Annotated in this window: 31 protein-coding genes; 12 read left to right on the forward strand and 19 right to left on the reverse strand. The window is 72.5% G+C overall.

Features of this window, described 5'->3' with window-relative positions:
- Positions 1–205: 205 nt before the first annotated feature.
- Positions 206–757 carry a TIR domain-containing protein gene (locus FHL80_RS12485; RefSeq protein WP_138733740.1) on the reverse strand — a complete coding sequence of 184 codons (552 nt, stop codon included), beginning with the start codon at positions 755–757 and terminating at the stop codon, positions 206–208.
- A gap of 1,521 nt (positions 758–2,278) precedes the next feature.
- Here FHL80_RS12485 and FHL80_RS12495 point away from each other — a divergent pair.
- The 4 genes from FHL80_RS12495 to FHL80_RS12505 all read left to right on the forward strand — a co-directional run bounded on the left by FHL80_RS12495 (position 2,279) and on the right by FHL80_RS12505 (position 5,271).
- Positions 2,279–2,743 (forward strand): DUF4231 domain-containing protein, encoded by a 465-nt coding sequence (locus FHL80_RS12495; protein ID WP_138733741.1) that lies wholly within the window; start codon positions 2,279–2,281, stop codon positions 2,741–2,743.
- Positions 2,744–3,046: 303 nt separating this feature from the next.
- Entirely contained in the window at positions 3,047–4,285 is a 1,239-nt protein-coding gene (locus tag FHL80_RS12500) for a patatin-like phospholipase family protein (RefSeq protein ID WP_138733742.1), read from the forward strand.
- 140 nt (positions 4,286–4,425) lie between these two features.
- Positions 4,426–4,566 carry a hypothetical protein gene (locus tag FHL80_RS25510; RefSeq protein WP_216870677.1) on the forward strand — a complete coding sequence of 47 codons (141 nt, stop codon included), beginning with the start codon at positions 4,426–4,428 and terminating at the stop codon, positions 4,564–4,566.
- 375 nt (positions 4,567–4,941) lie between these two features.
- On the forward strand, positions 4,942–5,271 hold the full coding sequence (locus FHL80_RS12505; RefSeq protein ID WP_138733743.1) for a hypothetical protein: 330 nt from the start codon (positions 4,942–4,944) through the stop codon (positions 5,269–5,271).
- Positions 5,272–5,685: 414 nt separating this feature from the next.
- On the opposite strand, the gene FHL80_RS12510 is transcribed toward FHL80_RS12505, so the two are convergent.
- From FHL80_RS12510 to FHL80_RS12550, 9 genes are all read right to left on the reverse strand, one after another.
- The gene (locus FHL80_RS12510) at positions 5,686–7,722 is read right to left on the reverse strand and encodes a galactose oxidase-like domain-containing protein (RefSeq protein WP_138733744.1); all 2,037 of its coding nucleotides are present in this window, start codon (positions 7,720–7,722) and stop codon (positions 5,686–5,688) included.
- 711 nt (positions 7,723–8,433) lie between these two features.
- Positions 8,434–10,428: a C40 family peptidase gene (locus FHL80_RS12515; protein ID WP_138733745.1), complete on the reverse strand. Its 1,995-nt coding sequence runs from the start codon at positions 10,426–10,428 to the stop codon at positions 8,434–8,436.
- A gap of 129 nt (positions 10,429–10,557) precedes the next feature.
- Positions 10,558–11,637 carry a PLP-dependent aminotransferase family protein gene (locus FHL80_RS12520; protein WP_138733746.1) on the reverse strand — a complete coding sequence of 360 codons (1,080 nt, stop codon included), beginning with the start codon at positions 11,635–11,637 and terminating at the stop codon, positions 10,558–10,560.
- 10 nt (positions 11,638–11,647) lie between these two features.
- Complete coding sequence (locus FHL80_RS12525) at positions 11,648–13,552, reverse strand: hypothetical protein (protein ID WP_138733747.1); 1,905 nt, start codon at positions 13,550–13,552, stop codon at positions 11,648–11,650.
- A gap of 36 nt (positions 13,553–13,588) precedes the next feature.
- On the reverse strand, positions 13,589–14,905 hold the full coding sequence (locus FHL80_RS12530) for a hypothetical protein (RefSeq protein ID WP_138733748.1): 1,317 nt from the start codon (positions 14,903–14,905) through the stop codon (positions 13,589–13,591).
- 2 nt (positions 14,906–14,907) lie between these two features.
- Complete coding sequence (locus tag FHL80_RS12535) at positions 14,908–15,750, reverse strand: hypothetical protein (RefSeq protein WP_138733749.1); 843 nt, start codon at positions 15,748–15,750, stop codon at positions 14,908–14,910.
- 52 nt (positions 15,751–15,802) lie between these two features.
- Positions 15,803–16,537 (reverse strand): hypothetical protein, encoded by a 735-nt coding sequence (locus FHL80_RS12540; protein ID WP_138733750.1) that lies wholly within the window; start codon positions 16,535–16,537, stop codon positions 15,803–15,805.
- 164 nt (positions 16,538–16,701) lie between these two features.
- Entirely contained in the window at positions 16,702–17,991 is a 1,290-nt protein-coding gene (locus FHL80_RS12545) for an RNA polymerase factor sigma-54 (RefSeq protein WP_138733751.1), read from the reverse strand.
- Positions 17,988–19,457, reverse strand: coding sequence for a sigma 54-interacting transcriptional regulator (locus FHL80_RS12550; protein ID WP_138733752.1), 1,470 nt, complete (start codon positions 19,455–19,457; stop codon positions 17,988–17,990). Before FHL80_RS12550 ends, FHL80_RS12545 begins: the two co-directional genes overlap by 4 nt.
- 303 nt (positions 19,458–19,760) lie before the next feature.
- Between FHL80_RS12550 and FHL80_RS12555 the strand changes: the two genes are divergently transcribed.
- The 7 genes from FHL80_RS12555 to FHL80_RS12585 all read left to right on the forward strand — a co-directional run bounded on the left by FHL80_RS12555 (position 19,761) and on the right by FHL80_RS12585 (position 28,451).
- Positions 19,761–21,305, forward strand: a complete 1,545-nt coding sequence (locus tag FHL80_RS12555; RefSeq protein WP_138733753.1) for a hypothetical protein — start codon at positions 19,761–19,763, stop codon at positions 21,303–21,305.
- A gap of 258 nt (positions 21,306–21,563) precedes the next feature.
- A complete protein-coding gene (locus FHL80_RS12560; RefSeq protein WP_138733754.1) occupies positions 21,564–22,028 on the forward strand; it encodes a hypothetical protein in 465 nt (154 codons plus the stop codon).
- A gap of 40 nt (positions 22,029–22,068) precedes the next feature.
- Complete coding sequence (locus FHL80_RS12565; RefSeq protein ID WP_216870678.1) at positions 22,069–23,337, forward strand: catalase family protein; 1,269 nt, start codon at positions 22,069–22,071, stop codon at positions 23,335–23,337.
- Positions 23,338–23,349: 12 nt separating this feature from the next.
- Entirely contained in the window at positions 23,350–24,615 is a 1,266-nt protein-coding gene (locus tag FHL80_RS12570) for a hypothetical protein (RefSeq protein ID WP_138733755.1), read from the forward strand.
- The gene (locus FHL80_RS12575) at positions 24,597–26,111 is read left to right on the forward strand and encodes a Dyp-type peroxidase (protein WP_216870679.1); all 1,515 of its coding nucleotides are present in this window, start codon (positions 24,597–24,599) and stop codon (positions 26,109–26,111) included. Before FHL80_RS12570 ends, FHL80_RS12575 begins: the two co-directional genes overlap by 19 nt.
- Positions 26,108–26,542, forward strand: a complete 435-nt coding sequence (locus tag FHL80_RS12580) for a hypothetical protein (protein ID WP_216870680.1) — start codon at positions 26,108–26,110, stop codon at positions 26,540–26,542. The genes FHL80_RS12575 and FHL80_RS12580 overlap by 4 nt, the downstream gene beginning before the upstream one ends.
- A gap of 64 nt (positions 26,543–26,606) precedes the next feature.
- Entirely contained in the window at positions 26,607–28,451 is a 1,845-nt protein-coding gene (locus FHL80_RS12585; protein WP_138733756.1) for a peroxidase family protein, read from the forward strand.
- A 761-nt stretch (positions 28,452–29,212) separates the two neighbouring features.
- Here FHL80_RS12585 and FHL80_RS12590 read toward each other — a convergent pair.
- A complete protein-coding gene (locus FHL80_RS12590; protein ID WP_138733757.1) occupies positions 29,213–31,636 on the reverse strand; it encodes a WD40/YVTN/BNR-like repeat-containing protein in 2,424 nt (807 codons plus the stop codon).
- 27 nt (positions 31,637–31,663) lie between these two features.
- Positions 31,664–32,344 carry an outer membrane protein assembly factor BamB family protein gene (locus FHL80_RS12595; protein WP_216870681.1) on the reverse strand — a complete coding sequence of 227 codons (681 nt, stop codon included), beginning with the start codon at positions 32,342–32,344 and terminating at the stop codon, positions 31,664–31,666.
- A gap of 333 nt (positions 32,345–32,677) precedes the next feature.
- Here FHL80_RS12595 and FHL80_RS12600 point away from each other — a divergent pair, with 333 nt between their 5' ends.
- Positions 32,678–32,938: a hypothetical protein gene (locus FHL80_RS12600; protein ID WP_138733759.1), complete on the forward strand. Its 261-nt coding sequence runs from the start codon at positions 32,678–32,680 to the stop codon at positions 32,936–32,938.
- 1,103 nt (positions 32,939–34,041) lie between these two features.
- Here the strand turns inward: FHL80_RS12600 and FHL80_RS25515 are convergent.
- The 7 genes from FHL80_RS25515 to FHL80_RS25520 form a co-directional block, all read right to left on the reverse strand.
- Positions 34,042–37,572, reverse strand: coding sequence for a hypothetical protein (locus FHL80_RS25515; RefSeq protein ID WP_216870682.1), 3,531 nt, complete (start codon positions 37,570–37,572; stop codon positions 34,042–34,044).
- Positions 37,573–37,754: 182 nt separating this feature from the next.
- On the reverse strand, positions 37,755–39,923 hold the full coding sequence (locus tag FHL80_RS12610; protein ID WP_216870683.1) for an AAA family ATPase: 2,169 nt from the start codon (positions 39,921–39,923) through the stop codon (positions 37,755–37,757).
- A gap of 2 nt (positions 39,924–39,925) precedes the next feature.
- On the reverse strand, positions 39,926–41,965 hold the full coding sequence (locus FHL80_RS12615) for a hypothetical protein (protein WP_138733761.1): 2,040 nt from the start codon (positions 41,963–41,965) through the stop codon (positions 39,926–39,928).
- A complete protein-coding gene (locus FHL80_RS12620) occupies positions 41,965–42,489 on the reverse strand; it encodes a hypothetical protein (protein ID WP_138733762.1) in 525 nt (174 codons plus the stop codon). The genes FHL80_RS12615 and FHL80_RS12620 overlap by 1 nt, the downstream gene beginning before the upstream one ends.
- A complete protein-coding gene (locus tag FHL80_RS12625) occupies positions 42,486–43,640 on the reverse strand; it encodes a hypothetical protein (protein WP_138733763.1) in 1,155 nt (384 codons plus the stop codon). The genes FHL80_RS12620 and FHL80_RS12625 overlap by 4 nt, the downstream gene beginning before the upstream one ends.
- Before the next feature lie 4 nt (positions 43,641–43,644).
- Positions 43,645–45,936 (reverse strand): hypothetical protein, encoded by a 2,292-nt coding sequence (locus FHL80_RS12630; protein WP_138733764.1) that lies wholly within the window; start codon positions 45,934–45,936, stop codon positions 43,645–43,647.
- Positions 45,933–46,918, reverse strand: a 986-nt coding sequence (locus FHL80_RS25520) for a hypothetical protein (RefSeq protein ID WP_216870684.1), incomplete at its 5' end; no start/stop codon positions are given. The genes FHL80_RS12630 and FHL80_RS25520, both read right to left, overlap by 4 nt.

Consider the following 46,918-nt stretch of genomic DNA (forward strand, 5'->3'; position numbering starts at 1 on the left):
TTGCCCCCGGGCGGCTGGCTCGACGGGGGCCCGAACTGCGGCGCCATGCCGCCAGGTGCCGTACGGGTGCCCTGTGCGGACTGTGAACGCGCGGCAGGACCGAAGAACTCCGCGCCCGGTCGTTGATCAGTCATCTTGTACTCCGAAACTGACAGACGTCCTTGGGAGGAATCTCGCCACGCCAAGCCACGCGATTCGGCCTGCGTCACCACTTGGTGAGCAGGTCCAGGTCCAAGTCCCGATCGGGCTCGTCGCCCCTTTCCTCACGCGTGGCACTCGTGCCCGCGACCGGGGTCACCGCGACGTTGAGCAGCGGCGCGATGGTGCTCGGCAGTTGCTCCAGCTGCGGCCGGAGCGGGCGCGCCGTCGCCTCCACCCACTGGATCGAGGAGAGGAAGAACGCGAGCGGTCCGGTGAGGGCCGCCGTCCGGTCGATGCGCACGGTCAGCATCGGCTTGCGCTCCCGCGACGCGAGCTCGACCTCCCGGTAGACCTCCGGCGAGGCGCAGGACCGGGCTGAGAACACCACGACGAGCAGCCGGCTGCTCCGGATCCCGTCTACGATCGACCCGGCCCACGGGCTCCCGGCCGGGATGTCCCGAGGCGCGATCCAGCAGCGAAGGCCCGCGGCTTCGAGCACACGGACGATCTCCGTCGCCTGACTCGCATCGGCGCTCGCATGCGAGATGAACGCGGCCGGCGCCGACGAGTCGGGCCTCTCCCACCACCTGGTCCGCGGAGCATCCATGTCCGTCATCCCCCTTGCCCTGCGACACGTGACGGCGTTCAGAGCGCCCTGAGCGGAGAATCGATACGTGGCGTTCCCGGGCCATTGTGGCGACTGTCACATCTCGGTCACCAGAGGCGTCGGTGCGGCGGACAGAGACCGGTGCGTCCTCACCCGGATGGCGCTGCCTGATACAGAGGGTCGACATCGGAGGAGCTTGCTCTGCCGGCTGGCTCACGTCGGAGAGGCGCTCGCCATGATCGCCACGTCGTTCAGCGGGTTCCGGCCAGCTTCTCAACAGCAGGTCAACGTCCCGATTCGCCCTCCCCATCGGGGATCTCATCTGGGTGCCACGACCACGGTCGCAGCGTCGACGCCGGCCGGCATGTCGGCACACCTCCCACAGCCACGGGACAGCGCCGTCCTGCAGCGCGCCCCGCTCCCCCGCCACGTCCTGGGAGGTGGAGCTCACCAAGCCCGAACCCTGCAGTCCCCGGAAGAGCCTCGCCGTCATGGCCACGCGATCCCCCTGCCGTCAGCCGAGATGTCAGCACGCGGCCGTGATCGTCGCGTCACCGGAATGTCACCGCTGGCCACGTGAGGACGACGGGCACGACACCGCCGACCGTGGCCGTGTTGCCCGCGGTGCGCGGACTTCCCTTGGTCTTCCGCGGCGAGTTCACCCGGCGGTCGGTCAACATCCAACAGACGGAGTGGGCGGCCCGTTCGGGCGTATCACGCGGATGACCGACAGCCGGATGCTCGACGACGCGGACGGGCGACGGCCCCGGCGGGCTCTCCTGCGCAAGCCTGGATGGGCGACGCGACTCGAGGACTGGATCCGGGCCCGCCCGCGGTCGTCCGGGATCGCCGACTGTCCCGCTTCGCGGCGCCGCCCGACTCGAGGACGAGGACAACCGGAGGCGGTGGGTTGTGGAGACCACGCCGGATCAACGCGGTCCCTGCATGGTCGAGCTGGAGGTGCAGCACGGCTGGAACGGCGACGGGTGCTCGCGCCGTGGTCGTGTGCGTATGTAGCGTGTCACCCCTCGCACGAACTCACCCCGGTGTTCCTGCAGCTCGGGAGCCCAGAGTGCTGTCGTTCGAGGGACCGAAACACTTGTTGTACCGCCGTGGTGGTTGGCGGCTCCCAGCCGGGATGAGCGTCAGCCGTCGAGCAGCGCGGCGAACCGGCCAGCCGCCTGCCTGCCCATGCCGGGGTGGACGTGCTGGCAGACGGTGAGCGTGATGGTCGCGTTGGCGTGGCCCAGCCGCTGGGACACGACCTTGACCGGCTCGCCGGCAGCCGGGCAGCGTCGCGTGGGTGTGCCGCAGGTCGTGCAGTCGGATCATCGGCAGCAGCTCCTCCCCCAGAACGGGCGCCTGGCGACCTCCTTTCGACGCCGGGGCCTGGGTACTCGTCGGGCACCCGCTTCCCACGACCGCCGGTGAGAACGATCCCGGTCTGTCAGGTCTGAAGCGGGCGTCCGATCTGATGGACCACCGACGGGCCGCGGAGCAGCATGGGCATGCACTCGGGAGGGAGCCTCCATGGTGAGTCCTGACGGTACGGGGGCACGCGTCGACCCGGGATCGAACCACCCGGCCTGGGCGCGCTTGCTCGACCAACTCGACTGGTATGACCGCAAGAGCAGCAGTGCGCAGCGGGCCTTCACCCGGCTGAAGGTCGTCGAGTTGTTCATCGCCGCAGCGGTCCCGGTGGTAGCCGGAGCGGGCGGATCGACGTTGCTCATCGCCACGCTGGGGGCTGCTGTCCTCGTTCTCGAGGCGGTGCAACAGCTCTTCCAATGGCAGACGAACTGGGTGCTGTATCGCTCCACGGCCGAGGCGCTGAAGCACGAGAAGTACTTGTTCCTGTCGTCAGCCGGGCCCTACGCCTCCGCAGACCGGCTGCGGGTGCTCGCGGAACGGATCGAGGGGCTCATCTCCCAGGAGCACGCCAAGTGGACTCAAGGGCGAGAGCGGGCCGAGCCGGGGCCTCCCCGGGCGAGCTGACCACAGGCGGCCGTGAGACCGAGGCTCTCTGGGAGCGCTTTGACAAGGACCGACGCCGTCGCGCCGCGGGGCTCTCAGGTCGCGGGCGATCGCTGCTGCGACTTCGGTAAGGCGGGCCGTCCACAGCAGCAGTCGGTCCGCGGAGTACCGGACCGTGGGCGCGGACACGGAGACCTCCTGCAGGCCGTGATGTAGCAGTGACGCGCTCGTGACAGTGGCGCTGTCAGGCTGCGGACCGTGCCAGTACTGCAGGCAGTAGGACGCCGCCGAGGGACCGAGCCGGTCCGTCCAAGGGGAGGCGCCATGGGTGTCGGACATCAGACCTCAGGCGACGACGTCCTGTACGTCGACTCACCGGCCGTCGGCACCGGGCTGCAGCCCTTGCCGTGCGGGGACGACCTCCGACCCGAGCCGCCCCCGGACAGCCGGGATCCGCTCGCCGTCACGCTCTCCGGCGGGGGCTTCCGGGCCACACTCGCCGGTCTCGGCGCACTCCGCCTCATGGCAGACATCGAATCCCTTGGCGACCTGCGCTACCTCTCCTCGGTGTCCGGCGGGTCGATCACCAACGCGGTCACCGCGCTCGCCTGGCCGCGCCTGCGCGACCGCGGCTTCACGACCGCGGCGTTCGACGAGCTCGTCGTCGACCCGGTCGTCGCGCAGCTGTCGAGCCGCTCGCTGAAGTTCGCCCTCCTGCGCGGGCTGTGGCGCACCGTCGGACCGGCGACGCGGACCGACGTGCTCGCGCGTCGGCTGGACGAGTGGTTCCTGCACGAGGCGGAACTCGAGCACCTCGACCCCGGCGTCCGCTGGATCATCAGCGCCGCGAACATGATGTCGGGGGTGCGCTTCGGGTTCGAACGCGACGTCGTCGGCGACTACACCATCGGGCTTCTGCCGACGAAGGGGACCGGGCTCCGGCTCAGCCGGGCCGTCGCCGCCTCGGCGGCCGTGCCCGGGACGTTCGCGCCCGTGCGGCTCGGCGACCTGCAGTTCCCGTGCGGCACGGTCCCACCGGCCCTGCTCGACGGCGGGGTGTACGACAACACCGGTCTCGAGGCACTGGACGGCGAGCGGTACCGCGACGTCTTCCTGTTCACGTTGAACGCCGGAGGTCTGCTGCGGGCCGGCCCCTACGGCAAGGTGCCGCTGGTCCGCGACCTCGCCCGCGCCAACTCCCTCCTGTACCGCCAGAGCACCACGCTGAGGACGCGGGACATGGTCAACCGGTTCCGTCGCGGACGGGAGCTCCCTCCGGGGTCGCGGCTGCCGGACGGTGCGCACCGCGGTGTGCTGGTCTCGCTCGCCACCGACATGCCCACCGAGCGTCCCGAGCCGCTCCGGGCGTGGTACGCCGCGCATCCCGAGCATCGGACGTACGACGGCCGCGACCTGGCCCGCGTCCCGACTGTCTTCGACAAGCTCGACGAGCGGCTCTGCCGCGCCCTCGTGTACCGCGGCTGGTGGCTCATGGGAGCCGCACTGGCGGCCTACCACCCCGAACGACTGCCCTCCAGCGGCATCAGTCCGCCGCCGCTCTGACGACGGGCCGTCCCGTCGGGATTCGGAAGGAGAGTCGGCATGCCGACCGCGGGCGACGCCGGCCTCGCCATCGAGGCCCTCCCGGTGCGGCAGGACGACTGCACCCTGGTCACCTGGGGCCGCCCACGGACCGCCACAGAATGCTCATCGACGCCGGCCCGGTGCCGGGCTACCCCGCAGTGCAACGCAAGATGTCCCGCCTGGAGCCCGGGGAGCGGCACCTCGATGTCGTCGTCACGCACGTCGACGCCGACCACATCGGGGCATCCTTCGGCTGCTGAACAATGCCTCGCTCGGGCTGACCGTCGGCGACGTGTGGTTCAACGGGTTCGAGCACCTGCCCGTCGTCGACGACGACGGCTACCTCGGGCCGCCGCCCGGCGAGATTCTCGCGCCCTGCTGGAGGCGCTGCACCTGCCCTGGAACGCGCGCTTCGACGGGGCGGCGGTCAGCCGGGCGCGGGGAGCCGCACCGGCCCGGCTGGAGCTCGACGGCGGCCTGCGCGTCACGGTGGTGGTGCTGTCGGACAGGGAACTCGCCGCCCTGCGTCCCGTTTGCCAGCGGGAGTGCCGCGCGGCGGGCCTGGTGGCGCCGTCGACCTGCAGGGCCGACCCGCCCCGCCGCCTGGCGTCAAGGTGCGCGACGGGGCGGTGTGGGTGGCAAACACCGACCGCGCGACGCTGTTGCGCATCCCCATCACGTCGCAGGGCGACGCCGGGCCGATCAGCACCGTGGCCTCCGGCCTGACCGGTGTCGACGACTTCGCCTTCACGGGTGAGGGCAACACGGTGCTGGCCACGCTGAACGTGCCGAATGAGGTCGCCCTCGTCCGCGCCGACGGAACGCACGCCATCGTGCTCACCGGCGAGGACGGATTGCAGAACCCGACGTCGGTGGCGGTGCGGCACAGCCGGGTGCTCGTCACCAGTGCCGCGTACTTCACCCGCGCGGATCCGAATCTGTTGCGCGCCCACCTGGACGACTGAGCCCTGCCCGGAGCCTGACCACGGCACCGGACGTCCGCCGCGATGCCGCCGGCCGTGGAGGCCCGGTCGATAGGACGGACTTGCGCCTGCGGGTGCTACCGCGCGGTCGGATGGGCGCGCAGGGTCGCGAGGCCCGAACGCGCTCAACGCCCGCCGCGGTGCAGGCCCCGGCTTCGTTGGCGTGCCTCTGCGAAGCGCGACGACGCCAGCACGGCGATCTCGTGGCTGAGCACCAATCGTCGACGGTGATGCCCGCCGACACGAGGGCGACCACTCCCCCGTCGCCGCCGAACACCGGACCGGTCGCCCGCACCGACGACCCGAGGGTGTCGGCGGAGCTCGGGCACGGTCACGGTCACGGCGATGCGCTGCTCGTTTCGGGCCTCTTCCGTAGGGCGGTACCGCGTTGCAGAACTAGGACAGGCGCACGAACGTCGCTGTCGAGGGGACCTCGCCGCGCAGCAGGAACAACATGTAGTACCCGGGGGGCGCGACGAAACCGTCGGGCGGTGCCTGGACGGTCAGGTCGGTGCTCGATCGAGCCGTGATCGTCAATTCGACGAAACGCTGATCGGCATTGAACGAATGCGTGCAGGAGCCGCAGCGCAACAGACTGACCGAGCTGATCGAGGAGGGGTTCTCCGTACCGATGACAGCCGTGCTCGCGTAGGACATCTGTGTGGGTGCAGAGGTGATCGTCGGCCGAGGACCCTTGAACAGGTAGGGCGGGCTGTAGAACTCCAGGCAGAGTTGCTCCTCGTGGAAGGGGCCGGGGTTCCACAGCGAGTCGGTTCCCGCGGTGAGGACCCTGCCATCGGGTAGCAGCAGGGCAGTGGCGTGGTACAGCCGCGGCACGGACATCGGCGCCATCGTGGTCCAGGAGTTCGCCACCGGGTCGTAGCGCTCGGCTTCCCATACCGGATTGGCGCCGTTGTCGGCGGAACCCGCATCGCTCCCGTTCATCACCAGCACGCTGCCGTCGGGCAACAGGACCGCGTCCGGCATCACCCGCCGGTGCGCCAGGGGGGCGACCAGACGCCAGGCCAGCGGCGTCGCCGTGAGATCGAGGACCTCACAACTGGCCGTCGCGGGGGTTCTGATGGTGACCGCTGGTCCTCCTCCGCCCCCGCCGATCAGCATCACCCGGGCGCGGTAGGGCGGGTTGGTGGTCGGGCGCAGCGGCAGCAGCACGCTGGTGCCCTCCACGCCGTAGGTGCGGGCGTTGCGGTCAGGACGGTCCGCGGTCTCCAACTCGGTGGAGGCGAACGTGAAGTTGGTCAGGTCCAGGAAGGCCGTTCTGGTGCCGCCATGCAGCAGCAGCTTGCGCGTGGGCAACACGAAGAGGAACGGGAACGTGACGAAGCCACCGAAGCGGGTCATCGGCGGTGCGCTGACCGGGAGGTGGACAGTCCCGGTCGTGGGATCGAAGATCTCGTAGGTGGTGTTCTGGTTCGCGACCGGCAGACGCTTCTCCCCGCCGGCCATCAGCATGCGCCCATCAGGGAGGGTGACGACCGAGGGGTACCAGCGGGCGGCGGCGAGCGTCCCGGCGTAGGACCAGGACCCTCCGCCGGGACCACCGGGCGAGAAGACGTGGACCGAGCGCAACCTGTCTTGGTTCTCCCTGTCCCCGCCGGCAACGAGCAACCGACCGTCCGGGAGGAACGCGTGCCCGCTGCAGAAGATGTTGGGCAGCGCCGTCTCACCATGCGCTCCGTGGTACGCGGGCGTGGCGGCGGTTCTTGAGGCGAGGTCCAGGACCGCGGATTCTCCGAACGGGGTGGGGACCTCTCCGGGATTGTCAGGATCCGCAGGCTCCCGGTAGCTGAGGAAGAGGACGCCATTGGTGTGCAGCAGGGCGGTGTGCAGTCCCGAGATGCCCGCATGGAAGGTGGGCTCCTCCCACATCCCGACCTTGACCCTGTCCGCCGGACCGACCGGCGGATAGTCCGGACGAGGGAACACCTCGTAGGCGCCTCGGCCCCCGTCCCAGTAGATGCATCCCTTGTCGAACTCGCTCACCCGCCCCGCCTGATGCGGGAGCTCGTACTCATTGCTCGTCGGGTACCCCAGCGGGCCGCGTTCCCATCCGAGGAACGACCACAGGGCATGGATGTCGCCGTGCACCTCGTGGGCTCCGGTCCGTGGCGTCCAGTAGATCGACCCCGAGGTCGGCCCTGCCTGGAAGTGGTTGAACCGCCCGACACCGTCGGGTGTGGGGGTCTCGTCGGTGGTCGGGTAGCCCAGGACGCTGCGTTCCCAACCGAGCGAAGACCACAGGGCACGGATGTCGCCGTGCACTTCGTGGGCTCCGGTCTGCGGCGTCCAGTAGATCGACCCACGCTCGTAGTGCTGAAAGCGCCCGATCCCGTCGGGCGTGGGCTCCTCAGCACCTGTCGCCGGCCCGAGGAGGGCAGCCAGGGACTGGTGCTTGTCGCTGATCTCGCTCATGGAGTCCTCCGCGCTGATGGGAGCCCGATGCCTTCATCGCCACCGATGAGCACTTCGCAGACCCTGGCGACCCGGAGACCCATCCTCGTCAAGATCCGTCACCGGTTCGTCACAACCTCTGCCACCACCCGCTGGTGCCTCGTGTCCCGACCCGCCGTTCCGCATCGCGGCCTGCGATCTCGTCACCCAAGGCAGCGCTGCCGGTGCTGGACGCCGGTGACCCGGTAGGAGCGGTCGCGGTTCGCCGCCACAGGCCTGTGCGTGGTGGCGAATCACCCCTCGACACTCATCGCTGGCGCTCAATGACGATGACCGACTTGCCGGAGTCGCTGCAGGGCACGCCCGTCGAGCCGGGCGGATGGGCCGAGCCTCGGCTCCCATACCGCTGATCCCCTTCCCGCGACGGGAAGCCGCCGGGCCGCCGACGACGGCGAGCGCGGACGCCCCCGCCCAGCCGAGCAGTGCCCGTCGGCTCAGCTCCCGCACGACTCATCACCGGTGGCGCCCACGCGTGCCCCGTCCCCCAGGCCCCCGTGCTCGCGACCCGCGTCGGGGTGGTCCGACGCACGGTAGCGGCCGGGGACGGGACACCGGAACCTCTGCGGTCGCAGGATGTTGCCGACGTCTTCGGTGCCGCGGGCGGGCGCAGCGGCAGGGCGTGCGCGATGAGTGGCAGCTGTTCCTCGTCGAGGCGGTGTTCACCACGGTGGGTCACGCTGGTCGCCGCCATCCGGCGGGGGACTCCGAGAACTCGGCGAGGCGCCGGATCTTCACCACGTCGCCCGTGCGCGGGGCCTCGACGACGTTGCCGTCACCGATGTACATGGAGACGTGGTGGATCCCCGAGGGTCCGTAGAAGACCAGGTCCCCCGGTTGCGGGTCCCCGGTGGCCGGGAGGTTCCCCTCCCACTGGGCTCCCGTCCACATGCCGATGCTCCTCCCGCCCAGTGCCCTCCCCCACGCGTACTCGATCAGGCCGCTGCAGTCGAAGCCCACGGTGTTCGCACCCTGTTTCACCCCCAGCGTCGGTCCGGCCATGTCGCCACCACCGAAGCTGTAGGGCGTCCCGAGGTAGGCGAGGGCCGCGCTCACCGCCCTGCCTCCCGGGGTGTCCGGTATGCGGACCACCCACTGCCTTCCCTTGCTGGTCACGGTGACCGTCCGGCCGGGGCCGTAACTGCCCCCTGCCGGGGACGGCGCAGGAGCCGACGGTGCGCCGCCGGCCGCACGCTGGAGGGCCGCCGTCGTCACCGGGCCGACGACGCCGTCGGCGACCAACCCCTCCCGTCGCTGGAACGACATGACCGCCGCACGTGTCCGGGAGCCGAACACCCCGTCGACGGCCAGTCCCGCACCGATGACCCGGTTCAGGGTGCTCTGCACCCACCTGACGTCGGTGGTGGGCGACTCGAACTCCTGTGTCCACAGCGTCTCCCGCACCCTGCTCTCGCGTCTCCCGCCGAGCGACCCCGCCCACACCTCGGAACGGAGGCCGTCCAGCTCCCGGAGCGGCTGCTGCGGGATCGGGATCTCCAGGTGGTATGCCGGATCTGAGTTCGACGGCCCGAGGAAGTAGCTGACCCGCCCGTCCGATCGGCAGGCTCGTTCGAACGCCGCCTTGTCCGCGACGGAGCTGGGAGCGACGTCGATGACCGCGAGCACCCGCGGGTCGCCGGTGTGGTGCGAGACCTTGGTGGGTCCCAGCTCGATGATCTTCCGCTCCATGTCGGCCCTGACCTGGGCGTCGCTCCGGCCGGCCGCGCTCGACGCGATGTACACCTCGATGACCCGGTCGCCGTACGGGCCGTACAGGTCCAGTTGGCTCTGCGGGCCGAGCCGGCGACAGTTGTCGAACATGATCCGGGCCTGGTCGGCCGGCGTCCGCTGGGTGCTGGACACCAGCACCTCGCTCAGTCCGGCGGCGCGCACGATGTCGGTCAACACGCCGAGCGCGTACGGGGCCACCACTTCCCGCTTGGCGTTCGCCGCCCACCGGATGACCGGCGCGCCCGACGACGGCTGACCCGTCGCCGGCGCGCCCGGAGCGGCACCTCCCCGAGGAGGCTGAGCACCCAGCAGAGGCCGCACCTGCGTGTCGCGGATGCGCAGCCACTCCTGGCTGAGGGTGCGGAACCCCGGTTCGGAGAGGGAGAGTGAACGGCCACCCCGTGCGGGGTACCGACGGTTGAACACCGAATCGGTGAGCGCGTTCTCGTTGGTGACGCCTCGGGCGACCTCTGCCCTGATGACCGCGTTCTCGACCGACGAGGACGTGCCCGCGGAGCTCGGCCCGTAGGAGAGCTCCGCTGCGACGGGCGCGGGAGCCGAGCCGGAGGAGCGGGCCGAGGCGCTGCGCCGCCGGTCGCTGCCCCGACCCGCCCGCAGCTCGCCGAGCAGCCCTCGCCCGGAGGCCCGACGCCGAATGCGGTACGGACGCCGACCCCCGTAGAAGAAGTTGCCGCTGACCCGCCGGTGCGCCTGGCCGTCCGGTCGGCGGACCAGCTGGACGCGGAAGTGCGGACGGGGCCGGGCGTCGTGGTCGAGGGTCCAGCCGGGACCGAGGCCGCGCGCGTGCTCCCTGGCCATCGCCCGGGCCTGCCGCGCCGTCGGACACCAGTAGTTGTGCCGCCCGGGCATGTCGGTGATCTCCACCCAGACGGTGTCCCGCGTCGCGGGGGCCGCTCCGGTGGCGGACGGACGGGTCATGGCTCCTCCTCGGGAGTTGCGGGCATGGGTGGTCAGGAGTTCCGCGGGGTCCCCGGCGGACGCTTCCGTCGGGACACCGCGCCCCGGTCGGCTCGTCGCCCGTGCCGGCGCGGCACTGACGGTCGACGGTCACAGCGGGGCTCCCGTGCCGACGGTGCGGTGCGCCGCCTCCGCCAGCAGGTCGGCCGCCCAGTCCACCTGCGGAGCCGACAGCGTGGCGGTGAGGACGACGGTGACCGCGGCCCCCTGCCAGCACGGCGGGACGGTCACCAGGCTGCGCAGCCCCGCGGCGCCCAGCCAACTGCACATCGCGGCCGCACGCCGCCGGTCGGTCGGCTCCAGCCGCTGGACCGGGAACTCACCGGCGCCCAGCCGGACGCCCCGGTCGGTCAGCCGTCGCCGGAACCGGCGGACCAGCCAGAGCAGGCGGGCACGGAGCCGGTCCCCCGACTGCTCGTTGACGGTGAGCGCCCGGTCGGCGGCGCGGAGATCGGCGGCCGTCGGGGCGCTGCTGTGCACGCGCGTCGGCCCGCGGGTCCGGATCTCCTCGACCAGCCCGGTCGGCCCGGCCACGACCGCCAGCGGCGCACCGAAGCCCTTGGTTAGGGAGTCCACCAGCAGCACGGGGCCGGCGGCACCGGTCCAGCGCACCGTTCCCCCGCCGCCGTGGCCGTAGGGCGCCCCGGGGTCGGGGTGCCGACCGAGGATGCCCAGCGCCTGGGTGTCGTCGAGCACGAGCACCCCGCCGTGCGGTCGCAGCGTCTCGAGGTAGCCGGCGACCGGCGCGGCCCGCCCGCAGCCGGTGCAGTACCCGTCGGCGAGGACGAGGGGACGCCGGCCCCCGCCGCCCAGGGCCCGGAGGCACCGGTCCAGCCCGGCGGGGTCGTGGTGCGGGAAGGTCCGCACCAGTACCCCCGCGCAGCGCCGGCCCGCCAGCGGCCACCGGCCGACCGGGTAGCTGGCCGCGTCCACCAGGACGGCGTCGCCCGGGCAGCTGTTGAACAGGTCGAGGAAGGCGTGCAGGGTCGAGCGGAACAGCAGGCCGGCCTCCGCACCCACCAGTCCGGCCAGCCGCGCCGCCACGGACCGGGCGGGTTCGGCGCGGTCGAGCGCGGCCGGGACGCCCGCGGTCAGCGCGTCCCAGCCGCCGAGCTCTGCGGACGTGTGCCGCAGGCCCAGGTACAGCGAGCCGGTCAGGTCGAGCACCACCGGTGCGTCCTCAGCCGCGACGCTGGGCGAGCAGCCGGCGCTGCAGCAGCACGGTCGGGACGGTGGCGTCGACCCGCGACGTGAGGTCGACCCCGGTCGCCGCCCGGTAGGCGTGCGTGTAGCGCTGCATCTCCGGGCGCCAGTAGCGCGCCCAGTTGGCCGCCTGCTGGGGGTCGTTGACGTCGCTCCAGTCGCCGAACCGGATCGACAGCAGGATCTGCTCCCCGTAGACCCCCAGGTCCCGGAAGTGGGTGACGCTGACGTCGGTCCAGCGCTGCATCGCCTTGAGCGAGTCCACCCGGTCCATCCAGGGCTCCGGGTAGGGCACCATGACCCGCCCACCGAGGAACTCCCGCATCTCCGGGCGGGACAGCAGCCACTCCATCACGAGCATCTCGGCCCGCGCGGTGGAGGGCAGGTCCCCGTACTGGTTGTGCGCGCCCTCGGCGAGGAGCAGGTGGGTCTCCCGCAACGCGTTGAGCACCGGGAAGCCGTCGGCGATGACGGTCGTGTCGTCGTCCTCCTTGAAGAAGACGTGCGCCAGGAACAGCAGGTTGTGGAAGGACGCGAGGAACTTGTGCCGTCGGTCGACCGTCTGCACCGGCGGGTGCAGGGCCTGGCCGGTGAGCCGCAAGCCGTACTCGTGCTCGTACTCCGCCGAGCGGCGGACCACGGTGAGCCGGGAGTACTCCTCTTGAGCCCACCCCCAGATGAGGTTGCCGAGCGGCCGGAGGGGGTCGATGTCCAGCCGGGCGAGCGGGTCGGGCCCGTGCCGCGGCGTGCGGTTCTGGAACCGGGCCAGGATCGCGTACATGGCCTGGACGAGCATCGCCTCCTCGTGCCAGTACGACCAGATCAGCTCGATGGACAGCGGGTCGCTGATCCGCGACCGGAGGATGCCGTAGCAGGTGGCCGGCACCTCCATGGGCCCCTTGAGCGGGATGTCCCCGAGCCGTGCCTGGATGGTGTTGAGGTAGGGCATGACCGGCCCGGACTCCTGGCGCAGCTGCTCGAAGTAGTCCGCACGCATGTCGGCGATCTGCTGCTTGGTCGGCCGGAAGCCCAGCCGGGTGGTCTCCCGCAGCGCCAGCTGCTCCGGCGTCAGCCCCTCGATCTCGCGCCACCCGGGGCTCTCGTCGGTGGCCCCCATGCGGGCCCGGCCGGTCACCACCTCGTCGGTGATGACCCCCATCTCCTGCATGAGGAAGGCGTCCGTCGCCCGGCACAGCAGCTCGAAGGCCCCGGTCCCGCGGAACTGCAGGGCCTGCCGGGCGCCGCGGACCGGGGCGGTCTCCCCGCACATCACCGAGTCGATGAACTCCTTGTACCGAGCGAAGGAGATCGCCTCGGTCCGGTTGCGGATGATCATCCAGAGGACCTGGTCCGAGGTCGGGACGGTGGAGGTGCGCTGCAGGCTCACCGGGACGATGCCGTCCTGGTTCCTGCTGCCGGTCGGCGGGACGACCCGGAGCCGGAACACCGCCAGGTCGGGGGGGCCGTCCGGATCGTCGCCCCTGCCCCTGGCCGACTCGGCGCGGACGGCCCGGGTGAGGGTCGATCGGTCCGCGGCGGCCAGGAGGTCCGCCGGGGCGTCGACGTCGTCGGTGCCGCCCGGGTCCGCCGGCTGCGGGTGCTCCCCCGGCGACTGCGTCGGCTTCAGGGTGCGGCGGCAGCTGACGTCGTAGGCGCCCGGGCGGAAGCCGTCGGTGTCCATCGTGAACAGGGCCGGGTCGGTGGGGTCCTGCCGACCGGCCTGGGTCACCGAATCGGTCGGGAAGGGGCCGGTGACCTCCCAGCGGAGGTCGTAGCGCTCCGCCAGGGCGCCGCCGAGGTCGGCGTCCTGGACGCGGAACCACACGGCGGTCCCGGCCGGCACGGTCTCGGTGAAGCTCGCGGAGATCTTGAAGGTGCTCATCGGGGGTCACTCCTGGAGACGAAGGGGAAGTGCAGGTCACGCGGCGTAGAGCTGCTGGGGTCTCCCCTGCGCGGCCGCGGCGCAGAGCGCTGAGACGTCCAGCGAGCTGCGGACGGCCCACTGGGTCAGCAGGTCGCCGAGCAGCCGGCTCTCCGGTTCGGGGGCCAGCCGGCCCGCGGCCCGGGCCTGCCCGACGACCGCGAAGGCCAGCGTGGGCGGGACGGATGGGAGCAGGCCCGGACGTCGTCGCCACTCGTCGAACCGCGCCAGCAGGGGGCCGGCCCGGCGGTCGGGAAGGAACAACTCCTCGCGCAGCGACCGTCCGTGCAGGCTCGACGGCCGGTGGTCGAGCAGCAACCGGACGAATTCCGGCGCGGCCGCGACGAGCCCGGCGATCGACTGCCGGTGGGCAGGGGGCAGCTCCGCCAGGGGGTAGAGCGCACGCCACAGCCGCCACGTGGCGGCCCACTGCGGGTGGGGGTACAGCTCTTCGCCGATCGCGCAGCTGAGGCGGACCCGGACGTAGGGAACGGGGTGCGGGTCGGCTCCGCTGGGCCGGAAGACGAACCAGCGGGGCAGGCTGACCACGCCCATGAGTCCCAAGGTCGAGGAGATGCCGAGACGGGCCACCGACCAGAGATCGGCGACGATCTCGGAGGCCCACTGGTCGAAGCAGGCCCACGTCCCGCGCGCCTGCGGTGGCAGGTACCGCTGCGCCCGACGGACGTCGTCCCGGATCCCTGGGACGAGGTCCAGCAGCGCGGCGGCCTGGTGCCCCACCTCGTGCACGAGGGAGCTGGCGATGCCGTGCCCGATCATCCGCTCGCGCGGGACCCGGATGATCGCGACCGGGTTCGCGGAGTTCCCCGGGAGTCGGGTCCGCGCGCGGCGGATGGCGGCTCCCGGGCCGCGCGCCAGGTAGCAGACCACCGGTGGCACGTCCAGGACCGACCGCGGCAGGCTGAGTGCGTCGGCCGCCAGCACGTCGAGGCCGGACAGCCAGACACCGGTGGCGTGCTCGCTGCGCTGGGTGATCACCTCGGTGAACAGGTCGAACTGCGACAGCACGTCGTTGAAGCGCAGCCGGATGAGCGTGAACCGCCGCTGCTGTTCGGCCGGGGACGCCTCGAGGCCCGGCCCGCGCAGCCAGCCGAGGTAGTCGAGGACCAATCCGTGGAGGGTTCGCCGCCCCTCGATGAGCAAGCCGTCGATGGCCGCCTGCGCGGTCGGGAACAGGGCCGCGGCCGGCACCATCGTCTCGTGCACGGCGAAGGGCCTGACCTGGTCCAACCGGGTCAGCAGCGCCCGCGCCTCCTCCTCGAGGAAGCGGATCGGGAGCGGATCGCGCGGCACGATCAGACCCCGTGCAGCACCATCGTGCCGCCGCGGCGCTCCCAACGACCGGCTCGTGGGCGACCGGAGTTCGACGTCTCCAGCTCCAAGCCGTCCGTCTCGTCGGGCCCGGCGCCGCCGGGCTCGTAGCCGCCGTCGTCGGGCTCGTAGCTGCCGTCGTCGGGCTCGTAGCTGCCGTCGGAGGGGGTCGGGTAGGGCACGGGATAGGCGAATCCGGGCCGGGGCCGCGGGCGGCCGGGGCGGGACGGACGTCCTGGCCGGCGACGGCGGGACGACCGGCGCAGCCCCGGGGTCGCGGCCACGATCGCCGCCTGCGCCACCGCCCGCGGCGGCGCGTTGCGCGGGGCGGACGCCGCGGTGCGGGCGGCCCGGGCGCCCATCCGGACGACCTCCTGGGCGACGGCGAACTCGGCCTCCTCCTCGTTCATCGACTCGAGCTCCAGCTCGAACAGGTTGCTCGCCATCGAGCCGAGGGTCGAGCCGAGGGCCGTCCCCACCCCCGGCACGACCGACCCGAGGGCGCCGCCCACGATGGGCAGCGCGGACTTGGCCACGTTCTTCAGCCCACCGACGAGGGCCTTGCCCGCACCGGACCGGGCGAAGTCCCTCACGCCCTTGGCCGCCCGGCTGACCAGCTTGCCGAGGAACTCCTCGAGCTCGGCCTCGGAGGTGACCTCCAGCAGCTCGCTCGCGAGTTCCATCTCCTGCGTCGCGCCGAGACCCCCGCCGGTCTCCCCGCTCACCAGTTCGGCGAACAGCTCCTGCTCGCCCTGCTCGGTCTCCCACTCACCAGTCGGGTTCTCGTACTCGTTGCCGTACCCGTACTCGGTCTCGTAGCTCGTCACGGTCCGTGTCCTCTCCTGTCTGCGGGATGTGCTGGTGGACGTCGCGCGCCGGTCAGAAGCCGTGCAGCACGACGGTGTTGCCGTGCCGGACCCAACGGCCCGACTGCGGCTGCGAGCCCGGCCGCGCCGGGGGTGCCGAGTCATCGGCACCGCGAACCGGCAGCCGGCTCAGCACCGGAGCCAGCCCGGGGGCGAGGTGCTGCGCAGCGGCCACCGCCGCGGCCTTGGCGGCACGGGCCGGCGGTCCCTGCGCGGGGGTGGCGGCCGCTCGACGCGCGGCGTCGGCGGTCCAACGGACGAGCGCCTGGGCGGTCTCGAACTCCCGGTCCTCCTGGCTGAGCCCCTCCAGCTCGAGGCCGAGCAGGTCGCCGGACGCGCCGCCGCCTCCCCGCTCGCCGTTGCCGGACCGCGCCCACCCACCCACGGCCTGGCGGACGACGGGCAGCGCTTGGCCGATGGCCGACTTCGCGATGCCCGTGAGCGTCTGGCCGGTCGGCGTCCTCGCGAAGCTGCGCACAGCCCCCGCCGCGCGGTCGACCAGGCTGCCGAGGAACCGGTCGAGCTCCTGCTCGGTGCTGACGCCGAGCAGCTCGAGGGCGAACTCGGTCTCCGGGACCTCCCCCTGCAACGGGGCCCTCGACGACCACTCCATCTCGTAGCCACCTGCGGGGATGATCTCGCCGAGCACCTCGAGGAACTCCTCATGCTCGGCGCCGAGCGCCCCCCGCCCGTCCTCGTGCTCCTCCTCCGTGGCCGCCTCCAGCATCGTGCGGTCCAAGTCGTGCATGACGTCCTCCTCCGCTCCGCGGGTCCGACGTCATCCCTTCCTGCAAGAAGCGTGCGCACCCGCGGGCACGGGCGGGACGCGGGTCCGGGAGGGTGCCGGCGACCGGCTGTTCGCCGCGCCTGCTGGATGGGCACCCGGTCGCGAACCCCGGTTCGCCGTCGGGCTCAGCGCAGGTGCTGCGCAGGGATGCCGAGCTGCTGCCGGTACTTGCGGACGGCGCTGCGGCTGACGGAGTGGCCGCGCTCGGCCAGTGCCCGCGCGAGGTCCGCGTCCGACATCGGCGCGCGCTCCCCGGCCACCAGGCCGCGCAGGCACTCGTGCGCGGTGCGGGCCCGCCCGAAGAGGTCGCCCAGCGGGACGACCCGCCCGCCCGGCAGCTCGACCGACTTGCCCTGCACGGCCCGGCTCACGGTCGACTCGTGCAGCCCGAGGGCGGCGGCGACGTCCGTACGGGTCATCGGCGCCGGAGCCGGCGTGCGGGCCAGCAGGAAGGCGCGCTGCCGCTCCGCCACCTCGACGCCGACCCGCTGCAACGTGTGCGCCCGCTGGGCCAAGCGGTCGAGGAAGGCGGCGGCCTCGGCCAGAGACCGGGTGAGCACCTGGCGCTCGCCGTCAGAGAGCCGGGTGAGACGCCCCCGATCGGCAGCGAGGCCGACGAAGTCCGGGTGCAACCGGAGCCGCGGCTGCCGCACCAGGGAGACCCGCACCTCCCCGTCCGCGACGGTCACCACCAGGTCGGGGCGGAGGCGGGGTGGCCGGGCGGTTCCGCGGTCCACGGGCACGCACGGCCGCATCCGGGTGCGGAGGTACTCCCAGGCGGCCGTCACCTCCTCCACCGGCACGCCGAGCGCCCGGGCGACGGAGGGCAGGCGCCCCCGCGCGAGCGCAGGCAGGTGGTCCCGGACGACGGAGCGCAGGACCGCCGGGGCGTCGGGGAGCGCGTCGAGCTGCAGCAGGAGGCAGTCGACGAGGTCGACCGCGCAGAAGCCGGCAGGGGCCACCTGGCGGATCGCCGCCACCACCCGCCGGATGCGGGCCACGGGGAGGCGCAGGTCGGCGGCGAGGCACTCGGGTGACCGGTCGAGGTAGCCGCGGTCGTCGAGGTCGGCGACGACGTGGTCGAGCAGCAGCCGGTCGGCGCTCGGGAGCAGCGCGGCGGCCGCGGTGACGACGTCGGCGAGCTCGCCTGGCGGCTCGGCTGCCGGGTCCCCGTCGAGGACGGGCCCGCCGGGCCGGGGAACGGCCGGGACCGCGAGGCACCCGCAGGCGCCCGAGGCCGCCACGGTGCCGCAGACCGGGCACTCGCCCGGGTCGTCCAAGGCCGGGTTGCCGGCCAGCACGTCCCGGACGTGCAGTTCCAGCTCGACGTCCGGTAGAGCGAGCAGGTGGGCCGCCTGCACGAGCGCGGGGGTCACCGTGAGGGCGTGGGTCAGCTCCTGCCGCAGGCCGGTCACGGCGTGCCGTCCTTCCCGGGCAGCGAGGCGGCGCGCTGCTGCTGCTTCTGCAGGGCCCGGGGGGTGAGGCCGAGCATCTCCGCCGCGCGCTTCTGGTTGCCTCCGGCCCGTCGGAGCGCGACCCGTCGGGCACTGGAGGTCACGGCCGTGTGGATGTCGTCGTAGCGGACGCCGCGGTCCAGGGCTGACCCGATCACGGCGTCGAGGTCCGGCTCGCCCCAACCCGGGGCCGGCCGAAGTGCCGGCCGCTCGGCGTCGCCCTCGCCGTCGTCCCCGCCGTCGTCCTTGCCGTCGTCCTCGCCGTCGAGCGGCGGCGCCGGGACGGGGCGGAAGCGCGGCCGCTCGTCCTCCGGCACGTCCCCGACGGTGATCGGACCGCTGCCGACGTGGCGGGTCAGCACCCGGAGCGCGAGTTGGCGCAGGTCCCGGACGTTCCCGGGGTAGCTCCGACAGCGCAGCAGGTCGGCCACGTCCGCGTCGACGCCGAGGTCGTGGCCGCGCACGACCCGTAAGAAGTGGCGGAACAGCGGGAGGATGTCGTCCGGCCGGTCCCGCAGCGGCGGCAACGCCACGGTGGACACCGCGATGCGGTAGAAGAGGTCCGCGCGGAAGCGTCCCTCCTCGACCTCCCTCGGCAGGTTCCGGTTGGTGGCGCAGACCAGCCGGAACGAGGTGTGCAGCCAGTCGTTCCCACCCACCCGCTTGAAGGTGCCCTCCTGGACGACACGGAGCAGCTCGGCCTGCAGCGGCAGCGGCAGCTCACCCACCTCGTCGAGGAAGAGCGTGCCGCCGTGGGCGGCGGAGAACGCGCCCTCCCGTGCGGCGTGGGCGCCGGTGAACGCGCCCTTCTCGTGACCGAAGAACTCGCTGCCCGACAACCCCGGGACCACGGTGGTGCAGTCGACCACGACGAGCCGGCCCCGGACCACCCGCGGGTCGAGGTGGTGGACCAGGCGTGAGGCCAACTCCTTCCCGGTGCCCGACTCGCCGGTGATGAGCAGTGGTGAACTGGAGAAGCGGGCCGTCTCGACCAGCGTGGTCAGCGCTCGCAGCCACCTGGTCGAGGTACCGACCAGCTCGTTCCGGACGGTGTCACTGGTCAGCAGCTCGGCCAGCGCCGCCCACCGGTGCAGGCGACTACCGAGCTCGTTCCCCAGGTCCGGCCCGGACACGAGGACGTCGTCGGCGCCCTGCTCGAGGAGTCGCCATCCGTCACCCCGGCCCAGGCCCGACCGGTCGGTCAGCACGGCCAGCACCCGCCGGCCTCGAACGCCGGCGACCGAGGCGACGTGCGCGAGCGCACCCGGCGTGACCTCGTCCAGAGCGAGCACCAGCGACGCACCGTCCGCTGGGACCCCGTCCGGCAGCACGACGATGTCGCAGGACTCGACGTGCTGCCGCAGCCGCAGCACGAATCCCGCTGACCGCGTCAGCGAGATGTCGAGCGTGACGGTCGTGCGGCCCATGCCGTTCCCCCACGGTCACGTCCATCGGTGTCGGCGAGGATCCTCAGCGCGGCAGACGGCGGTCAAGGGGCCTCCGACAGGAAGGCGTCGCGGACCTCGCGCCCACTGTTGCGCGTCAGCCGCCGCAGGCGTACACCTACGGCGAGGCACAGGCGACCGCAGGTGCAACGGTGCTTGCCTCCGTCCACACCGCCGGCCGCGCCGCGCGTCCCAGACGACCGCGGCGGCCGTTGTCGAGTCCCTGCCCCGAATCATCCGAGGACGGCGCACGTCCGACCGCCCTCGTCCTCTCGAGGGAGCACCATGTCCGATCCCCAGGTCACCCCTGACGAACTGCGCAGCCAGCAGTCGCAGGAGACCGTCCACGAGCGCATCACCCCGGTCCCCTTCGCAGTGGACCCGCTGGCGGAGGAGGCGGCCGGTGACCTCGGCCGCCGGTACCGGGAAGCGGCGACGACGGTGCGGCTGCGTCCCAGGGTGCTGGCAGACGCCGTCAACGGGATCGAGGCGGCCCATCCGCCTGCCATCATCCGGCTGCTGTGCCGACAGCCCGGCCTGGTCCTGCACGCTCTCGGGCAGGCGAAGTCCGCGGGCACGCTCGACACCGACGGCCCGGCACGCAGCGTCCTCGACTTCGTCGGCGGGACCGCTCTCCGGGACTTCGTCGATGCCGTGGCCGACGTCGCCACCCGGCCCGAGGTGCTGACCCCGCTGGCGGAGGAGCTCGGCCTGGAGCCCGGCGACGTCCCGCGGGACGCCCTCGTCGAGAGACTCCGTTCCGACGGCGTGGACATCCGCGAGGGACGGTTCACCGAGTCGCTCAAGGACGCCCTGCGGGCAGTGCGAGATGAACGCGCAGGTGACCCGGGTCCTCGAGAAGGACCGCCGAAGGCACCCGCCGGTGCGCCCGGGCCGGCCGGCCGGGAGGAGGAGAGGGTTCCGGACCGCGGCGAGCAGGCCGCCCGGGGGCGCGGGCGCGGCCTCGGACCGCCCGACCTCTGGGGTGTCGATTGCGACCTCGACCTGCCTGTGGAGAGGGTGGCGCCCCCTGCCCAAGGCGACCTGCTCGAGGTGGCGCGCACGATCGCCACCCTGTACCAGTTCACCGAGCGGCAGCCGCTGTTCCCAGCGATGGACAGGCTGCGCAGTCAGGCTCTGGACGGCGATCTGATCCCGCTCGACGTCGCGGTCGCGCGGAAGGGCGTCGAGGGCGAGTCCGGCCGCGACGAGCAGCTGTGCCGACTGCGTCTGTCCAGCTACAGCTGGAACCACGAGTTCGACCCGCTGACCCTCCGGCGGCGGGCCGACGTCGCCGCGACGATCGGCATCCGCGACTCCGCCGCGACCGCGAGGGTGAACTCCGGGTTCGCCCTGGCCGCGGACCAGCTGGTCGACGTGCTCACCGGGTTGGTGACCGACCGGGAGAAGTACCCCGCCGACTGGGTGCGCACGGTGGCAGCCGACGTCTCGTTGCAGCTCGCCGGCTCCTTCCGAACCGCGGTCACCGGAGGGGTCCTCGTCGACGTGGCGCTCTGGCGCCGGCAGTTCAGGCTGGCCTCCGAGGTGTTCACCCGTCCGCTGCTGCGGGAGCTGCTGGGTGTCACCAACGATCCCGACCGGGGCCCGGCGCCGGCGATCCGGAAGGTCCTGCCGTCGACCAGGTTCGACGCTGCCGCGCTGTACCGCGAGTGGGTGGCGCTCGACCGTGTGCTCGACCTCGCACGACGCCTGGCGATCGACAAGGACGTCCCGCAGGACGAACTCGAGAGCTCGGCAGCAGCCGCGCTGACGCTCCGTGCGCTGCGTGGCAGGCTCCGCCTGCCGGCCCTCCCGGGAGCGCCTGGATGACCGGAGCAGCCCGACGACGGTAGACGCCGCACCACGGAGGTGGTGACGCCGCGGTGACGCCGGAGCGGGAACCTCGGTCCCGACGTCGGGTGGACGCGACAGGAGGTGTCATGGACGGCTGTTCCTCCTCCTGGGGTCGCACAGCCCCGAGGCCCGATGCCCCCACCGTGACCGCGAGGGTGGTTCCGCGGAAGGGCCCCGGTCGATGGGAGGTCTGCATCCCGCCCGTCGTCACCGATGCCGCAGGAGGCCTCAGCGATGTTCCGAGCCGCGACCGTCCTCCGGGAGGACGCCCTGGACGAGCGCTCCCTCCGGAGGCTGGACAACCGGGAACTGGACACCGTGTTCCGGTCCAGCCGCGCGGGAGACCTCCCGCGCGGACGCCTGCCCGGCACCACGCTGCTGTTCCCCGGGACCCGTGCCTGCGGACCCCTGGCTCGGCTCGTCCACCTCGCGGTCTGGCAGGGCAAGGAGACCGAGCCCTCCGGCCGGTCGCTGGAGAACCTCGTGGGACCGCTGCGCACGCGGACGATCCGGGCCCTCCTGTCCCACGACCGCAGCTGGGTCGACGGTGGGAAGTGCGTCCTCATCGACTACTCGAGGACGTCGGTCGTGGCCCGGATGGTCCGCGACGAGATCCGTCTCGTGACCCCCGGCCTGTACCTCGGCGTCATCTGGTTGTGGAATCGGCGGGTCGGGTGGTTCACCTTGCGCCAGCGGTAGCCGCGCGTCCGCCCCGACCTCCCGCTGCGAGGGCCGCGCCGTGAACCCGGAGGGCCCGTTCACCTACGCCGTGCTGCGCCCGTTGAGCGACCTGTTCCTCTGGACGTGGCGCCTGGAGCGCCGGCTCGAGTTCCTGTACCGCCAGCACTTCGACCGGTGGTTGCGCCCGCCGCTGTTCGCCCTGCTGCAGGGCCTGCAGAACCTGCTGCGGCGCGAGGACGAGCGTCTGGGCCTCGCCGAGGAGCGGGAGCTGCCCGACGAGGAGCGTTGCAACCAGGAGATCATCGACACGATCAGCGCGTTCACCCGTGAGAACTGGCTGCCCGGCGGTGCGCAGCGGTTCGGGAACACCAAGACGTTCGGGGTCCTGCGCGGGGAGTTCACCGTCCTCCCCGACCTGCCCGAGGACCTGCGGCACGGGCTCCTCCGCGAGCCCCGGACCCATCCCGCGTGGGTCCGGTTCTCCGGTCCCGGCCCCTTCTCGCCCCCTGACCTCGAGGACCTGGGCCAGTGCTCGGTGGCGATCAAGGTCATGGACGTGGACGGCCGGAAGCTCATGCCCGACGAGCAGCGCACCCAGGACCTGATCCTGGTCTCGCCCGCGAGCTTCGTCACGCCGGACGTCCGGGAGAACTCCAGGATGCAGCGGTGGGTGCGGGCCAAGGCCCCGCTGGGCTACCTGCTCGACCCGCCGGGGCGCCACCTGCTCCACCTGACGATGCAGCTGCTCTACAGCCCCGTGCACGGCAACCCGCTGGAGGTGCAGTACTACAGCAACGTGCCGTTCCTCCTCGGCGAGGGACGGGCCGTCCAGTACTCCCTCAAGCCGAGGCAGGAGCCCCGGACGAGGATCCCCGCCCACCCCGGCGAGAACTACCTGCGCGACGCCATGGTCCGCACGCTGGCCGCCGGCCACTGGGAGATGGACTTCATGGTGCAGGTGCAGACCGACCCGCACCGGATGCCGGTCGAGGACGCCACCGTGAAGTGGCCCGAACGCCTCTCGCCGTACCTCCCGGTGGCCCGGCTGCGGCTCCCGGCCCAGCGCTTCGACAGTGACGCGCAGCTGGCCTTCGCCGACGTGCTCCGGTACAACCCGTGGCACAGCCTCCCGGAGCACCGGCCCCTCGGTAACTCCAACCGCGCTCGGCGCCGGATGTACGAGGAGCTGGCCGAGCTCCGTCAGTCGATGAACGCCTCGCCGCACGTCGAGCCCGACGGCACCGAGGTCTTCCCCGACGGCGACCGGGCTCCGGAGCCACGACGCCGGCCCGGCACCGCACACCCGCGCGTCGCGTCCGAGGGCTGAGGGAGGACCGGCATGCCCCAGCAGTCCGCGGTCACGGTCCTCGCACCGCTGCCGCCGGAGAACAGGGACCGGGTGCTCGACGCGCTGGCGCATCTCGCCGGGCCCGGACGTTCGGCCCTGGCGTTCGACCGGCACCCCGGCCTGCACTTCGCCCGGCTGCTCCTCGTGGAGGGAGGTCCGAGCCCGACCGGCGCGGAGATCGGCCCGAGCCTGCTCTACGCAGCCGACCTGGACGGCTCGGCCGAGGCCCACCTCCGTGCGCTGGCCGACGTCTCGGCCGAGGGTCTGGACCGGGCGTTCGGCTCCTGCACCGGGTACCCGGAGCGACCGGACCCGGACGGCCGGACGGCGTGGCTGAAGGCCCACCGGATCCCCGAAGCGGCCTTCTACGTCAACACGGTCGGACGGGGCGTTTCGCAGGTCCTCGCCGAGGAGGGGCTGCGCCGGGGACTGGAGACCTACCTCGACGCGCACCGGGCGGACGTGGCAGGCCTGTCCCCCGGCCAGATCCACGCAGTCCTCCGCCGGCACGCGCTCGCCGACCCGCAGCTGCGGTTCGGGGCCGTGCCTGCGCGCCGGCCGCCGGTGTGGTGGCGGACGCGCGAGCGCGCCCACCTGGTCGCCGTCCCGCTGGTGCTGCTGCCGGTGGCCCCCCTCATCCTCCTGGCGCTGCCGTTCGTGGCCGTCGCGCTCCGGCTGCACGAGGTCCGGGACGTGCCCGACCGTCAGCGGCCCGATCCCGCCGCCGTGGAGCGCCTGCGGGCCGCCGAGGACCGCGTGGGTCAGAACCCGTTCGCTGCCGTCGGCTTCCTCAAGCCGGGGCCCTTCCGGGCCGTCCTCACCCGGGTCGTCCTCCTCGCGATCAGCTACGCCGTCCGCCACGTGCTCAACCGCGGCGACCTCGCCGGGGTCAAGACGATCCACTTCGCGCGCTGGGTCTACCTCACACCGGAACGGATGGTCTTCCTCAGCGCCTACGACGGCAGCCTCGAGAGCTACATGAACGACTTCATCGACAAGGTCGCCTGGGGCCTCAACGCCATCTTCAGCAACGGGATCGGCTATCCCCCGACGGTCCTCCTCCTCTGGCGAGGCGCCCGCCAGGAGGACCTGTTCAAGGACCATCTGCGCAACCACCAGGCACTCAACCAGGTCTGGTGGTCGGCCTACGACCAGCTCACCGCTCTCAACACCGGCTCGAACGCGGCCATCCGCACCGGGCTGGCCCGGCGCTCGCTGTCCGACGCGGAGGCCCGCGCATGGCTCGCCCTGCTCTGACGGCCGGCAACCGCCGCGCCGGCCTGGCCGGCGCGGGGACCGGCGCCCCACCTCCTGTCACCGACAGTGGGCGGCGCCTCGACCGCGCCGACGTCCAGGGGCTCGTGGGCAGCGGCTACGGCCGCCTGCCGGAGGCGGTGTTCCTCGGCCTGCAGGTCGACGACGGCGCCGCGGGCCGCAGGCTGCTCGCCGACCTGCTCCCCCTCGTGACGAGCATGGCCGGCGACCGTGCCGACAGCGCGCTCAACGTCGCGGTCAGCCACCCGGGCCTCGGCCGGCTGGGGATGCCGCAGGCGGCGCTGGCGGGGTTCTCCCTGGAGTTCGCCGGCGGGATGGCCGCCCCCACCCGCAGCGCCTTCCTCGGGGACGTCGGGGAGCAGGCGCCGGCCACCTGGGCGTGGGGCGGACCGCACCACCCGCGGGTCGACCTCCTCCTCCTCCTGTACGCCCGATCAGCGGAGGAGCTCACCGCGCACCGCGACTCGATCCGGCAGCGGTTCCCGGCCGACGGCGTCCGGGAGGTCGTCGCGCTGCCCACGACGCCGGTGTCCCCCCGCGACCACCTCGGGTTCGCCGACGGGATCTCCCAGCCCGCGGTGACCGGCCTGCACGGCCGCAGCGAGCGGGGCGTCGCGCTGGGAGAGTTCCTGCTGGGGTACCCCAACGCCTACGGCCGGCGCACCGGGCGCCCGCTGCTCCCCGCCGCGGACGACCCGGGCCGGGTGCTGCCACCCGCGCCCCGCGCGGACGCGCCCGACAGCGTCGACCTCGGCCGCGACGGCAGCTACCTCGTCGTCCGGACGCTGGCCGTCGACGTCGACGCCTTCTGGAGCCACGTCCACCGGTGGGCGGCCCGGACCGGGCTGCCGCCTGAGCAGGTGGCGGCCAAGATGGTCGGACGCTGGCCCGACGGCACGTCCCTGACCGTGAGCCGCGACCACCCGCTCGGCGACGAGCCGGTCGACAACGACTTCCGGTACCACCGCGACGGCGACGCGGCCGGCCTGGGCTGCCCGATCGCCGCGCACGTCCGCCGGGCCAACCCGCGGGACTCGCTCGATCCTCGTCCTGGCTCGGACGCCTCTGTGCGGGTCAACGACCGGCACCGGCTGATCCGCCGGGGTCGGCAGTACGGCCCCCCGCCGGGGACCTCCGACGGGACCGGGCCCGACGGTGAGCGCGGGCTGCACTTCCTCTGTCTGAACGCCAACCTCAGCCGCCAGTTCGAGTTCGTCCAGCACACCTGGATGGACAACCCGGCGTTTGCGGGCCTGCACGGCAGCCCGGACCCGATCGCCGGCCACCACCCGCCGGACGGCGGCGGGGTGTTCCCCCTCCCGGCCGATCCCGTCCGCCACCGATTGCTGGACCTGCCGCGCTTCCTGCGGCTCCGCGGTGGGGGCTACTTCTTCCTGCCCGGCGTCCGCGCCCTGCACCACCTCGCCTCCCACCCGGCTCACCAGTCGTCCGTGCGCGACGGGAAGGACCGCCCATGACCCCCAGCACCGATCTGGCCCGCGTGCTGCTTGCCGCCGTCCGCCTGACGATGGGGACGGCGGGTCTGCTCGCACCAGGTCTGGTCATCCGCCGGCTGGACATCGACCCGACGACGCAGCCGGGGATGCGGTACCCGCTGCGGATGTTCGGTATCAGGACCGTCCTCATCGGGGCGGAGCTGCTGACCCCGGACACGCGCCGGCGGTGGCACGCAGAACGGCTGGCCCCGCTCGTCCACGGCAGCGACACGGTGTCGGCGTTCATCGCCTGGCAGCTCGGCGACCTGCCCCGGCGTGCCGGTGCCATGGCCACCGCCATCTCGGCGGTCAACCTGGTCCTGTCGATCGTGAACCTGCGGTCGCACCGCCCCGAGCCGCCGCGCCGCCGGTTCGCCGCGGGACTCCCCCGTCGTGCCCCCCGGTGCCGCTGATCTCGTCGTCGGCCAGCTCCGGCTGGACGAGGTCAGCACGCCGCTCTTCCGAGGAGACCACACCATGACCACGTCCCAGCCCCTCGACCCGGGCGCGACCTCGAACGGTCACCGGTCGGGTCGGTGGTCGCGGGTCCACCGCGCCGCGGCCAGGGCCCTGGACCGCAGTCGCGGCTGGGACCGCCTGTCCCCGCCCCTGGCGCTGGCAGTCCTCGCGGGGCTCCGGGACTCGCTGCGCCGGCACAACCTCTACGACACCTCCGCGCTGCCGACGGTGCAGCCGCCCGCCGTCCCTCCCCTCGAACCGCGGATGTTGACCGAGCGGACCGTCGAGGGCACCCACAACGACCTCCGCGCGCCCGCCACGGGCATGGCCGGCTCGCGCTTCGGGCGCAACGTCCCGCTCTCGGCGGCTGCCCGGCCGACGCCGGCCCAGGTCCTGGAACCCAGTCCCCGTGAGGTCAGCCGGCAGCTGATGACCCGCACGGAGTTCATCCCCGCGACGTCGGTGAACGCGCTGGTGGCCTCCTGGCTGCAGTGGATGATCCGGGACTGGTTCAGCCACGGGAAGAGCCCCACCGACGCCCCCTGGCAGGTCGACCTGGCCGACGACGACCCGTGGCCTGATCGGCCGATGACGATCATGCGCACGCCCGAGGACCCGACCCGGCCGGACACCTCCTCACCACGGACCTCCATCAACACTTGCACCCACTGGTGGGACGCCTCGCAGATCTACGGCAGCACGGCCCAGCAGCAGCGGGAGGCCCGGGCCTTCGAGGGCGGGAAGCTGCGCGTCGAGGCCAGCGGGATGCTGCCCACGCCCAGGAGCGACCACCCCACGCTCGAGGAACCGGGGTTCTGGCTCGGGTTGGTCCCGCTGCAGACCCTCTTCACCCGCGAGCACAACGCCGTCTGCGACATGCTCGCCGCAGAGTTCCCCAGGTGGGGGGACGAGGAGCTCTTCCAGCGCGCCCGGCTCGTCGTCGCCGCGCTCACCGCCAAGATCCACACGGTGGAATGGACCCCCGCGGTCATCAGCCACCCGGTGACGGTCACCGCCCTGCGGGCGAACTGGTGGGGGCTGGCGGGTCAGCGGTTGGGCACCGCGTTCGGCCGGCTGAGCGACAGTGAGCTGATCAGCGGCATCCCGGGGTCACCGACCCAGGACTACGGGGTCCCGTACTCCCTGACCGAGGAGTTCGCGGCCGTCTACCGGATGCACCCGCTGGTGCCGGACCTGTTCGACCTGCGCTCACACGTCGATGACGGGCGGTACCGGGCGGAGCCCTACACCCTGCGCGAGCTGTCCGGGCCCAAGTCCCTGGCCCTCCTCGAGACCGTGCCGATCGCTGACCTCCTCTACTCCCTCGGCACCGAGCACCCCGGTCTGGTCACCCTGCACAACTTCCCGGTGTCCCTGCAGGAGTTCGTGCGCCCGGACGGGAAGGTGATGGACCTCGCCGCCGTCGACGTCCTGCGGCACCGGGAGCTCGGCGTGCCGCGGTACTGCGAGTTCCGGCGCCGTCTGCGCCTCCGCGCCCCGGCGACCTTCGAGGAGCTGACCGACGACCCCGACGTCGCCGGGCAGATGTCGCGGCTCTACGGCGGCGACGTGGAGGAGGTCGACCTCATGGTGGGCCTGTACGCCGAGCGTCGGCCCGCGGGCTTCGCGTTCAGCGACACCGCGTTCCGCATCTTCATCGTGATGGCGTCGCGCCGGCTCAACAGCGACCGGTTCCTGTCGCAGGACTTCACGCCGGCGGTGTACACGGCGCCCGGGATGCAGTGGCTGGCCGACAACACGATGGCGTCGGTGATCCTGCGTCACCACCCAGAGCTGCGGCCGGCGCTGCGCACCGCCCCCAACGCGTTCTTGCCGTGGCTGCGTGCCGGCGCCGGGGCCTGAGCAGCGACGCGCCGCCGGCGCTCAACGTCGCGGCGATCCGTCAGCGCCTCGAGCGCACGGACCCGCGTGCCTCAGGAGCGCCGCCCGGGAACGAGGGACGAGGCCCGAACGGAGCCGACGCCGCCGGGCAGTGACCCCGATGTCGGTTCCACGCCTCACGACGACCGGACATGGGAGTCCACCGGAGCGTCACGAAGTAGATCTCCGGCCTCAGGTTGTTCAGCCGAAGACCTGCACGCCCCGTTCCTTCCCTGCTCACTCATCCCCGTTGACCGGGCCCGCCGAACGGCGCCGCGTCGGTTCGGGCAGATCATCACGGTTCGCCTGAACCGCCGGGGCCGACGCCTCAGGCACGGCCGGCTGCGTCCGCCTTGCCGGTGGCGCGCTCGCCGACGAACTCCGTCGGCACACGCGTGTCGACACCGGTCCCTGGGGTGGCGCCGACCCGAGGCCCAGGTGCGCTTCCCGTCCTCTCACCGCCATGTCGGTGGTGATGTACAGATCTCAGGCGCCAGGCGTCACGGCGGCGTCAAGGAACTGTGATCGCGCGTCCACGGACCTTCCGGTGGCCACGACGAGTGGGCTGGTCACACGACCGGGCCCAGCGTGGTCGCGACGGCCGGAACCGGTGCCGTGGACTGGCTCAGTCCGTCCCATGCCCTCGGGCTTCATCGCCGGGCGCTACGGACGGCTCCCTGCCGGGCGCCGGACGCCTGGTCAGTCATCGGATCAGCCGCCCGGTCACTCGACCGAGCCGCCGTTCACACACCCGACAGGTCGATCCGGAACATGCCGCGGCCGTGGGTCACGGCGACCAGCGTCTCGTCCATCCAGATCAGGTCGTCCACCGAGACGTTGGCTGGGCCCTCGTTGGTGGGTGACCAGTGCCCGCCGGCGTCGTCGCTGGCGAACAGCCCGACCTCGGTGCCGAGGTAGACCAACTGGGGCTGCCCGGGATGGACGGCGACGGCACGCACCGGCGCGGGAGGCAGCACCGACGCCGGCGGGAACCAGTCGGCTCCACCGTTCCGGGTGATCCACACGTTGTCGCTCAGGTATCCCCCGAACGCGACGTAGACGGTGTCCGGGTCGCCGGGGTCGACGGTGATGCTGGTGCAGTACCGCTGCGGCGTGAGCGCGTTCGGGCCGGTCGCGCCGACCCGCTGCCAGGTGGGAGTGGGGCTCGTCCCGTTCGCCGTCCGGAACACCATCCCGTTGCGGTGCCCCACCCAGACGGAGTCGGAGTCGGACGGCGCCACGGCGATCGCGCTGATCGGCGAGCCCGTGCTCGGTTTGACCGAAGCCCAACGGGGGCCCGAGGTGGGCGTGTTGGCCCGCTTCGCCTCGTCGGTCCGCCACAGCTGCAACCCGCCGGCCAGGAGACGTTCCGGCTCGTTGGGGTCCAGCACGAAGGGGGCGATGAACAGGGCCTTCCCCAAGCGCGCATCGGGGATCTGGAACGGCACGGGCTTCCAGTCCCACGCCTGCGTGGCCTGGTTGAAGAACTGGCCGCTGATGTAGCGGTCGCCGGACGTGTCGTCGGTCGTCCCCCCGTCGGTGTTGCGGTGGATGTTGAGGAACACGTACTCGCCGTAGAAGACCATCGGGTCGGTGGGATCCGCGGCGCACCAGCCGCCGTCGCCCCCGAAGATCGTCGTCCAGCTCTCCGTGCCCCCCGAAGGGTCGTAGCAGAGCGTCCCGTTGTCCTGAGCACCACCGATGATCTTGCCGCTGGATGTGTTGCCGGCCCCGCCGTAGAACTGCGTCGCCCCGTAGTCGTTCACCAGCTCCGTCCACCCCGACGTGTACGGCGGGGCTGCCTCGGTGCCGACCGCGGCCAGGTCGCCGAGGTACACGCCGCCGTCGTTGCCGACGACGACCGTGGTGTTGGTGACGCCGTCGTAGGCCGGGTGCGCCACGAAGGCGTGCTGGTCGGCGTGCGCCGACGCCGGGGCTGCCCACCACGTGCTGATCTCCGCCAGGTGGTCGCCGCCGTCCAGGCTGCGCCAGAGGTTGATGCCACCGACGACGACCAGGTCGCTGCTGGTCGGATCGCCTGCCCAGATGACGTTGTCGTACCAGCCCTGGTCGCCCAGGTACGGCGCAGGGTGACCGTCGACGTCGACGGTCTTGCGGGGTGCATAGCTCTGCCCCCTGTCCTCGGACCGCCAGATCTCCCCGTTCGTGGCCTGGACGGAGGCGTACACGATCGTCGGGTCGGCGGCGGCATAGGCGAGTTCGACCCGCCCGGACCAGGGCCCGTGCCCGGCGGCCGTCCAGGTGAGTCCGCCGTCCTGGGTGAACCAGGCCTCGGCTGCGTCGACGGCACCGGCCACCGCGCGGTCGTCGTCCTGAGGGTCGAACCGCACGTCACCGGTGGCCACGTCGTGGACCTTCGTCCAGGTCGCCCTCGCCGCGTCGGCGCTCCGGAAGATGCCGGTCCCGGTGGCGGCCAGCACCACCGTGCCCGACGGCGAGACGGCGATCCGGTTGACCTCGTGGAAGTCCGGGGTGGCCGTGGACGGCAGCCGGGACCACGTCGTCGCATCGGTCGTCCGGAAGATCCCGGCCCCACGCAGCGCGTCGGCGTTGTTGAACCCCTCACCGGTGCCGACGTAGATGTGCGTCGGCCGGGACGGGTCCATCGCGATGGACGCGCAGGCCAGATTGGCCAGGAAGTCGTCGACCGGGGCCCACGAGCCGCCGCCGTCCGTCGTCTGCCACACGCCGCCACCCGCGCTGGCCGTCCACATCCGGTCGGGATCGGCAGGATCCACGACGATCCCTCGGGTGCGGCCCCCGATGTTCCCGGGACCGATCCACTCCCACACCGCGGACTCCAGTCCGGCCGTCGGTCCGCCACCGGGGGCGACTGCCGGCCCGGTCGGCACGCCGGCGGCGGTCCGGCTCGTCGACGTCGCGACCATGAGCGCACGCGTGGCAACCGCGGCGGCCAGGGCGTTGGCAGGCACCCGTCCGTCGTCGTCCCCCTCCTGCTCGAGTCGGAACAGCGCTCGCTCCCGCGGCATGTCCGGGTACTCACTGCGCCGGATCGCGCGCTGCACCGCGGCGTCGGAGAGCCCTGCCAGGGTGTCGGTGGTGGTACCGCGCGTCTGGCGCAGCACCTGGACCTGCTCCACGCTGAGGTTCTTGGTCCTCGCCAGGTCCTCGTCAGGGATGTTCATGGTCACCTCGGGCTTCGGTCGGATCGGCTACTGAGGGAGCGGGGGTGGGCGGCGGGTCTGCTGGTCGAGGAGGACCTCCCAGAGCACCGCGTCGTCCTCCTGATCGACGCCGCGGAGGACCACGGCGTCGGTGGCCGCGGGGGTCGCCAACTCGACACGGAGCCCCCCGGCCCGCCCGGCGTCGACGACGTCGGCAGCGAGACCGCGGTCCCCGGCGAGCTCCGCCGTCTCCCGTTCGGGTCGGGCGTGGGCGGCGAGGTCCCCCGGTGACGCGGGCTGGACCGACCGGGATCCCAGATCGACACGCACAGCCCCGTCCGCCTGCCGAGCGTGCTCGTCCAGGACGCGTGCACCGGGTGCCGCACCGCCCTCGTACCAGGTGCTGGCCTCCCAACGGAGCAGGACCTGCTCGCCGTCGAGGGTGCAGTCCAGCGAGGACGGCGGATCGTCGGCAAGGGCGCGCCGCGCCCAGATCGGGACGTCGGGGAGGACGGCCGTCCAGAGTTCCCGACCGTCCGCGCTGTCCAGGACGACGACCACGGGCCCGTCCGGATCGTCCACCCGAACAGCGACGACGGCGTGCGCGGTGACGGCGCACGGCCGCAGTCCCCGCCCCTGGCGCCAGCGCACGTCCCCGGTTCGTGGATCCAGGGCGAGCAGCACACCGGCACGGGTGCCGACGACGGCCAGTCGGTCGTCGTCGGTCACGCCACGCGGGATGCGCTGCATCTGGTCAGGGCTCCGAGCCCGGTCTCCGGGCGGCGGAGGGACGAGCCTGCGGCGCGTCGTGCATCTCCGCCTCCTCGTGGTCCGGCCGGCTGAGCATCCCGGGCGAGCGTCACCGCGACGTCACTGCCGCGTCGGTCATCTCCCTGCGGCCGTACCAGACCCGCGGGGCGCGTCGCCCGACTGGCCCGGCGGCCGGACACCCTGTCACCCGACCGTCACCGGTGACGTCCCCGTGACGGCGCGACTGGACAGTCGGCACACGATCGCCGCCGCTTCGCCGAAGGGCGCCGGCACCTGCCTGAAGGAGGATTCGTGGAGGAGATCTTCCCCATCACCGCAGGCCTGATCTGCGGACTGCTGCTCGGGCAGCTCACGGCCAGGCGGCGACTGGCGGTCGGCCTCGCCTTCTCGATCGTGGCCGGCTTCCTGGCCACGGTGCTCTCAGGTGAGTGGCGGCTCAACTGGGCGTTCCTGCTCATCGACATCCCGCTCGTCGCCGGGTGTGCAGCGATCGGCTTCCTCGCGTCGCGGGCGGTGGCGCTGCGGAGATCGACGGGAGAATGGATCCTGTAGCGCGGCCGGTCGACGAGCTCGCTCGCCGGCCGAGGGTGTCAGGACCCGCATGCCCCTGCAGGTGAGACGTCCCTGTCGCGGGGCGTGGTGGCAGGTCATGCTGCAGCTTTCGGCTCGGACCGGACCATAGTCCCCTCCCGCCCGTCAATCTCTCCAAGCCCGACGCCATCGTCAACACCGGTTCACCCCTGGAAGGCCTTGTCGACGGAACGCCGGTCAGGCCCGGCGCCCTCCTCGACCTGACCCGGTTCCCAGGCCCATGGGACACGGTCCAAGCCCGTGGGACACATGGCACCTCACCCGCGCCCCGCACCGAGACCACCCCCCGAGGTGCTCATGCCGGCCTCGAGCACCCTGTGCCCCGACACAGGCAAGGTTGACCAGTGCGTTCGGCTCGGCCGCCGCTGTCTCGAGAACCGACAGCAAGAAGGTCAGCGGCAGAGGTACAGCTCGTAGGGACGCCAGCCAGAGAAACCGCCTCGCGCGCTCCATCGAACACGTCGCGTCGACAAAGCGCAGCGCCACCCGGGAGAGGTGAGCGGTACGCACGCGCAGGCGCGACCCGCCCGCACTGGCCTTGACGTAGGCGGTGGGCGACGTACGCGGGTCGTTCACGAGCAGCAGATGATGCTCACCCCACCCGAGGAACCGCTAGGCGTGACGCGGAGAAGCACGCCGGCCACCGCCGGGATGTCGTGGTGACCAGACACATCCCCGGAGAACGTCGGCCAACAAGTCCTGGCACCGGACGCGCCGACCTGGACATCGCAGAATTGGACACCTGCGTCAGCATCCGCCGACCGGCGAGGGCAATCATCCAGGCAATGCCTCGCGCGTGAGGCGCCACCCGTCCGTTCCAGCTATGCGCTGAAAGCGCGTCGATGTGCGCGGCAGATAGTTGAGTCCAGCATGGTTGGACCTGTTGGCAAGAGTGAACATTGGTAGACCAAGGCCACCGGTTCGACTGTCCGACACTTGAATGACGGTTGCCGCTCGGGCAAGACGGGGACATGGCGGTGATCATGAACGGTTGTCCCGCCGTTCATTTCGCACCTACCACCGCGCATTTTCACCGTGTGCGCCGCTACGGTGGCCGCGCGAGGTCACCCCGCACCCTTGCGCCTCTCGGCCAGGACCTCGTCCACGGCCTCGACGGCCATTCCCTTGACGTCCGCCAATTGATCCTTCGAGGCCTTCGCGACCGCGTCTGGCGTCGGCAGAAGTTCCCCGGGGGGAATCCCACGCCGCTCGGCATGCGTCAGCGCGATACCTTCCGATTTTGCCCCGTAATCCTCATGGACCGCCTGATTGGTCCGCACCACAGCATGACCTCGGACCACCTCCAGGGTATTCGCGATCCGGGCGCGCTCCACGACTTGAGCGCCAGTCATGGTCAAGGGGGCGTCTGCAGCAGTTCCCTTGAGCTTTGCGGGCGCCGCCCCCTCCTTCTTTCGGGCGCGGTCGAGCACGCATTTAAGACGCCTGATGAGTGGACCGTCGGCATGCGCCTTGAACAGACCCGCCGACGACTTGTATGTCTTCGCTTTTGCAGCTCCTCGGTAGAGCATTATCGTCGCCTGCTCCTTGTCAACCCGACCCTTTCGCTTGATTTCCGGGAGCCCGAGCTCTTCCCAAAGCATCGCACCAATTCTGAACGGCAAGATGTGCTCGGCCTCCAGATGGTGGATTTCGGGCCCGTTCCGGAGGCTTGAGCCTTGCTCGCCGTAGAGTTTCTCCTCCCCGACGCCCTTAGCGTGCCGGCGTGGAATCTTCGGATCCTCAACGGCTTTGGGTGCCTTGGGCCCGGGCTCATCCGGACTGGCCGAGTAGAAGAATTGCCAGCTGTCGGCGGCGTCGTGCACCGAGAGCGAGGAGAATACGGGATTAGTTCTCCGAGTGTCAGTTGCGATCTCATCCGCCTCAGCCTTCGCCAGCTTGCCATCCTTTTCGCGCGCCGCGATGGCCCGATTCAGCGCAATCAGTCCGGCGTCAATCTTCGCCGCCTTCTGGGGGTCGTTCTCGTGGTTCGTCCGCTTCTTCTTGTCTTTGCTGCCGAACAGGCCCCTGATTGCGCTGCCAGCCGCCTTGACCAGCTTGACCGCCCCTCGGATCAACCAGTCGATCGCCTTGTTGACCGGCGTCTGAGCCCGCGCCATCGTCTCCTTGACCGGCTTGGACGGATCACCGATCCCGAGCAGGTTGGCCAGGAACCCGATGGCCACGGGGATGGCCTTGGCCAGCGCCTTCTCCACCCAAGCGGCGGCCGCGCCGATGTTCCCCTTCACGATGGCCGCCACGGAGTCGACGATCGCGGTGACCAGTTCCATGATCTGCGACCCGCGCTCGATGAAGAACTTCACGATGTCGTAGATCGCCTTGCACGCCTTGAAGAAGGCCGATGCCGGGTTGAGCAGGCTGATGATCCACGTGACCCCGGCGATGAGGACCTTCTCCTTGACGAAGTCGAAGATCGCGTCGAGCACCATCGACTTGAGGTCGGACACCTTCTCCTTGATGAACCGCCAGAGTCCGCCCACGCCCTCGGTGAGGAGGACCTTGAACACCTCGGCCGCGCCTTCGAGCGCGCCCACCACCGATTCCCCGACGATCTTGACGGCCCGCGCGCGGAAGTTGGCGTACGTGAGGCCGAGGAACTGGAGGACCAGGCTCACAATGCCCGGCAGGTCGAAGGCCTTGGGCAGCTGCAGCCCGGCGCCGGAGAGCGCCCCGAAGATCCAGTCCATCAGGCCCTTCTGCAGGTGCGTCCCGATGTTGGCCATGAAGTTCTTCAGGCCGAGCATCACGGCCGAGACGAGGTTGCCGAGGAACCCGATCGGGTCGTGGATGATGTCGCTGACCACGCCCGCCGCCCGCGCCAGGACACCGAGCAGCATGTCCTTGAACGCAATGATCTTCTTGACGAGCCCGACGGTCGCGTCGTAGACGCGCTGCCACAGCGACTTGTTCGCCTCGCGCAGTTCCTCCTCGCGCGCCGACATGCGCTCGTAGGACTCCTTGTACTGGTCGGCGAGCTTGCTGACCAACGCATCGCGGTGCTCGTCGATCTGGGTCGCCATGGCGTCGAAGTCGCCGCTCACAGCCTCACGCGCCTCGTCGCCGACCTGCCTGAGGTCCCCCTCCAGCCCCGTGACGAAGTCGTCGACCCGTCGGCGGCCGGCGGCGACGCAGTCCTTGGCCTCGGTCAGCTTCTTGTCGACGAAGGTGGCAACCTCGTCGATGGCGAGGTCGACCTGGTGCATGTACTCGGCTCGCGCCGTCCCGAGTGCCTGGGTGATGTGCTCGTCCCATTCGCTGCCCCAGGTCGTGAGCCAGGTACCGACGCCGCCCTTGGCGTCCTCGAACGCGGCCTCGTACGCCGCCTCAGCGCGGGTGAGACCTGCGGCGAAGATGGTGGGCGCCTGGTCGTCGATCTGCTTGAGGACCGCCTCGACCTGCCCCTTCGTCTCGTTCTTGATCCCGGCGATCCGGTTGGTGACCTCCTGGCGGCGCGCGGCGTCCCGGGCCGCGACGGCTCGCTGCTTGTCCCCCACCTTGCCGAGCTGGTCCCCTCGCCGGCCATGGACCTGGCTGAGGCCGCCGGCGAGGGCGTCCTCCCCACGGGCCAGTGCCTTCTCCTGGACCCCCGCCTCGTGTGCGCGGTACTGGCCCTCGGCTGCGGCTTCGTGCTTCTCGGCGGTCGTCCGCGCCTCGATGGTGGACCCGAAGGCGGGCTCGTTCCCCTTCCTGAGCTGGTCCTGGGTCACGTCGTTCTGCGCCATGGCGGTGTCGGTCGGGGCGCGGTCAGCTGAGTAGTCGAGTCGCTGTGCCGGCAACGGGGCAGGAACGACCGGTCCGGCCGGCACTGCGGCGGGCGGTGGCCCAGCCGGCTGGACGTGCAGGTCCGTCTTCGGAGGGGCCGGCTGAGCCGACGCCGGCACGTCCGTCCGCGCGGCAGCCTGCATCGGCCCGACGGCCGCGTCACGCTCCGCCCGCAGGTCGCCCTTCAGGGTCTGGCTCGCTGTGGTCGCACCGGTTTTCATGACCGTCGCGGCCTCGTCCTCCGTCCTGGGCTGCGGCGTCGCCTCACGGATTGCCTGCCTGAGCCGGGCCTTGAAGTCGTCGCGTCCGACGGCCTTGGGCTCCGCTGCGTCGAGCCCGGTCACCGTCTCGACGGCTGCGCCTCGGACCTGCTCCGTGCGCGGCTCGATCGCAGCCGCCTGTGCCGAGCCGACCGCCGTGTGCGCCGGTACATGCCGTTTCGCGACACCGGCGCGTCGGCGCACGGCGGCGACCGCGGGGGCGATCGCCTCCCGGGCATCCGGTCCGGCCGACGCGGCCGCAGGGGTCTCGGGAGCCTGCGCGACCGGTACGGCGGTCCCTCGTCCCTGCGCACCCGCTTCCGGGCCGGCCGGCCCCGCCGCCCGCCTCTCCGCCGCCTTCTGCGGCGAAGCCGTCACAGTCGGCCCGGCGCGACGGGGGGCGGTCGCAGCCGGCCGGCCACCAGGACGGCGCTGGGAACTGCTTGCGGACGCCGCCATCGCGCTGTTGCCGAGGGCGGGTGGTCGCCCGGCGAGCGCCGGGCCCGCAACAGAAGCGCCGGCGAGCGAGGCGGCGACGGCCGCATTGCCGACCATCCCCTGCGCTCGTCCCGCTCCGGCGACGGACGCTGTCGGTGAGGGCGCGGCCGTCATCCTCACGGGCGCCGTCGCCCGGCCTGACGAGCGGGTCGCGCGGCGCGGCGGCGCGGCGGCGGGCGCCATTGCCACGCTGGGTGACGGTCGTCGCGGACGAGCGCGCGGAGGCGGTGGCATGGACCTCACCGAGCCGATCGGGCCCCGGGCTGGCCCAGGAAGGTCGCGTACGGCCCGAGCTCGGCCGGCTGGAGCAGCCGCGCCTCGCGTTGGTACTGCCGGGCCACGCCGCGGACGACAGCCCCCATGGAGATCGCATCCTCACCGGCGTCCGCGGCCAGCAGTGCGGCGCTCCGGGCGGCCGACACGATCCCCGCACCCGTCATGTCCAGCCGGGCGAAGACGTCCAGGTCCACGTCCGGGGCCAGCGGGGCCTTTGCCGGGAAGGCCTGGTGCCACAGCCGCCGGCGCTCGGCCGGGCCCGGGCGGGAGAAGTGCACGGCGAAGTGGAAGCGCCGGGTGAACGCCGGGTCGATGTTCTCACGGAGGTTGCTCGCCAGGATGACCAACGCGTCGGTGCTCTCCAGTCGCTGGAGCAGGTAGCCCACCTCGAGGTTGGCGTACCGGTCCGTGCCGTGCTTGACCTCGCCACGCTTGCCGAACAGGGCGTCGGCCTCGTCGAAGAAGAGCACCGCCTGGCTCTCCTCCGCCTGGCCGAACACGGACTCCAGGTTCTTCTCCGTCTCCCCCACCCACTTCGACACCACCTGGGACAGGTCGACCGACAACAGGTCCAGCCCGAGGGAGTTCGCCAGCGCATCCGCCGACATCGTCTTGCCCGTCCCCGGCTCACCGGTGAACAGCACCCTGACACCCGAGTCGCCGGCCCGCCGGCGGAAGCCCCAGGCATCCGCCATGCGCGGCCAGGTGCGGAACGCCGCCGCGACCTCCTGGAGGTGGGCGAACTGCTCGGCAGGCAGCACCAGCTCGTCCATCGTGCGGGTCGGCGTGACGGCGTGGGCCTGCCCGGCCCACCGACCCCGGGTCACCGACGCGATGGCCGGCGCGAGGTGGTCGCCGAGCGGGGCGGGCCGCCCGTTCCCGGCCAACCGTGCCCCGGCGTCGGCCACCGCCGCGACGGCGCGCATCTCCTCCCCGTTGAGCCGGTAACGCGATGCCAGCTCTGTCAGCGACCCCTCGTCGAGCACCGGGAGCGCGGCCGCCCACATGCGACGGCGCTGGTCGTGGTCCGGGTCGGGCTGCGCGACCTCGGCGTAGCTGCGGGCGGCGAGCAGGCCGGCCGGCCGGACAGGCGCCGCGCCGGTGAGCACGGTCGGCTGCCGGCTGCGGGTCAGCAGGTCCAGCACCGCGGCACCGGCGGGGCCGGTCAGCTCGTCACTCCGCACCCAGAGGAGCGCGCCCAGCTCGGCCGCCAGCTGCGCGGCGGCACGGACCTGCTCGGGCATCGCACCGGCGGCCTGGTCGGCGAGGTCGACGGGCAGGCGGCGGAGCGGGCACCGGGCCGCAGCGGCGAGGGCCAGGGCGGCGTCCCGCTGCACGGTCGTCGACCCACCCCAGAGGCCGACCAGGTCGATCGAACGGCTGCGCACCGCCGCACCGAGCCGCTGCACCATCTCCGGCGCCAGTTGCGGCGGAGCGGTGTACCCGGGAGGCGGGAGGACCTCGTCCGGGTCCTCTCCCATCAGGTCGGCCGTCCCGCCGGCGCCGAGCAGGAACTCCGGCAGCCCCGGGCCCAGCACCAGTTCCTCTGTCCAGCCGAGGGCTGACGGTCCGGCAGAGCACAGCAGACCGTGCCGCCGCAACCTCCCGGCCGGCCCGAGAGACCGGCGCACCGACGCCGGGTCCGCGCCCCCTTCCGTCAGCACGGTGACGACCAGTTCGGCGCTCGGCAGCCTGCGGTTGAGGTCGTCGACGACGTAGGCGTAGGCACGCTGCCACGCCCGGTCCAGTTCCGGAGCAAGGGCCAGGAGCAGCACATCCTGCTCACGGCGGTCGAGCCGGAACCGGCAGGCCAGTGCGTCCAGAGGCAGTACGACATCGGCCGCGGCGGCCGCCCGGCGCAGCTCCCGTTCCCCGACCGGGTCGCCGTCGTCGGTGCGCGCCTCCGCCGGCCGGCCGAGGGCGGGCACCCCGGCGGCGATCCGGTCCACCTGCAGCTGGGCCTCCTGCGCGGTGACGCAGAAGGGCGTGAGGTCTGGTCGGGTGAGCTGCTCGGCCTCGGCGGTCTGCCGTTCCACCGCCTGGCGCAGCGCTCTGTGCAGCGGGAGCAGGCGCACCCGCAGGTGCGCGAGGGCGAGCTCCACGGCGTCCGCGGTCAGGATCGGTCCTGTCACGACTAGCCCCCGCTCAAGGTCAGGGTCCGCCCGTTCAGCCACGGGACGTCGTGGACGTCGGCCAGCAGGCCGTGGCGCAGGAGGTCGGCGTGCCGACGACCCAGCGGCACCACGACGGCCACCTCGTCCCTGCTGTACCGGACGACGCCGCTCAGGTCGGCCAGTCGTTCCAGCGCCAACAGGGGGTCGGGCGGCTCGCGCTCCTGCCAGAGCAGCCAGCTGATCGTGCCGAGCCCGAGGGCCGCGATGAGCGGCAGCGTCCGAGCCAGGCCGGTCACCGGTGCCAACGGCGCGGCCCGGCGGGACACCGCCAGTGCACGGACCAGGTCGTCGACCCGGGTCAGCTGGTCCGGCAGCAGGGCGAGGTGCGCGATCAGGTCCGGAACGGCCGCACCGGGCAGCTCGGGCGAGATCCAGGCGCTGCGGCCCGGCACCCGCAGCCGGTGTTCACCCCGTGTCGGTGGCAGGTCGGTGGCGATCGCCATGCCGGCAGCCGTGAGCCGGCGGAGCCGCTCCGTGCTCACCGGGCCGAGCACCGGGTCCGGACCGGGCGTGGCGCCCAGCAGCACGTTGGGCCGGCCGCACGCCGACCACATCCGCACCACGGCATCCGACTCGTCGGTCCAGCCGATCGGGAACAGCCCCTCCGGGTCGACGAGCAGGAGGCCCCCACCGGCCGACTCCGACACCTCGGTGAGGAGCAGTGGGCGCGTCGCGGTGTGGCCGCGGCAGAGCGTCAGCGCCACGACGGCATCGAGCACCGGCGCAGCGTCCGCGGCCCGGCGGAGGAACCCGGTCAACGCCTCGTCCCGGACGTCGTCCAGATCGGCGAAGGCGGCCGCCGCCGTTCGGGTCCCGGGTGCACGCTGCCAGCCGCGGTGCAGCGGCGCGAGGACGGTGTAGGCCAGGGCCGCGGCGAACAGCTGCGTCTGCCGGAGCAGGTGCCGGTCGTCCCCGCGGGCGGCGCACGTCAGCGCCGGTGCCAGCGCGTCCAGCACACCGACCCTGGCCAGCGCTCCGGCGACCAGGAACGGCAGTACCGACTCGACCTCCACGGGTCCGCGGACGCGGTTCCCCGCTGACACGACTTCGCCGCCCAGCGACAGAGCTACCGGTAGCGGCTCGCCACGTGGGTCACCGGATGCGGGCCCGGCCGCCAACGGCAGGTCCCGAGCGGGATCGGGCTGCGAAACGGCGGTCGCCGGGTGGGCCGGGCCCGGTTCGGCCGGGTCGCCGCTCCGGACGACGTGGTCCCCCCCTCTCTCGGCGCGGCGCCGGGTGACCGCCGCGTCGAGGGCAGCAGTGACCGCTTCGGCGACGTCCCCGCGCTCTCCGCTGCCGGGATCGCGGGGCAGCCCGGCCGGCGCCGCGCTCGCCACCCACAGCTCGCGCCAGGTCACGAGCGTCGGGATGGGCAGCAGCTCAAGGAGGACCGCCAGCTCTCCGCACTCAGCGACCCTCAGCAGCAGAGCGGGCAGCACGGCGTCCGGGTCGGCCGGTCCGACCGCCTGCGCGAGCGTGGCGGCCACGGCGTCGCGGGTCGGCTGCGGGAGCAGGTCGAGCACCGGCGCCAGCTCGTGGCGTGCGGCCAGCTCCGCCGCGAACCCGAGGATCGGCGGCCCCGGTGGGTGCGAAGGCGCCCGCAGCGGCTGCGCGTCCGGGTCACCCGCCGGCGACGCACCATCGCCAGTTGTCAGAGATCGGGCGAGCGGCACCTGAGAGGTCCGCACCGACGCCCGGACGGCGACATCGACCAGACGTCGCCCCGCGCCGGAGGGCGCGCCGGTCCGGCCGGAAGACCCGGCGAGCAGCTCCGGGAGCCCGACATGGACGTCGAGCACCACGGGCTCGGTGATCTCGATGTCCTCGTCGCCGTCCGGCAGTGCGTCGAGCTCGCGGGCCAGCAGCTCCGGCAGCGCATCGAGCACCCGGCGGGTGAGCAGGTCGGGGTCCGGACCCCAGCTCCAACCGCCACGCCGGACGACCTCGACCGTGCACCGCCGCACGACGACGTCCTGACGCGGGCCGAGGTCGCTGCTCATCAGACCGTGTGGACGTCGAGCCAGCCGAAGCGGCCGGGGACGAGCACGAGGACGCCGTGGGTGCCCGCGGTCGACGTCACCGGTAGCACCACCTGCTGCTGCCCGTCCTCGATCGTCCCCTGCAACGGCGCCGCTGCGCCGGACACCACCACCAGGACGTCCGTGTCCGCAGTCACGGGGTCCGGTAGGGCCAGCGTCAGCGTCGAGTTCGTCAACGCCAGCGAAGGCTGTCCGGGCGCCCAATCGGTGAGCCGAGCGAGCGTCTGGCCGCCGGTGGAGGACTCCGACAGCTCGTGAGCCATCGGTTCGATGAGGGGTTCCGGCACCTTCGGCAAGGTCGTGCAACGGAGCATGTCGGCCGGCAGGGGAAGGTCCACCACCGTGTGGTCCTCGGTCCACAGGTGCACCACCAGACCAACGGGGCCGGTCAGGTCGGCGACCTCTGGTTCGGCTGCCAGGCCGGTGCCGCTGAGCGCCCCCACGACGTGGCCGGTGAGGGGCACGTGCACCACGGTGACGCTCACGGCGTCCCTCCTCCGTGGCCGTCGCCGGCCACCGTCGCGAGCACGAGGAAGTCGGCTGCCGCGGGCAGGTCGCAGAAGGCGCCCTTGGTGTCCACGCTCAACCAGCGCACCAGGCTGAGCAGCCTGCGCTCGGCGTCCACGGTGCACGTGACGGGGCCCAGAGCCCAGAGACCGGAGGGGAGCGCCGCCGGCCGCTCCAGCCGCGGGGTGACGCGCAGGTGCAGGTCGACCCTGCCGGCGTCGACCTGCACCTGCGTGACTCCCTGTGGCAGCGGGAGCAGCATCCCGTCGGTGGCCGTGCCGGACGTGACCAGGACCCTGGGGGTGGGGCCGCCGATCTGGAGCGTCCCGCCGACGTACAGGTCGCCCTGCGGGTTCACCTCGAGCAGCCGGTCGACCGAACCGTCGCCCTTGAGCCGGCCGAACGTGAGGGTGCCCTCACCGCCGTCCAGCACGAGCGCCGACCGGCCGGCCTCGGCCGCCGGGTCGGGGCGCAGCATCAGCCGGCCGGATCGGGCGACCACGGTGTCCGCGCGGACCCCGGCATACCGCCGTCCCACGCTCCCCGAGGTGTCGAACTCGTCGGCGAAGTGTCCGTTCTGCCAGAGCACGAAGCCCAGCAGGACCCGCCAGGGGACGGTTCCGTTCCCCGGGCCGGCGTCGACGGCCGGGGGGACCTGGTCGTCGACGAACCGCTCGTCCCCGAGCCGGCCGAAGATGACCTGGTACGCCTCCTCGACACGGGTCGGCTGCGCCGTGCCGCCGCACGCGGAGGTCAGCAGGGACACGGACTGCGGCTGCGCGTCCCGCCCAGCGAGGAACACCGGGTACAGCTGAGTGGTGGGCTGGTCGGCACCGTTGGTCTGCCGGAACGCCGCCTCCTCGAGGGCCACCGGCTCGGCCACCACGATCTCGCGCCCGGTGCCGTCCACGGCGACGCCGGGTTGCACCGTGACCGCGACGAAGTCCGAGCCGTTGTCCGGGTCGGTCCGACGCTCTTTCGTCAGCGTGAGTCCCTGGGCTATGCCCCAGTCGTGCTGGTGGCGGTTGTGCCGTGCGACGGCTCCCCGCGCCTGCTCGACCGTGGCCGTCAGGTCACCGGCGGCCAGCACCTGTCCCTCGTAGAAGGCCGGACGCACGAGTGTGGCCATCGGTTCACGCTCCCGGGTTGTCGTTGCCATCGCCGGGAGCCGGTTCGGCCGCCGGCCCCTGCACGGCCCCCGGCCCCTGCACGGCCGCCGGCCCCTTCTCGGCGGCCGGCCCCTGCTCGGCGGCCGGTGCCCCCTGGGTCGCCGGCGCTGCCTTCTTCGCCACGGCCGACTTCTTGACCGGGACCGTCGTGCCCGCGGGGGCCGTCTTCTTCACGGGAACCGCCTTCTTCGCCGGAGGAGACGATCCGCTGGGCCCCGGGACCGGCTGCCCGGCCGGGGGTACAGCCGGTCCTTCGCCCGGCGGAGGCTGCGTGCGGCTCTCCAGTTCAGTCAGCCGCGCCGTGACGGCGGCCAGCTGGCCCCGCAGGGCGGCGATCTCCTGGCCAGAGGCGGGAACACCGTTCCCCACGACGTCCTGGTCGGGTGCAGGCGCCACGCCGGACGTGGTGGCGGCCGGAGCCGAACGCGTCGCCGCGTCCGAGCGGTTCACCGCGGACGACGAGGACGTGGCGCCGACCAGCGCCAGCAGCCGGCCGAGGTCCGAGGCGTCCGGCTGGTCGGAGAGCCAGCCCGGTCCGAACGGCAGGTGCACGCCGTCACCTGCCTTGACAGCGGTGTCCTTCGGCACCGGACCGCAGCAGACCCGTCCGGCCAGCTCCTGCAGCTCGTAGAGCTGGGGCAGCCAGGCGCTGTAGGTCGCCCCGCCCGGCAGGACCTGCTCGCGATCAGCTGCGCAGATCCGGATCACCGTGCAGTCGTCGACCTCGAGGCTGGCCAGCAACACGTCCGTGTCCGCGCAGTCGGTCGGCGACGGCAGCAGGGAGCCGCACACCAGGTCCACGAGGTACCGGAAGAGGACGACGTAGACGGCGTCGGCGAGGGTGGCGAGGTCCTTCAGCTCCGCGGCGCCGACCGTCCCGGCGTCACCCTCGTCCTGCTCAGGCAGCGGCAGCGGCGCCACGATCCGCGCGACGTCGACCCGCAGGTCGCAGCTGGTCACCTCCGCCGAGGTCTCCAGCCGGATCAGCAACCACTCCCTGAGCCGGGCCAGGTCCCTGCGCAGGTCGGACCGCAACGGCCGGTCCAGGGGTGCTCCGAGGGCGACCAGCCGCTGCTCCATCGGCGTCCGGTTGCCCTCGGCCAGCACCTGCGCCCTCGTCTGCCCGACGACGGCCCGGGCCACCCCGCGCCGGGCGGCGTCCGGCCAGGTGCGCTCGGGCAGCGACACTCCTGTGCTGTCCGGCCCACCCGCCGAGTCGTCGACCGTGGGGCCGAGCCAGTCGCAGGCCCGGCCCAGCGTGGTGCGGGCCTCCTCGACCTGGGACAGGTCGTCGTAGTGTTCCCGCAGCCGCTTCTGGCCGGCCTCGTCGTACAGGTCGTAGCGGGCGACGGCCGCAGCCAGCGTCCGCACCGTCTCCGTCATCTGGCGGTCGAGCGCCGGGGAGCGGTCGCCACCCGTCCGCTCGAGCAGCGCGCGCAGACCGTCCAACGCAGCGGTGAGGTGCCGCGCGTCGGTGGCCTCGAAGACGATCCGGGTGTCCTCGGCGAGCGCGGCTGCGCGCAGCCGCTCCCGGTACTGGCCGAGCCGCCGCCCCCGGGACCAGACGGTCAGGAAGCCGCTCAGCTCCCCCAGTGCCCGGCGGAGCGTGTCGCCCGGACGGTAGCGGTGGTCCGGGGGGTCCTGCGGGCACTTGATCGACAGGATGAACCCCTCGCGCACCCTGGACGGCACGCAGCCGACCGGGCCGCACGGCTCCTGGGTGGCGTAGGGAGCCACGGGCTCGGCGTCCGCCTCGGCGTAGCGGATGTAGAGGCCGTAGTGGCGCGTCCGAGTACCCTCGCCCTCCTCCCCGGATCCATCCGGCTCGGCGCACGGGTCGCCGCAGTCGACTCCGAGACCCCGCACCCGCATCTCGTGGACCAGGTCGGTGACGGGGACGGTCTGCGGACAGCCGACGACGATCTCGCTGCCGCAGCAGTCCAGCGCGTACCCGGGTGTCACCACGACGTCCCCACCGCCGCACGGTGCGCAGAACACCTCCAGTCCGCTGACGACGCCGGGGCCGAAGAGCAGCCGGTTGCGCAGGCGATCCTTGCCGGTGACGTAGTCGATCAGCAGCTGCAGGTCGTCCTCGGTGAGCAGCTGGCCGGCGAAGAACCGCGGCCGGGTGAACCCCGCCGTGGCGGGCGCCGGACTGCCACCGCACCGGCAGCCCCCGCTCGCGGCATGCGCCCCGCCACTGCAGCCGCAGCCGCCGGAGCGGGAGCTGCTCGCCGGCATCGTCGTGACCGTCATCGGTGGTCCCTCACTCGGTCGTCCCGCACGAAGAACCAGCTCTCGAAGGTCGCGCCGCCTGCCCCGCTGCCGGAGGTCCACGGTCCGATCCCGGACGGCGGCACCGGGCAGAACTCCGGTTCCGCCCCTCCGCCGATCAGCGGCACCAGTCCCCCGACGTTGGTCCCGTCCACCGGCCGGCAGCAGCGATCGAGGATGAAGGCGGTCCGGATGGTGATCAGCACCCGGTCCTGGTGCTGCAGCGTCTCCCCGGTGACCTGTCGGTACCGGAACTGGCTCGTGTACCCGTCCTCCGGCAGGTCCTGGAACTCGCCGGCCATGCGGTACACGCTCGCGTTCTCACCTCGTCCACCCTTGAGGACCTCGATGTCCACCACCCCGGGCCGCAGGCTCCGGGCGTGGACCTCATCGGAGAACCGGACCACGAGACCCCCGGACTCCTCGTAGGTGCCGAGCAACTGCTGGGTCTCCTCCACGGAGTAGGTGGAGCCGTGGGTCCAGCTCACCCCGGTGATCACGGTGGGCCGGCGGAGTCCGAACGGCCGCCGGACCTCCTCGTGCACCTGTCGGCGGTCGACCGGCCGGTGCCAGTCCACGTCGTCGATCCGGGCCAGCCACAGCACCGTGTCCTCGCAGGTCTCGCAGGTGTCGCAGCGGGTGTCGGCAACCGGGCGGGTCGCCGTCACGCGGACGACGAACCGCTCCTGCGTGTAGCCGAAGTCGCAGTCCTTGCCGCCGCCGCACGCGTCGTCGTAGACCATCCGGGTCGGTTCCACCGCCCGCTCGTCGTACTCGACGCCGACCCAGAGCGTGGCCCGGTCCGGCCACTTGGCGCGGTCCTCCGCCGACAGGGCCGCCCAGAGGTCGACCTCGCAGCCGGAGTCGGGGTAGACGACCACCTCGTTCCCGACACAGTCCACCCCCAGGCCCTCGGTGATCCGGACCTTGGCCAGCCGCGGACGCGGTGACCCCGCCCCCGCCG

Source organism: Modestobacter excelsi (assembly GCF_005930495.1).
Classification (GTDB): Bacteria; Actinomycetota; Actinomycetes; order Mycobacteriales; family Geodermatophilaceae; genus Modestobacter; species Modestobacter excelsi.

What these genes read in the sequence shown, in the direction of transcription:
- FHL80_RS12485 (WP_138733740.1), bottom strand. Translation starts at nt 757, where the DNA reads ATGACGGACATGGATGCTCCGCGGACCAGGTGGTGGGAGAGGCCCGAC.
- FHL80_RS12495 (WP_138733741.1), top strand. Translation starts at nt 2,279, where the DNA reads ATGGTGAGTCCTGACGGTACGGGGGCACGCGTCGACCCGGGATCGAAC.
- FHL80_RS12500 (WP_138733742.1), top strand. Translation starts at nt 3,047, where the DNA reads ATGGGTGTCGGACATCAGACCTCAGGCGACGACGTCCTGTACGTCGAC.
- FHL80_RS25510 (WP_216870677.1), top strand. Translation starts at nt 4,426, where the DNA reads ATGCTCATCGACGCCGGCCCGGTGCCGGGCTACCCCGCAGTGCAACGC.
- FHL80_RS12510 (WP_138733744.1), bottom strand. Translation starts at nt 7,722, where the DNA reads ATGAGCGAGATCAGCGACAAGCACCAGTCCCTGGCTGCCCTCCTCGGG.
- FHL80_RS12515 (WP_138733745.1), bottom strand. Translation starts at nt 10,428, where the DNA reads ATGACCCGTCCGTCCGCCACCGGAGCGGCCCCCGCGACGCGGGACACC.
- FHL80_RS12525 (WP_138733747.1), bottom strand. Translation starts at nt 13,552, where the DNA reads ATGAGCACCTTCAAGATCTCCGCGAGCTTCACCGAGACCGTGCCGGCC.
- FHL80_RS12540 (WP_138733750.1), bottom strand. Translation starts at nt 16,537, where the DNA reads ATGCACGACTTGGACCGCACGATGCTGGAGGCGGCCACGGAGGAGGAG.
- FHL80_RS12550 (WP_138733752.1), bottom strand. Translation starts at nt 19,457, where the DNA reads ATGGGCCGCACGACCGTCACGCTCGACATCTCGCTGACGCGGTCAGCG.
- FHL80_RS12555 (WP_138733753.1), top strand. Translation starts at nt 19,761, where the DNA reads ATGTCCGATCCCCAGGTCACCCCTGACGAACTGCGCAGCCAGCAGTCG.
- FHL80_RS12560 (WP_138733754.1), top strand. Translation starts at nt 21,564, where the DNA reads ATGTTCCGAGCCGCGACCGTCCTCCGGGAGGACGCCCTGGACGAGCGC.
- FHL80_RS12570 (WP_138733755.1), top strand. Translation starts at nt 23,350, where the DNA reads ATGCCCCAGCAGTCCGCGGTCACGGTCCTCGCACCGCTGCCGCCGGAG.
- FHL80_RS12575 (WP_216870679.1), top strand. Translation starts at nt 24,597, where the DNA reads ATGGCTCGCCCTGCTCTGACGGCCGGCAACCGCCGCGCCGGCCTGGCC.
- FHL80_RS12580 (WP_216870680.1), top strand. Translation starts at nt 26,108, where the DNA reads ATGACCCCCAGCACCGATCTGGCCCGCGTGCTGCTTGCCGCCGTCCGC.
- FHL80_RS12585 (WP_138733756.1), top strand. Translation starts at nt 26,607, where the DNA reads ATGACCACGTCCCAGCCCCTCGACCCGGGCGCGACCTCGAACGGTCAC.
- FHL80_RS12590 (WP_138733757.1), bottom strand. Translation starts at nt 31,636, where the DNA reads ATGAACATCCCTGACGAGGACCTGGCGAGGACCAAGAACCTCAGCGTG.
- FHL80_RS25515 (WP_216870682.1), bottom strand. Translation starts at nt 37,572, where the DNA reads ATGGTCGGCAATGCGGCCGTCGCCGCCTCGCTCGCCGGCGCTTCTGTT.
- FHL80_RS12615 (WP_138733761.1), bottom strand. Translation starts at nt 41,965, where the DNA reads ATGAGCAGCGACCTCGGCCCGCGTCAGGACGTCGTCGTGCGGCGGTGC.
- FHL80_RS12625 (WP_138733763.1), bottom strand. Translation starts at nt 43,640, where the DNA reads ATGGCCACACTCGTGCGTCCGGCCTTCTACGAGGGACAGGTGCTGGCC.
- FHL80_RS12630 (WP_138733764.1), bottom strand. Translation starts at nt 45,936, where the DNA reads ATGACGGTCACGACGATGCCGGCGAGCAGCTCCCGCTCCGGCGGCTGC.